At 59.0% G+C, this 45,677-nt stretch carries 49 protein-coding genes, 3 tRNA genes and 2 pseudogenes; 23 read left to right on the top strand and 31 right to left on the bottom strand.

Annotated features, from left to right (window positions below; all coding sequences use genetic code 11):
- From tig to ACIQU2_RS13490, 4 genes and pseudogenes are all read right to left on the bottom strand, one after another.
- Positions 1-883 (bottom strand): annotated as a pseudogene (tig, locus tag ACIQU2_RS13505) (trigger factor); the annotation flags it as partial.
- Positions 884-1,359: 476 nt separating this feature from the next.
- A tRNA-Leu gene (locus tag ACIQU2_RS13500) sits at positions 1,360-1,444 on the bottom strand.
- A gap of 54 nt (positions 1,445-1,498) precedes the next feature.
- Positions 1,499-1,574: transfer RNA gene (locus ACIQU2_RS13495), tRNA-His, on the bottom strand.
- Positions 1,575-1,614: 40 nt separating this feature from the next.
- Positions 1,615-1,691: transfer RNA gene (locus tag ACIQU2_RS13490), tRNA-Arg, on the bottom strand.
- Between the two features lie 279 nt (positions 1,692-1,970).
- Between ACIQU2_RS13490 and folD the strand changes: the two genes are divergently transcribed.
- A complete protein-coding gene (gene folD / locus ACIQU2_RS13485; RefSeq protein ID WP_008148421.1) occupies positions 1,971-2,825 on the top strand; it encodes a bifunctional methylenetetrahydrofolate dehydrogenase/methenyltetrahydrofolate cyclohydrolase FolD in 855 nt (284 codons plus the stop codon).
- Between the two features lie 238 nt (positions 2,826-3,063).
- Positions 3,064-4,002 carry a D-alanyl-D-alanine endopeptidase gene (gene pbpG / locus ACIQU2_RS13480; protein ID WP_403141364.1) on the top strand — a complete coding sequence of 313 codons (939 nt, stop codon included), beginning with the start codon at positions 3,064-3,066 and terminating at the stop codon, positions 4,000-4,002.
- Between the two features lie 55 nt (positions 4,003-4,057).
- Here pbpG and ACIQU2_RS13475 read toward each other — a convergent pair whose 3' ends face one another.
- From ACIQU2_RS13475 to ACIQU2_RS13465, 3 genes and pseudogenes are all read right to left on the bottom strand, one after another.
- On the bottom strand, positions 4,058-4,273 hold the full coding sequence (locus tag ACIQU2_RS13475; RefSeq protein WP_347804367.1) for a hypothetical protein: 216 nt from the start codon (positions 4,271-4,273) through the stop codon (positions 4,058-4,060).
- 17 nt (positions 4,274-4,290) lie between these two features.
- Complete coding sequence (locus tag ACIQU2_RS13470) at positions 4,291-4,497, bottom strand: DUF6021 family protein (protein WP_347804366.1); 207 nt, start codon at positions 4,495-4,497, stop codon at positions 4,291-4,293.
- A 91-nt stretch (positions 4,498-4,588) separates the two neighbouring features.
- Positions 4,589-5,318 (bottom strand): annotated as a pseudogene (locus ACIQU2_RS13465) (peptidase C39 family protein).
- 167 nt (positions 5,319-5,485) lie between these two features.
- Between ACIQU2_RS13465 and ACIQU2_RS13460 the strand changes: the two are divergent.
- Entirely contained in the window at positions 5,486-5,656 is a 171-nt protein-coding gene (locus ACIQU2_RS13460; RefSeq protein ID WP_347804365.1) for a hypothetical protein, read from the top strand.
- Between the two features lie 77 nt (positions 5,657-5,733).
- Here the strand turns inward: ACIQU2_RS13460 and ACIQU2_RS13455 are convergent, their stop codons facing one another.
- Positions 5,734-6,483, bottom strand: coding sequence for a TerC family protein (locus ACIQU2_RS13455; protein WP_347805677.1), 750 nt, complete (start codon positions 6,481-6,483; stop codon positions 5,734-5,736).
- 28 nt (positions 6,484-6,511) lie between these two features.
- The gene (locus ACIQU2_RS13450; RefSeq protein WP_283188639.1) at positions 6,512-6,754 is read right to left on the bottom strand and encodes a hypothetical protein; all 243 of its coding nucleotides are present in this window, start codon (positions 6,752-6,754) and stop codon (positions 6,512-6,514) included.
- Between the two features lie 134 nt (positions 6,755-6,888).
- Between ACIQU2_RS13450 and nhaR the strand changes: the two genes are divergently transcribed.
- The gene (gene nhaR / locus ACIQU2_RS13445; protein ID WP_403141356.1) at positions 6,889-7,788 is read left to right on the top strand and encodes a transcriptional activator NhaR; all 900 of its coding nucleotides are present in this window, start codon (positions 6,889-6,891) and stop codon (positions 7,786-7,788) included.
- 4 nt (positions 7,789-7,792) lie between these two features.
- Here the strand turns inward: nhaR and ACIQU2_RS13440 are convergent, their stop codons facing one another.
- Positions 7,793-8,947, bottom strand: coding sequence for an MFS transporter (locus tag ACIQU2_RS13440; protein ID WP_403141355.1), 1,155 nt, complete (start codon positions 8,945-8,947; stop codon positions 7,793-7,795).
- 279 nt (positions 8,948-9,226) lie between these two features.
- Here ACIQU2_RS13440 and sstT point away from each other — a divergent pair, with 279 nt between their 5' ends.
- A complete protein-coding gene (gene sstT, locus ACIQU2_RS13435; RefSeq protein ID WP_403141353.1) occupies positions 9,227-10,459 on the top strand; it encodes a serine/threonine transporter SstT in 1,233 nt (410 codons plus the stop codon).
- A 158-nt stretch (positions 10,460-10,617) separates the two neighbouring features.
- Here sstT and ACIQU2_RS13430 read toward each other — a convergent pair whose 3' ends face one another.
- From ACIQU2_RS13430 to ACIQU2_RS13410, 5 genes are read right to left on the bottom strand one after another with little or no spacing between them, the layout of a single operon-like run.
- Positions 10,618-11,127, bottom strand: a complete 510-nt coding sequence (locus tag ACIQU2_RS13430; protein ID WP_008148402.1) for a DUF1993 family protein — start codon at positions 11,125-11,127, stop codon at positions 10,618-10,620.
- Between the two features lie 39 nt (positions 11,128-11,166).
- On the bottom strand, positions 11,167-12,687 hold the full coding sequence (locus ACIQU2_RS13425) for an ArnT family glycosyltransferase (RefSeq protein ID WP_403141348.1): 1,521 nt from the start codon (positions 12,685-12,687) through the stop codon (positions 11,167-11,169).
- A 3-nt stretch (positions 12,688-12,690) separates the two neighbouring features.
- Positions 12,691-12,969: a lipid-A-disaccharide synthase N-terminal domain-containing protein gene (locus tag ACIQU2_RS13420; RefSeq protein ID WP_076028031.1), complete on the bottom strand. Its 279-nt coding sequence runs from the start codon at positions 12,967-12,969 to the stop codon at positions 12,691-12,693.
- Positions 12,966-13,706: a glycosyltransferase family 2 protein gene (locus tag ACIQU2_RS13415; protein ID WP_403141346.1), complete on the bottom strand. Its 741-nt coding sequence runs from the start codon at positions 13,704-13,706 to the stop codon at positions 12,966-12,968. Before ACIQU2_RS13415 ends, ACIQU2_RS13420 begins: the two co-directional genes overlap by 4 nt.
- A gap of 45 nt (positions 13,707-13,751) precedes the next feature.
- Positions 13,752-14,729: an NAD-dependent epimerase gene (locus ACIQU2_RS13410; protein WP_403141343.1), complete on the bottom strand. Its 978-nt coding sequence runs from the start codon at positions 14,727-14,729 to the stop codon at positions 13,752-13,754.
- Positions 14,730-15,039: 310 nt separating this feature from the next.
- Between ACIQU2_RS13410 and ACIQU2_RS13405 the strand changes: the two genes are divergently transcribed.
- A complete protein-coding gene (locus ACIQU2_RS13405; protein WP_074878482.1) occupies positions 15,040-15,687 on the top strand; it encodes a YceH family protein in 648 nt (215 codons plus the stop codon).
- Positions 15,688-15,857: 170 nt separating this feature from the next.
- Here the strand turns inward: ACIQU2_RS13405 and ACIQU2_RS13400 are convergent, their stop codons facing one another.
- Positions 15,858-16,376 (bottom strand): cupin domain-containing protein, encoded by a 519-nt coding sequence (locus ACIQU2_RS13400; RefSeq protein ID WP_403141341.1) that lies wholly within the window; start codon positions 16,374-16,376, stop codon positions 15,858-15,860.
- 12 nt (positions 16,377-16,388) lie between these two features.
- A complete protein-coding gene (locus ACIQU2_RS13395; protein WP_403141338.1) occupies positions 16,389-17,240 on the bottom strand; it encodes a shikimate 5-dehydrogenase in 852 nt (283 codons plus the stop codon).
- Between the two features lie 245 nt (positions 17,241-17,485).
- Between ACIQU2_RS13395 and ACIQU2_RS13390 the strand changes: the two genes are divergently transcribed.
- From ACIQU2_RS13390 to ACIQU2_RS13380, 3 genes are all read left to right on the top strand, one after another.
- Positions 17,486-17,869 (top strand): hypothetical protein, encoded by a 384-nt coding sequence (locus ACIQU2_RS13390; protein WP_403141335.1) that lies wholly within the window; start codon positions 17,486-17,488, stop codon positions 17,867-17,869.
- A 234-nt stretch (positions 17,870-18,103) separates the two neighbouring features.
- Positions 18,104-18,298, top strand: a complete 195-nt coding sequence (locus tag ACIQU2_RS13385; RefSeq protein WP_003179723.1) for a hypothetical protein — start codon at positions 18,104-18,106, stop codon at positions 18,296-18,298.
- A gap of 100 nt (positions 18,299-18,398) precedes the next feature.
- Complete coding sequence (locus ACIQU2_RS13380) at positions 18,399-18,581, top strand: hypothetical protein (RefSeq protein ID WP_283188649.1); 183 nt, start codon at positions 18,399-18,401, stop codon at positions 18,579-18,581.
- Here ACIQU2_RS13380 and ACIQU2_RS13375 read toward each other — a convergent pair.
- Entirely contained in the window at positions 18,578-19,639 is a 1,062-nt protein-coding gene (locus ACIQU2_RS13375) for an AI-2E family transporter (protein ID WP_347805687.1), read from the bottom strand. The two genes, ACIQU2_RS13380 and ACIQU2_RS13375, sit on opposite strands and share 4 nt — an antisense overlap.
- 176 nt (positions 19,640-19,815) lie before the next feature.
- Here ACIQU2_RS13375 and yegQ point away from each other — a divergent pair, with 176 nt between their 5' ends.
- On the top strand, positions 19,816-21,141 hold the full coding sequence (gene yegQ / locus ACIQU2_RS13370; RefSeq protein WP_403141330.1) for a tRNA 5-hydroxyuridine modification protein YegQ: 1,326 nt from the start codon (positions 19,816-19,818) through the stop codon (positions 21,139-21,141).
- A 7-nt stretch (positions 21,142-21,148) separates the two neighbouring features.
- Here the strand turns inward: yegQ and ACIQU2_RS13365 are convergent, their stop codons facing one another.
- Positions 21,149-22,012, bottom strand: a complete 864-nt coding sequence (locus tag ACIQU2_RS13365; RefSeq protein WP_403141328.1) for a LysR substrate-binding domain-containing protein — start codon at positions 22,010-22,012, stop codon at positions 21,149-21,151.
- Positions 22,013-22,107: 95 nt separating this feature from the next.
- Between ACIQU2_RS13365 and ACIQU2_RS13360 the strand changes: the two genes are divergently transcribed.
- On the top strand, positions 22,108-23,019 hold the full coding sequence (locus tag ACIQU2_RS13360) for a DMT family transporter (RefSeq protein ID WP_403141326.1): 912 nt from the start codon (positions 22,108-22,110) through the stop codon (positions 23,017-23,019).
- Between the two features lie 265 nt (positions 23,020-23,284).
- On the opposite strand, the gene ACIQU2_RS13355 is transcribed toward ACIQU2_RS13360, so the two are convergent.
- Both ACIQU2_RS13355 and ACIQU2_RS13350 read right to left on the bottom strand, forming a co-directional pair.
- Positions 23,285-23,515 (bottom strand): hypothetical protein, encoded by a 231-nt coding sequence (locus ACIQU2_RS13355; RefSeq protein WP_403141323.1) that lies wholly within the window; start codon positions 23,513-23,515, stop codon positions 23,285-23,287.
- A gap of 92 nt (positions 23,516-23,607) precedes the next feature.
- Complete coding sequence (locus ACIQU2_RS13350) at positions 23,608-24,321, bottom strand: FadR/GntR family transcriptional regulator (RefSeq protein WP_347806413.1); 714 nt, start codon at positions 24,319-24,321, stop codon at positions 23,608-23,610.
- A gap of 281 nt (positions 24,322-24,602) precedes the next feature.
- Between ACIQU2_RS13350 and ACIQU2_RS13345 the strand changes: the two genes are divergently transcribed.
- Entirely contained in the window at positions 24,603-25,949 is a 1,347-nt protein-coding gene (locus ACIQU2_RS13345) for an MFS transporter (protein WP_403141319.1), read from the top strand.
- Between the two features lie 37 nt (positions 25,950-25,986).
- Positions 25,987-27,330 (top strand): glucarate dehydratase, encoded by a 1,344-nt coding sequence (gudD, locus tag ACIQU2_RS13340; RefSeq protein ID WP_403141316.1) that lies wholly within the window; start codon positions 25,987-25,989, stop codon positions 27,328-27,330.
- Positions 27,331-27,396: 66 nt separating this feature from the next.
- On the opposite strand, the gene ACIQU2_RS13335 is transcribed toward gudD, so the two are convergent.
- The gene (locus ACIQU2_RS13335; RefSeq protein ID WP_403141313.1) at positions 27,397-28,317 is read right to left on the bottom strand and encodes a LysR family transcriptional regulator; all 921 of its coding nucleotides are present in this window, start codon (positions 28,315-28,317) and stop codon (positions 27,397-27,399) included.
- 142 nt (positions 28,318-28,459) lie between these two features.
- On the opposite strand from ACIQU2_RS13335, the gene ampC reads away from it, so the two are divergent.
- A complete protein-coding gene (ampC, locus tag ACIQU2_RS13330; protein ID WP_403141309.1) occupies positions 28,460-29,620 on the top strand; it encodes a class C beta-lactamase in 1,161 nt (386 codons plus the stop codon).
- A gap of 123 nt (positions 29,621-29,743) precedes the next feature.
- Here ampC and ACIQU2_RS13325 read toward each other — a convergent pair whose 3' ends face one another.
- Complete coding sequence (locus tag ACIQU2_RS13325) at positions 29,744-30,112, bottom strand: DUF6124 family protein (RefSeq protein WP_347805710.1); 369 nt, start codon at positions 30,110-30,112, stop codon at positions 29,744-29,746.
- A gap of 316 nt (positions 30,113-30,428) precedes the next feature.
- Complete coding sequence (locus tag ACIQU2_RS13320; RefSeq protein ID WP_347805709.1) at positions 30,429-30,977, bottom strand: DUF4174 domain-containing protein; 549 nt, start codon at positions 30,975-30,977, stop codon at positions 30,429-30,431.
- 180 nt (positions 30,978-31,157) lie between these two features.
- Here ACIQU2_RS13320 and ACIQU2_RS13315 point away from each other — a divergent pair, with 180 nt between their 5' ends.
- The gene (locus ACIQU2_RS13315; RefSeq protein ID WP_347805708.1) at positions 31,158-31,526 is read left to right on the top strand and encodes a VOC family protein; all 369 of its coding nucleotides are present in this window, start codon (positions 31,158-31,160) and stop codon (positions 31,524-31,526) included.
- Positions 31,527-31,633: 107 nt separating this feature from the next.
- Here ACIQU2_RS13315 and ACIQU2_RS13310 read toward each other — a convergent pair whose 3' ends face one another.
- Both ACIQU2_RS13310 and ACIQU2_RS13305 read right to left on the bottom strand, forming a co-directional pair.
- Positions 31,634-32,419 (bottom strand): sulfite exporter TauE/SafE family protein, encoded by a 786-nt coding sequence (locus tag ACIQU2_RS13310; protein WP_347805707.1) that lies wholly within the window; start codon positions 32,417-32,419, stop codon positions 31,634-31,636.
- Between the two features lie 102 nt (positions 32,420-32,521).
- Positions 32,522-33,271, bottom strand: coding sequence for a hypothetical protein (locus ACIQU2_RS13305; protein WP_347805706.1), 750 nt, complete (start codon positions 33,269-33,271; stop codon positions 32,522-32,524).
- 204 nt (positions 33,272-33,475) lie between these two features.
- On the opposite strand from ACIQU2_RS13305, the gene ACIQU2_RS13300 reads away from it, so the two are divergent.
- The gene (locus ACIQU2_RS13300) at positions 33,476-34,297 is read left to right on the top strand and encodes an aldo/keto reductase (protein ID WP_403141303.1); all 822 of its coding nucleotides are present in this window, start codon (positions 33,476-33,478) and stop codon (positions 34,295-34,297) included.
- Between the two features lie 29 nt (positions 34,298-34,326).
- Positions 34,327-34,797: a DUF1810 domain-containing protein gene (locus ACIQU2_RS13295; protein ID WP_403141299.1), complete on the top strand. Its 471-nt coding sequence runs from the start codon at positions 34,327-34,329 to the stop codon at positions 34,795-34,797.
- Here ACIQU2_RS13295 and ACIQU2_RS13290 read toward each other — a convergent pair.
- Complete coding sequence (locus ACIQU2_RS13290; protein WP_403141295.1) at positions 34,762-37,122, bottom strand: DNA polymerase II; 2,361 nt, start codon at positions 37,120-37,122, stop codon at positions 34,762-34,764. The two genes, ACIQU2_RS13295 and ACIQU2_RS13290, sit on opposite strands and share 36 nt — an antisense overlap.
- Before the next feature lie 352 nt (positions 37,123-37,474).
- On the opposite strand from ACIQU2_RS13290, the gene ACIQU2_RS13285 reads away from it, so the two are divergent.
- Complete coding sequence (locus ACIQU2_RS13285; RefSeq protein WP_134423562.1) at positions 37,475-37,915, top strand: CBS domain-containing protein; 441 nt, start codon at positions 37,475-37,477, stop codon at positions 37,913-37,915.
- 1 nt (position 37,916) lies between these two features.
- Here ACIQU2_RS13285 and ACIQU2_RS13280 read toward each other — a convergent pair whose 3' ends face one another.
- Positions 37,917-38,540, bottom strand: coding sequence for a glutathione S-transferase (locus ACIQU2_RS13280; RefSeq protein ID WP_403141291.1), 624 nt, complete (start codon positions 38,538-38,540; stop codon positions 37,917-37,919).
- 159 nt (positions 38,541-38,699) lie between these two features.
- Here ACIQU2_RS13280 and ACIQU2_RS13275 point away from each other — a divergent pair, with 159 nt between their 5' ends.
- The 3 genes from ACIQU2_RS13275 to ACIQU2_RS13265 all read left to right on the top strand — a co-directional run bounded on the left by ACIQU2_RS13275 (position 38,700) and on the right by ACIQU2_RS13265 (position 40,554).
- On the top strand, positions 38,700-39,221 hold the full coding sequence (locus ACIQU2_RS13275; RefSeq protein ID WP_403141288.1) for a DUF3455 domain-containing protein: 522 nt from the start codon (positions 38,700-38,702) through the stop codon (positions 39,219-39,221).
- A gap of 98 nt (positions 39,222-39,319) precedes the next feature.
- Complete coding sequence (locus ACIQU2_RS13270; protein WP_403141285.1) at positions 39,320-39,841, top strand: sigma-70 family RNA polymerase sigma factor; 522 nt, start codon at positions 39,320-39,322, stop codon at positions 39,839-39,841.
- Positions 39,838-40,554, top strand: coding sequence for an anti-sigma factor domain-containing protein (locus ACIQU2_RS13265; RefSeq protein ID WP_403141283.1), 717 nt, complete (start codon positions 39,838-39,840; stop codon positions 40,552-40,554). The genes ACIQU2_RS13270 and ACIQU2_RS13265 overlap by 4 nt, the downstream gene beginning before the upstream one ends.
- Here ACIQU2_RS13265 and ACIQU2_RS13260 read toward each other — a convergent pair.
- Positions 40,547-40,909 (bottom strand): hypothetical protein, encoded by a 363-nt coding sequence (locus tag ACIQU2_RS13260; protein WP_403141280.1) that lies wholly within the window; start codon positions 40,907-40,909, stop codon positions 40,547-40,549. The two genes, ACIQU2_RS13265 and ACIQU2_RS13260, sit on opposite strands and share 8 nt — an antisense overlap.
- A 225-nt stretch (positions 40,910-41,134) precedes the next feature.
- Here ACIQU2_RS13260 and ACIQU2_RS13255 point away from each other — a divergent pair, with 225 nt between their 5' ends.
- Positions 41,135-41,536: a hypothetical protein gene (locus tag ACIQU2_RS13255; protein ID WP_403141277.1), complete on the top strand. Its 402-nt coding sequence runs from the start codon at positions 41,135-41,137 to the stop codon at positions 41,534-41,536.
- 79 nt (positions 41,537-41,615) lie between these two features.
- Here the strand turns inward: ACIQU2_RS13255 and ACIQU2_RS13250 are convergent, their stop codons facing one another.
- Entirely contained in the window at positions 41,616-42,710 is a 1,095-nt protein-coding gene (locus ACIQU2_RS13250) for a DUF1615 domain-containing protein (protein WP_403141274.1), read from the bottom strand.
- 182 nt (positions 42,711-42,892) lie between these two features.
- On the opposite strand from ACIQU2_RS13250, the gene ACIQU2_RS13245 reads away from it, so the two are divergent.
- Complete coding sequence (locus ACIQU2_RS13245) at positions 42,893-44,431, top strand: FAD-dependent oxidoreductase (protein ID WP_403141270.1); 1,539 nt, start codon at positions 42,893-42,895, stop codon at positions 44,429-44,431.
- A 41-nt stretch (positions 44,432-44,472) separates the two neighbouring features.
- On the opposite strand, the gene hemB is transcribed toward ACIQU2_RS13245, so the two are convergent.
- Positions 44,473-45,447 carry a porphobilinogen synthase gene (gene hemB, locus ACIQU2_RS13240; RefSeq protein WP_403141269.1) on the bottom strand — a complete coding sequence of 325 codons (975 nt, stop codon included), beginning with the start codon at positions 45,445-45,447 and terminating at the stop codon, positions 44,473-44,475.
- Positions 45,448-45,677 lie beyond the last annotated feature (230 nt).

Genomic DNA, 45,677 nt, shown 5'->3' with positions numbered 1-45,677 from the left:
GGTCAACTTCGTTGGACAGCAAAGCCTTAGGCACTTCGATCGGGTTGGTGGCCAGCAGGCCGTCCATTACCTGATTCTTGACCTTGGATTTGATCGCCTGACGCAGTTCACGCTCCATGTTCTTGCGAACTTCGGTGCGGAAGCCTTCCAGGCCGGTTTCCTTGATGCCGAATTGAGCGAAGAATTCTTCGGTCAGCTCTGGCAGTTTTGGCTCGGAAACAGTGTTCACGGTCACGGTGAACTCAGCGGTTTTGCCTGCCAGGTCGAGGTTCTGATAGTCCTCTGGGAAGGTCAGGTTCAGAACGCGCTCTTCGCCGGCTTTAGCGCCAACCAGACCGTCTTCGAAGCCAGGGATCATGCGGCCGGAACCCAGAACCAGCTGAGTACCTTTGGCAGAACCGCCAGCGAACACTTCACCGTCGACCTTGCCGACGAAATCGATGTTCAGCTGGTCTTCGTTTTGAGCAGCGCGATCGGCCACTTCGAAACGGGTGTTCTGCTTGCGCAGCACTTCCAGCATTTTGTCCAGATCGGCATCAGCCACGTCAGCGCTCAGGCGCTCAACCGCGATACCTTCGAAACCGGCAACGGTGAACTCAGGGAACACTTCGAAAATCGCGACGTATTCCAGGTCTTTGCCAGCTTCCAGCGATTTCGGCTCGATCGAAGGAGCGCCAGCCGGGTTAAGCTTTTGTTCAACAACAGCTTCGTAGAAAGAAGACTGGATCACGTCGCCAACCGCTTCCTGACGTGCATCAGCACCAAAACGGCGCTTGATTTCACTCATTGGCACTTTGCCTGGACGGAAGCCAGCAATCTTGGCCTTTTGGGCAGTCTGCTGCAGACGCTTGTTGACCTGAGTCTCGATGCGCTCAGCCGGCACGGTGATGCTCATGCGGCGCTCAAGAGCAGAAGTATTTTCAACAGAAACTTGCATGGATATTCCTCGTTGCACAGACGTTAGCCGGCCGTTTCCGACCCCAGAATCAAGGGCATGCATTCTAGTGGGTCAAACTCAAGAAGTCACCCTACTGAAAACGGGTAAAAAAGCAGCAGGCAATTTATAGGCGGGGACAAACGGTTGTGCCTCGCCCTGTTAGCAAATACAGCCAATCATGCCAGGGCTCTGCACCAATCCTTCTATATATAGAAGGCATCGGCAATCCATCCCTGACAGTCGACCCCACAAGGGGACCAACGGGCGAATCAGCATCATCGAGAAACATAAATCCGACGATCCGAGCCGCCCTTTCGACCCAGAACCTGCGGCCACTTTGAAAATTCAGACTTCTAAAACAAAAACGGCGCAGCCCTTTTCAGGTGCTGCGCCGTTTTCTGCTATTAAATAGCTACTTGTAATGGTGCGGACGGAGAGACTCGAACTCTCACACCTTGCGGCGCTGGAACCTAAATCCAGTGTGTCTACCAATTCCACCACATCCGCATCAAGCTTTTAAAGCAAAGGCGCCAGACTGTTAATCTGGCGCCTTTCTAAATATGGGGTGGACGAAGGGGATCGAACCCTCGACAACGGGAGTCACAATCCCGTGCTCTACCAACTGAGCTACGCCCACCATATTGCCATGTTGCGTTACTTGTGCCAAAGCTGCCTAATGGCGCACCCGGCAGGACTCGAACCTGCGACCATCCGCTTAGAAGGCGGATGCTCTATCCAGCTGAGCTACGGGCGCCTTGTTAATCTGTATTCTTGGACGATTACAAACTAAGTGCTTTCAGTCTCACCGAATCAAACATCAACTCTGCTCGACCTTCTTAACCAGTGCTAGGCTGTGCCCGACAAGTGCGACGAATGTTATAGGTGACCCTGAAGGTCGTCAACTCTTTTTTAAAAAAAATTCATTTAATTAAAGGGGTTAGGGGAATTTGCAGACCAAGCGCCTTTGCCCTCACCTCATGACATGCGAGAATGCGTTCTCTTTTTTTCCCCTCTCGATGGTTAATCACGCGCAATGACTGCACAACTAATCGACGGCAAATCGATCGCCGCCAGCCTGCGCCAGCAGATCGCCAAACGCGTCAACGAGCGTCGCCAGCAAGGTCTGCGCACGCCCGGTCTCGCGGTGATTCTGGTCGGCAGCGATCCCGCCTCTCAGGTTTATGTCTCGCACAAGCGTAAAGACTGTGAAGAGGTCGGCTTCATTTCCCAAGCCTACGACCTGCCTTCCGAAACCACTCAAGAAGCGCTGACCGATCTGATCGATCGCCTGAACGACGACCCGGCGATTGATGGCGTTCTGCTTCAGCTTCCTTTACCTGAACACCTGGACGCCTCCAAATTGCTGGAACGCATTCGTCCAGACAAGGACGTCGACGGTTTCCACCCTTATAACGTCGGTCGCCTCGCCCAGCGTATTCCGCTGCTGCGTCCGTGCACCCCTAAAGGCATCATGACGTTGCTGGAAAGCACCGGTGTCGATCTCTACGGGATGGACGCAGTGGTTGTCGGGGCCTCCAACATTGTTGGCCGCCCGATGGCAATGGAATTGCTGCTGGCCGGCTGCACCGTGACCGTCACCCACCGCTTCACCAAGGATCTGGCAGGCCACGTCGGTCGCGCCGATCTGGTGGTGGTCGCCGCCGGCAAGCCGGGGCTGGTAAAGGGTGAGTGGATCAAGGAAGGCGCGATCGTGATCGACGTCGGCATCAACCGCCAGGAAGACGGCAAACTGGTCGGTGACGTGATCTACGACACCGCCCTGCCCCGCGCCGGCTGGATCACTCCAGTCCCGGGTGGCGTTGGCCCGATGACTCGCGCTTGCCTGCTGGAAAACACGCTGTACGCAGCCGAAACACTGCACAGCTGAGTTCGCATTTTCATTGCTGCGACGAACAAAGGAACCCCGCCATTGGCGGGGTTCTTTTTGCCTGAACTAAAAACGCTACCACTCGCCGGAAACCTACTGTTTGTAGGGGGTTTCAAGGACTTTGACCTGTTCATTGATCAACCATCGACAGTTCTTCAGCCATACTCCTAAAATGCGTCGTTTTTAAAGAAACAACCCGTTACAGAACGGCTTATCCACACCTAACGAGTCTGCCAGCGTGAAAATCCGTCTTTCCATCCTGAGCCTATTTTTTGCATTTACAGGGACTTTCACCACGCCAATGGTCAACGCTGCCGACACCACTTCGGCGCCGCGAGATACGTCAACACTGAAGATCGCTTCCAGCAGCGCATTGCTGCTGGATATGCAGACCAACAAAATCATCTATGCCAGCAACCCTGACGTGGTAGTGCCGATCGCTTCCGTCAGCAAACTGATGGCTGGCCTGATCGTCGTCGAAGCCAATCAGAACATGGACGAATACCTTTCCATCAACATCAGCGACACGCCGGAAATGAAAGGCGTGTTTTCCCGAGTCAAACTCAAAAGCGAATTGCCGCGCCGGGAAATGCTGCTGATTGCCCTGATGTCCTCGGAAAACCGCGCTGCCGCGAGCCTTGCCCATCACTACCGTGGCGGCTATGTTGCGTTCATTGCAGCGATGAATGCCAAAGCCAAGGCACTGGGCATGACCAGCACGCACTTCGTCGAACCCACCGGCCTCTCACCTCGCAACGTGTCCACGGCCCGCGACCTGAGCAAACTGCTGATCGCTGCGCACAAGTACCCACTGCTGACTGAGCTGAGTACGACCAAGCAAAAAACCGTCTCGTTCCGTAAACCCAACTACAGCCTGGGTTTCCGTAATACCGACCATTTGGTCAACAAGCCGAACTGGGACATCAAGCTGACGAAAACCGGCTTCACCAACGAGGCAGGTCACTGCCTGGTGCTGGTCACCAGCATGGGCAATCGCCCTGTTGCGCTGGTCATCCTCGACGCCTTTGGCAAGTACACACACTTTGCCGATGCCAGTCGCATCCGCAGCTGGGTTGAAACCGGCAGGGGCACGAACGTGCCGTCTGTAGCCTTGCAGTACAAATCCGACAAGAACCTCAAGCATCGTCAGAGCGGCGTGGTTGAAGCGTCGAAATAAGTAAACGACAGGTAAAAGAAAGCCCCGGCTATTCGGGGCTTTTTTTCGTCCAGCGTTAATCATTGGGCAACGGCATCTGGTCGTCATCTGGAATGCCGTCCCCGGCACTCGGATTTCTCGTGCCGTGGGGATGTTCCGTTGGCACTACCATCGGACGCGCCAAGGGATCCCTTAACGGATCGTTCGGATCCATCACGGGGTCAACACCCTCTTCCGGCGTGGTTGGAACGCTGTCCGGACGTTTGTCGTTGAAACTCGAATCGGTAGACATACGCACCTCACTATGACTCAGGGTTTCAGATCGGCGAGTGGATCGTAAGGCTTCGCAGGCGCCTTGGGATTATCGCCCGGCTTCACATCCCTCGGGGCCTTGGCGGGTCCGATGGGGTCGACCTGAGGATCGGCGAGGTCCGGTGAATCGGGGTCGAACCCCAACTCATCGCCCGACGAATGCTCGGACGAGTGCGGGCCGACGGGAGTATTGGAATGAACCATGGGCGCCTCCTGGTCACAGCCCGCAGAAATACGGGCTCTATACCTTAGAAGCCGGCAACGTGCAGGGGTGCCCGACAGATGACGAACGGACTTACTGCGCGTTCAGCGCTTTCTTCGCCCTGGCGGCCGCCTGCTCTTGACCTGCCTGGGCAAGGTCGCTCGCTGCCTTGAGCCATCGCTGTTGATCGACATTGGCCGGCAGTTGATTCGGCTTCTGAATCAGCACGGCCCAGCCACCGGCATCCTTGAGCGCCGATTCAAACGAACCGAAGCCCATCAACTCCCGACGATTCATGCCCGAGCGCAGCAGCACTGTCTGTTTCTGACGGTTGTACCCGGCAAGAATGGCGTAACGCGGTTCAGCCCAGAACGCCGAGCCTTCCGTGAAACGCACCATTACCGGGTAACCGGCCGCAACCTGGGTCAACAGTGCAGGCAGATTGCTGTCGAGGGGATAGACGAGCATGCCGTACTCGCGAGCGAGGTTCTGCATGTTCTGCTGCAACTGGGCTTCGGCACCCGGCAAATGCAACGGTTTTTCGAGCAAACCTGGCGTAGTCACAATGCCTTGCTGGGACAACATGCTGGCCAGCACTTGCGGCCCACTCTGATTCGCCACGCCACGGTAGAACGTGCCACTGAGCTCGACTCGCTCGGGCAGGCGCTTGATTTCAGGCGCCACACTCCCCGCGCAGCCAGACAGACCTGCAACGCAGCCAACGACCAGCACTAACGATCGAATTCGAGAAAATACCCGCACCATCATCACTCTCTTGATTTAGACGCCAGGCATTCGCGCTTCCGGCTTGGCCGTCGATCATAGGACGCCGCGCGGCAGCGGTATAGCCTTAACCGGCAGATGATGGCATTCGATAGAGCGAACTGATTGGTGACAGCCGACCTTTGGTCAATAGCCTGAAACACAGCAGCGACTAGACTGTCATGTGCAAAGAGTGTGTGCCCGCAGCAGGGCGAAGAGGAGGCACTGATGAGCCTGGCAATGACCATTGTGATGTTGATTTCTGGCTGGCTGGCCGTTGCCGCCGCCATGTTATGGGGAGTCCTGCGAATTACCCGTCGGCACCATCACCACCCTGCTCAATCGGCGCCGTTGGTGAAAACGGATGAAACCACTGCACACCACGCCAGCGCGCACTGACTGGCACTTTTTTAACAGCAAAAAAAACGGCCGCCTGCCCTCTTTCGAGCGCAGGCGGCCGTTTCGTTTATCGCCCGTTAAGCTTCAGTAGCTACACGCTTTTGCTTTGACCGCCGCGACATCATGTTCAAACCCTCGATCGTCGCCGAGAACGCCATGGCCGCGTAGACGTAGCCTTTCGGTACGTGGGCGCCGAAGCCTTCGGCGATCAGCGTCATGCCGATCATGATCAGGAAGCCCAGCGCCAGCATCACCACCGTCGGGTTGTCGTTGATGAACTTGGCCAAAGGATCAGCCGCCAGCAACATCACCAGTACCGACACCACCACCGCGATGATCATAATCGGCAAATGCTCGGTCATGCCGACAGCGGTAATGATGCTGTCGATGGAAAACACCATGTCCAGCATCAGGATCTGACCGATGGCGGCAGCGAAGCCAAGCGTCACGGCCGAAGTAGCCGACTTCGGATCATCCGGTGCCGGGTCCATGCTGTGATGGATCTCGGTGGTCGCCTTCCACAACAGGAACAAGCCACCGGCGATCAGGATCATGTCTTTCCAGGAGAACGCATGGCCGAGAATGTCGATCACAGGCTCAGTCAACTGGACGATGAACGCGATCGTGCTCAACAGCGCCAGTCGCAGGATCAGCGCCATGCCGATACCGATGCGCCGTGCCTTCTGCCGGTGCTGCTCGGGCAGTTTATTGGTCAGGATCGAAATGAAGATCAGGTTATCTATGCCGAGCACGATTTCCATGACGATCAACGTGGCCAAGGCAACCCAGGCGGTGGGGCTTGCAGCAAGTTCTAAAAGGTATTCCATGGGTCAGTCCTGACTCTTTTAAGACGGTTTAGATTTCCTGGGACGAAGATTCGGTTTTGTCTTTATCTTCGTTTGATGATTCTTTCTTGCTGATCAGGCCGCCGGTGGCGTCGCTGATTGCTTGCTCGGCGGCTTTGTGGGTGTCATCGATCGCCTGCTTGGCGGTTTCGGCAGCCTTGCCCATCAGTTGCTGAGCGCTTTTCTCGGCCTGGTCGCAACCGGCCAATACCAGTAAAGACGTAATCAGCAGTGCCGTGGTTTTAAGCTTCATGATGCTTTCCTCGATAGAACAGACAGGGCGAAAAGGCCACCCGTCGATAGCGGGGCATTCTAGGGAGGCAAACACTTCAGGAAAATTCGTATTTTTAGCAGCTATACTTCGGTTTTTGCGAACTGTAGGTCGTCATGCTCAACTATCGGCAATTGCATTACTTCTGGGTGGTGGCCAAGACCGGCAGCATCGTGCGCGCCTGCGAGCAACTGAACCTGACGCCGCAGACCATCAGCGGGCAGATTTCGCTGCTCGAACAAACCTATGGCATCGAGCTGTTTCGCCGGGTCGGCCGGCAGCTGGAACTCACCGAAGCCGGGCGTCAGACACTGCCCTACGCCGAGCAAATGTTTCAGCTGGGCGGCGAACTGGAGCTGATGCTGCGAGCACAGCCCAACGAACAGCAGATTCTGTTTCGGGTTGGCGTGGCAGATGTGGTGCCCAAATCCATCGTCTATCGCCTGATTGCGCCGACCATGGAATTGAGGGAGCCGCTGCGCATCACCTGTCGCGAAGACAAACTGGAACGCCTGCTCGCCGACCTGGCGATCCAGCGGCTCGACCTGGTGATTTCCGACAGCCCGATGCCCTCGCACCTGGACATAAAGGGCTACAGCCAGAAACTCGGAGAATGCGGGATCAGCTTCTTCGCCACTGCTGAACTGGCGGCGCAATACGGTCAGGATTTCCCCCGCAGCCTGCACGGCGCACCGCTGCTGATTCCAGGGCCGGAGACCGTGGTGCGCAGTCGCTTGCAGCGCTGGTTTGCCGAGCAGCAGATCCAGCCGCGTATCGTCGGCGAGTTCGACGACAGCGCCTTGATGCAGGCTTTCGGCCAATCCGGCAGCGGGATCTTCATCGGCCCGAGCGTGATTGCCGATGAGGTAATACGCCAATACGGCGTGGAATTGATGGGCCAGACCGACGCGGTGACCGAGTCGTTCTACGCCATTTCGGTGGAACGCAAGGTCAAGCACCCCGGCATTGTCGCCATTACCGAAGGTGCCCGACGCGAGCTGTTCACCGAGATGTGAGGTGTCAGGCGCAGACTTCGCGGGGCTTGAAGGTCATCAACGCGATGGCCAAGAGGATCGAGGCGAGGATAAAAGCGGCCGCCGCGAAACCAAGACCTTGCAGGCCTACACCGTCGATGACCCTACCGCCGATCATGGCGCCCAGGCCGATCCCGAGGTTAGCCCCCGCAATGTTCAACGACGCCGCGAACGCCGGCGCTTCGGGTGCGGCCTTCATCAATCGCACATGGCTGACCAGGAACAACGCCGCCTGAGTCACGCCCCAGATCCCCATCGCTGCAGCCAGACCCAGCGGCGAATGAATGTTCGGCACCAACGCCACCAGGCCGGCGATCATGAATGCGCAGAACATCATCGAGGCGATCAACGGATGACGATCCACCGCGCGGCCGCCCAATGAGTTGCCGATCAAGCCGACCGCGCCGAAGCCCATCAGGCACCAGCCGACCACCGTGCCGCTGAAACCGGCCAGTCGCTCAAGAATGTCCGCCAGATAGGTGTAAGCGGTAAACATGCCGCTGAACACCAGGATCGACAGCAGCACATGGCCCAGCATCAGCGGGCTGCGCAGGATCCTGAACTGCGAGCGAAAGCTCACCTGATGCTGATGCAGATTGGTTTTCGGCAGGTAGATAAACAGCAGCAATGCCTTGGCAAACGCGATCACCGCCAGAATGCCGAAAGCGCTGCGCCAGCCGAATGCATCGGAGATCAGTGTGCCCACCGGAATGCCGAATACGGTGGCGCAGACAATCCCGAATCCGATCTTGGCGATGGCGCGACCGGCGTAGTCCGGGCCGACAATGTCCACCGCGGTTTCACTGGCCAGCGCCCAGAACACTGGCAGCCCCAACGCGGGGATCAACCGGGCGGCGGACATCACCCAGATGTTCGGCGCAAACGCCGCGAGGGTGTTGGCCAGGCCGAACATGATCAGCACCGAGATGAACAATTTGCGGCGCTCGAACCGGGCGAAATAGGCGGTCAGGAACGGCCCGAATGCGGCGACCGTGAAGGCGAACAAGGTCACCAGCAAACCCGCTTGCGGGATGGTGACTTCAAGGTCTCGAGCGATCGCCGGCAACAGGCCGACGATGATGAATTCCGTGGTCAGCACCGTGAAACCGGCGGCAGACAACAGAAGGATGGGCAACAGCATGCAGAACTCCAGAAAACGACGACACCAGCGATAGCCCGAAGGCCCACTGGCATGACTTGAAAATGAGGATGGCGAATCTTAACAGAGTGTTTCCGATCAGGGTTGCACGAACCTGCCGATCTCGTTGACCCACGGGCGGCAGATCGTCACAGGTCTGAAGGATAAAGGCCACGCTGTGATAAAGTCCGCGCCCCGCGATACGTACACCCTATTCATCGGCCATTGATTGGCATTGATGTCGCGATACCCCGCACCTAAAAAAATCAGAGATGCCGCTTTATGACCGCTCCATCCCCTTCTCTATGGTTACGCCTGAAACGCTTAAGCCTGGTCACACAAATCATCATCGGCCTGATCGCCGGGATTGCCCTCGCGCTGTTCGCACCGGAGGTGGCGAAGTCCACTGCGTTTATCGGCAAAGTCTTTGTATCGGCGCTTAAAGCTGTCGCGCCGATTCTGGTGTTCGTGCTGGTCATGGCCTCGATCGCCAACCATAAGCACGGCCAGGAAACCCACATCCGGCCGATTCTGTTTCTGTATCTGCTAGGGACTTTCGCGGCGGCGGTGGTGGCTGTTGTCGCCAGCACGTTGTTCCCGTCGAGCCTGGTATTGGCGACTCACGACGTTGCGGTCACCGCGCCGGGCGGTATCAGTGAAGTGCTGCAGAGCCTGCTGTTGAGTGTGGTCGACAACCCGGTCAGTGCGCTGATGAATGCCAACTTCATCGGCATTCTGGCGTGGGCGATTGGTATGGGCGTTGCCATTCGCCATGCCGGCGACACCACTCGCGAGGTGCTCGGCGACGTGTCTAACGGCGTGACCCTGATCGTGCGTTTGGTGATTCGTTTCGCGCCACTGGGGATCTTCGGCCTGGTGGCTTCGACCCTCGCCACCTCCGGTTTCGGTGCCTTGATCGGCTATGTGCATCTGCTGGCGGTTTTGCTGGGCTGCATGCTGTTTGTGGCGCTGGTGATGAACCCGGTCATCGTGTTCTGGAAACTGCGTCGCAACCCTTATCCGCTGGTGATCACGTGCTTGCGCGAAAGCGGTATCACTGCATTTTTCACCCGCAGCTCGGCGGCGAACATTCCGGTCAATCTGGAATTGAGCAAGCGCCTGGGCCTGCACGAAGACACCTACTCGGTCTCGATTCCGCTCGGTGCGACCATCAACATGGCCGGCGCGGCGATCACCATTACCGTGCTGACCCTGGCCGCCGTGCATACGCTGGGCATCGCCGTGGACATTCCGACCGCCATCCTGCTGAGCATCGTAGCGGCGATCTGTGCCTGTGGCGCTTCGGGCGTGGCAGGCGGTTCGTTGCTGTTGATTCCACTGGCGTGCAGCCTGTTTGGCATCCCCAGTGAAATCGCCATGCAGGTGGTGGCCGTCGGGTTCATCATCGGTGTGCTGCAGGACTCGGCGGAAACGGCGCTGAACTCCTCCACCGACGTACTGTTTACCGCGGCGGCGTGCCTGGGCGAAGACGAGAGAGCCCAGCGTCTGGCGTAACAAAGATCAAAAGATCGCAGCCTCGTTTCACTCGACAGCTCCTACAGGCGGTACGCATCTCAATGTAGGAGCTGTCGAGTGAAACGAGGCTGCGATCTTTTGATTCAAAAAAACCCGCCAAGGTTCACACCTTGGCGGGCTTTTTTACGCTGGGAGGTTTAGAACGCGCCCATGTAATCGCGCTTGCCTACTTCCACACCGTTGTGACGCAGCAGTGCGTAGGTGGTGGTGACGTGGAAGAAGAATTGCGGCAGACCGTAACTCAGCAGGTAAGCCTGGCCAGTGAAGCGCTTCTCTTTCGGCGTGCCCTGACGGGTGATGATTTCGATGCCTTCCTTGCCGTCGATCTGTTCCGGTTTGATCTCGCCGATGAAGGCCAGCACTTTGGCGATCAGCGCTTGCAGCTCGGCGAACGTGGTTTCGGTGTCGTCGTATTTCGGCAGTTCAACTTCGGCCAGACGCGCGGAAACGCCCTTGGCGAAATCAACGGCGATCTGCACCTGACGGACCAGCGGGAACATGTCCGGGTACAGACGGGCTTGCAGGAAAGCATTTGGGTCGATGTTCTTGGCCGTGGCGTGGGCTTCGGCCTTGTTCAAAACATCGCTCAGGGCGTTGAGCATTTGTTTGAAAACCGGGACGGAAGCGGCGTACAGAGAAATAGTCATGGCAGTCTCGTGTTGTGACAGGAGGGAAACGTGGGGCGATTATAGCCATGCGCGGTCCCAGGTGAAGCGATAGATATTGGCTGGCTGTCCGGGATGACAACGGCCGTTATCGGCATCGACACCGACGATCGACCACTGTGCGCGCGAAGTTTCCCCCAGTTCACGGGCGGCCTGAGGATTGAAACACCGGCTCAGCAGTTCATCCGGCACCAAGGCATACGCCTGACGATGCTCGCGCAGCCATTGAGCGGCCTGCTCGACCGTGGAGCCGATCATTCCGAAATGCACGATCGGCTGTCGAGCGAACAACCAGTGACCCTCGCGCCAGTTGACCAGCACCAGGTCTGCGCCCTGGGTCATCGCCGCTGCTTGCGCCATCAGCGCCTCGTGGGGATTGGGTCCATCCTTGACCGGGTCGATGAAACCGCGAGCGAACCACAGCGTGAACCACGTGACGGCCAACACCTGGAACACCCGCCGACCGCGCGGGCGCTTGCCGAACCAGCGCTTGAGCAGCCACGGAATCAGCGGCGCTGCAACCAGCACCAGCCCGGGCAACGCCGGATAGATGTACAACTTGCGTTTGCCGCTGCTCAGGCAAAAGAACAGTACCACCAGTACGACCCAACCCAGCAGCACCAGCACTCGACCGTCACGCTTGCGCAACTGCCGCCGCCAGGCGGGCACGAGCCACGGCAAGGCAAGCACCAACGGCATCCAGTATTGCGGGATGACGTTGACGAAGAAATACCAGAACGGTTCTCGGTGATCCCACGCGGCGGCATAGCGCCCCGCTGTCTGGCGCAGCAGAATTTCCCGTGCGTAGGCGATTTCGTCAGCGGCGCCATTGAATGCGATGGACACCGCCAAGGGCAGCAGCCAGATCGCGACGGCGCCAAGCACCACCAAAAAACCCAGGCACCACTTGCGCGCCTCACCCGGCATGGCCACCACCCCAGGCCAGCCTTTGCGCACCGCGTAGGCATACGGAATCAGCATCAACGCCGGGACGAAGCCGACCCCTTTGGTGATCACGCCAATGCCCATGGCCGCGCATCCCACGTAAAACCAACGCCAGGCGGGCCCGAGCAGCAGGTGGCGAACCAGGCCGTACAGGCCCAGAGAGGTGAACAGAATCAGAAAGCTGTCGATCTGACCGGTCCGCAGAATGCTGTACGTCTGATACGTGGCCAGGTACAACAGCGCTGCTGTTCGTCCGGCCCGCTGATTCCATAACCGGCGACCCAGGTCGTAAAGCATGGCCGTGACCCATGTGGCAGACAAAAGCCCCGGAATATAAAGGGCAAGGGCGGGCATTCCGGTGATCCAGGTGAAAAACGCCACCGTCCACATGAAAATCGGTGGTTTGTCGCCGTAGATCTCGGCGGCTCGGTGCGGAATCAACCAAGAACCGTTGTGCAGCATCTCCAGCGCAACGCCGAGGAAACGCTCCTCGTCGACATTCTGCGGCTGACGCAGACCGAACCCGGCACCGACCAATAAAAGAGCAAGCAACATCAGGCCCAGGCATTCGACACTGGGTGACAGGGTTCGGCGCACGGTTCAGTCCTTCAAGGTTTTGCTGCGGGCAATCAATTGCAGGTTGCGCAAATAGACGATGGAGCCGAACGCCTGACCGGCGATGAAAACCGGGTCCTGTCGGTAAATGGCGTAAGCAAACAGCAGCGCACTGCCGACGATGCTCAGGTACCAGAAGCTCACCGGAATTACGCTGCGCTTCTTGTATTCGCTGTACAGCCACTGCAGGACAAAGCGACCGGTGAAGGCGATCTGGCCACTGAAACCGACCACCAGCCACAGGGTTTCGCGGGACAGGTTCATCCTTCGATCTCCTGCGCATGGGCATGCAGACGCGTGCGCCTGATCAGCCACCAGACGCCGATCAGATCGAGAATGCCCACCAGGGCGCGGTCGATGTTTCCGTATTTGGATACCCCGGCCGTGCGGGGCCGATGGTTGACCGGATGGGTGATCATCCGGCCGTTATGACGCTGGATCAGCGCAGGAATGAACCGGTGCATGTGGTCGAAGTACGGCAAGCGCAGAAACGCCCCCCGCTGTATCAGTTTCAGCCCGCAGCCGGTGTCCGGCGTCTGGTCCTTGAGCATCCGGCTACGTAACCCGTTGGCAAAACGCGAGGCCCAGCGCTTGCTCGCGGTATCGCGCCGGTTGACTCGGTGCCCGGCCACCAACTGAAGGTCGACGCTCCCCTGCTCGCTGCGCACTAATGCCAGCATGCCGGGGATATCAGCCGGGTCGTTCTGACCGTCGCCATCGAGCGTGGCCAGCCATTGGCCACGAGCGGCGAGCGCCGCATGGTAGAGCGAAGTGCTCTGCCCCAGCGAACGCTCATGGCGCAGGATACGCAACGTGCTCAGGCCGCTGTGCCGGGTCTGCCGCAGTTCCTGCAAGGAAGCGTCAGTACTGCCATCGTCCACGACGATGATTTCATACGCCTCATCGACCAGTGCGATACGGATTTCTTCGAGCAGCGATTTGAGATTGCTCGCCTCGTTCTTTGCCGGAATCAGGACGGATACAAATATGTCTTGGCTCATAGAGACCCCTATTACCCTGGATTTTTATGATCAAGGGCCAACGTTTCATCTCTGATAAAAGTGGCGATACCACTTCACAAATTCCGCGACGCCGGCCTCAACCGTCACTTGTGGACGGAAATCGACCCACTGCGCCAATGCCGACACATCCGCCCAGGTCTTGACCACATCGCCAGCCTGCAGCGGCAGGAAGTTGCGCCAGGCCTTCCTATCCAATGCCGACTCCAGACAATCGACGAAATCCAGCAGCGCCACCGGCGTGCCGCGCCCGATGTTGAAGATGCGATTGGCGCCATCGCCAGGTCCGTCCGATAACGGCGGTCTTGGGCGCAGGCGCGCAATGCTTTCGACGATGTCGTCGATGTAGGTGAAGTCGCGCGACATCTGGCCTTGGTTGTAGAGGTCAATCGGCCTGCCGTTGAGGATCGCTTCGGTAAATTTGAACAGCGCCATGTCGGGGCGCCCCCAAGGTCCGTAAACGGTAAAAAAACGCAGACCGCTGGCCTTCAGTCCATACAGATGGCTGTAGCTGTGAGCCATCAGCTCATTGGCACGTTTGCTGGCGGCATACAGGGAAATCGGATGGTCGACGGCGTCTTCGACGCTGAACGGCATTTTGCTGTTGGTGCCATACACCGAGCTGCTCGATGCATAAATCAGATGCTCGGGGCGATGGTGCCGGCAGGCTTCCAGCACATTCAGAAAACCCGTCAGGTTCGATTGCGCATACACGTCCGGGTTGTCCAGCGAGTAGCGAACGCCCGCCTGGGCAGCCAGATGGATAACCTCTGTGAAGCCGTGATCCTTAAACAGTGCCATCAAGGCCGGTTTGTCGACGATATCCATCGTCTGGAAACGAAAGCCCGACAAGGGCTTCAGCTCCTCAAGCCGTGCGTGTTTGAGTTCCACGCTGTAGTAGTCGTTGAGATTATCGATACCGACCACCTCAAGACCTTCCTGACACAAGCGCTTGACCGTGTGATACCCGATGAAACCGGCGGCGCCGGTGACCAGTACGGTCATAGCGGGCGCGCGCCGATCAGCGCATTATTGCGGGTCGATGCCCACGTCAGCTTCATGCCTTGCTCCACTGCACAATTAATAAGGCCGGTGACGTCGTCGATGGGAATTTTCGCCGTACCCGTCATAAGCCGCAGTCATCTGTAGCCATGCATACGGTGCACGTCTGATTGTTAAGATGGCGTGACACGTTGATTTAGGTTTTGTGACCATCGCCAAGGTACGGCGACGAATTCAGTTGCCATTGGCACCCGTCAATTTAAAGTGCATGCCAGCAGGAGAAAATCATGAACCCGGGAAGGAATGCAGAATCATGAGCACTGAGCAAGAAACGACCTTCGACGAGCCGCGACTCAACAGCACGGAAATCCGCATTCTGGGTTCGTTGATCGAAAAACAGGCCACCAGCCCGGAAACCTATCCGCTGACCCTCAATGCGCTGGTGATTGCCTGCAACCAGAAAACCAGCCGCGAGCCGGTGATGAACCTGACCCAGGGTCAGGTCGGCCAAAGCCTGCGCGCCCTCGAAGGACGCGGCTTTACCAAACTGGTGATGGGCAGTCGTGCGGATCGCTGGGAACACAAAGTCGACAAGGCACTGGAACTGGTGCCGGCTCAAGTCATTCTTGCGGGGCTGCTGTTCCTGCGTGGTCCGCAAACGGTCAATGAACTGCTGACCCGCAGCGGCCGCATGCATGACTTCGAAGATGCCGAGCAGGTGGTGCATCAACTGGAACGCTTGATCGCTCGCGGTCTGGCGCTGTTGATTCCGCGCCAGGCCGGTCAGCGTGAAGACCGCTACATGCACGCCTTGGGCGACCCGGCGGACATCGAGGTGATCCTGGCGGCACGGCAGAACCCGACCGAGCGTGGCGCGGGTGGTGGCGTATCGGTTGAGCGGATCGAAGAGCTCGAGGCGCGAATTGCGGCGCTGGAAGAGCGTCTGGCCCGCCTCGAATAAACAACGCGACCTGTGTAGCAGCTGCCGAGCCTGCGAGGCTGCGTCCGGCTGCGAAGCAGTCGTTAAATCAAGCGATGCGGTGTTTCAGGAAAACCTTACATATAGGGTTTACGACTGCTGCGCAGCCGGACGCAGCCTCGCAGGCTCGGCAGCTGCTACACAGGCTGCGGTTATTCACCGTCCCAGTAATCCACGCCGTCCGCCGGCCTGGCGACGGCGACGAAGCCCGAGGCATTGCCCTCGGCATCGACCTTGAAGTTGTCCATCACCACGTACTTGCCGGAGTCCGGGTACTCGCAAATCTCGGGTGATTGCTGGGTGCTGACCGCCAGGTAGCGCAGCTCAGCGTTGCTGGTGTTGATGATCTGGTGCGCAGTTTCAGGGCCGCCCGGTGGACAGGCAATGACATCACCGGCGCGAACGGGAAAGCGCTCGGCGCCCAAGCGAATTTCCCCTTCCCCGGCCACGATGTAAAACATCTCCTCGTTGACCCGATGACTGTGAAACGGGCTGCCACGCATCCCCGGTTCCAGCGCGTACAGGCGATAACCCAGCTTCTGCGCTCCAAGTTGCTGGCCGATGCGCGCCTGCCGTTGCTGATAGCGGTCGGCGGTGTCTCCCGTCGGCGCAAACGCTTCGGGCAGCGGTTCAAGCTCGGCTTGATCCAGATTAAGAATGGCAGGATGCATGAGTCACCTCAGTCACGGTTTCGCTTGTTGGGCAGCAGGATAGCCAAGGCCACTTCGGGCAAATTCCACGGCTTTGTGAAACTGCTCATCGGTCGGCCGCACGCCGGTGTACAACACGAACTGCTCCAGCGCCTGGATCGCGATCACTTCCAGCCCGGTGATCACTCGCTTGCCTTCAGCACGAGCGCGCACAATCAACGGTGTTTCCGAGGGGACTGCCACTACATCGAAGACAGTCTCGGCAGCAGCGATGGTTTCAACATCGAACGCCAACTGATCGGCCTCGGGGCCGGACATACCAATCGGTGTGACGTTGATCAGCATCTGCGGCCGCTCCGAGCCCAGCTCCGCTTGCCATCGATAGCCCAGCGATTCGGCCAACGCCCGTCCGGCACGCTCGTTACGGGCGACGATCAGGCCATTTTTGTAGCCACCATCGCGCAAGGCACTGGCCACAGCCTTGGCCATGCCGCCGCTGCCGCGCAGGGCAAAGGTCAATTCCTTCGGCACCTGGTGGGTGTCAAGCAACTGGGTGATCGCGATGTAGTCGGTGTTGTAAGCCTTGAGATGGCCGTTAGTGTTAACGATGGTGTTGATTGATTGAATGGCCGCAGCGGAGGGGTCCAGTTCATCGACCAGGGCTATGCAGGCCTCCTTGAACGGCATCGACACACCGCAACCACGAATCCCCAAGGCGCGAATGCCAACAACGGCGCCTGGCAGATCCTGACTGCTGAAGGCCTTGTAGTAAAAATTCAGGTCCAGTTGCTCATACAGATGATTGTGAAACCGCAAACCGAAGTTCCCGGGACGTGCGGCAAGCGACATGCACAGCTGGGTGTCTCTGTTGGGGTTCATCTGCATGAAAAATCTCCTTGAATAGCACTTTCAGATGGACGGGATTAGCCAATCCATCGGGTCTGATCGATCATAACGGCGTATCTGCACGCGGCCTCACTGAACCGTAAAGAAGCTAATACAGACCTTACACAAAATTTACCCAACGGCTGTGCTGATTTTCAAAAAAACGCTGTCTTAGAAGTATCCCCGCGACAATCCTTGGGCCTATTGCAGACACAAGCGCCGGGGCGAAGAACCGAGGAACTATCATGATCCGTAAAATCCCTACGGCAGCCTTGCTGATCGGTGCTCTTGCTATCGCAGGGCAGGCAGAGGCTGGCGGCGGTCACGGTTGGGAAGGACCGGCGGTATTTGGTGCGATCGTTGGCTCGGCCATCGTCGGTTCGGCCATCATCAACAGCAACCGGCCGGTCTATGTACAGCAACCGGTTTACGCTCAGCCACAACCGGTTTACTACGGCCCGCCCCCGGTTTATTACCAGCCGGCACCGGTCTACGTGCAACAACCGGTCTATTACGGCCCGCCGCCGGTTTACTACGGCCCGCCACGTGGTTATTACGGTCCGCCGCGTGGTTATTACGGTCCACCGCGCGGTTACTACGGCCCTCCCCACGGCTATGGCCGCTGGTAACCGAATCATCAGGCCCCGCCTCAACAGCGGGGCCTTTTTTGTGACCGTCCGTCGGCAGAGGTCTGGATAAATCTCGCCAAGGTCGCTGTCGGGACAGTCTTTGCGGTGCAAGTTGGCAAGATTGATTCGCCACCTTCCCCCGCTTTGGGAAAAACGGTCATATTTATGTCATGTCGGGTCCGCAATCTTGGATCTGTCCGTTAACAACAGGTTGATAAAAACAAGGACGACCTCATGCCCACGCAAAACCCGCACCGCATTGTCGGCTTGTGCACTTCCAGCAAGGTGTACAACGCACTGACCGAACTCAAGCACCTGGAAGGCCATCGCAGCGCCAAGTTTCTTTCGCTGCTGGCAGAAAACCTGGTGCGAAAAGGCCTGCTCAACGAGCAGGAAGTGGTTCATATGCTGGATCTGGTGGTCGACTGAAGCGAAGCCACATTGGCATCAATGACGACTATCGAAAGCGTTGATTGTCCGTTCAAGCGTCCGGTCCGTAAGGTAGCTCCACAGATTGATGGAGGTACTTATGTCCCAGGTTCAGATCATGTCCGTTATCGGCAGCGCCGTTCCCGCACCGCTTAGAGAGCTAGGATTGCTCGCCTGTTGGTATCTGGTGCAGGACGGCGAACCGATCAGCGGCCCGCTCACCTCGCTGCCGGCCGCCCAGGCACTGTCGCAACGTATCGGCCAAGGCCATCTCAACGCTTAAGGCAGCTGCACCCGCGGCTTGGTTTCAATGAAGATTGACCAGCTCGACATGAACAGTGCGGCGATCAGCGGCCCGATCACAAAACCATTGAGGCCGAAGACCGCCAGACCGCCAAGGGTCGAGATAAGGATCAAATAGTCCGGCATCTTTGTATCCTTGCCCACCAGGATCGGTCGCAGCACGTTATCCACCAGACCGATCACAAAAATCCCGAACAGCATCAGCACCACGCCCTGCCAGATCGCCCCGGCGAACAGGAAAAACGCCGCCACCGGCGCCCAGACAATCCCCGCCCCCACCGCTGGCAACAGCGACAGAAACGCCATCAGCACCGCCCAGAGCAGCGCGCTCGGGACATCCAAAAACCAGAAAATCAAACCGCCCAATGCGCCCTGCGTGATCGCCACCAGCAGGTTGCCCTTCACTGTCGCCCGCACCACGCGATTGAACTTGAGCTGCAGACGGCGTTTCTGGTGTTCATCCAGCGGCACGGCAGCGCGTACTTTTCGCGCCAGTTCTGCACCGTCGCGCAAAAAGAAGAACAGCAGGTACAGCATGATGAAAAACCCCACCACGAATTCGAACGTACCCTGACCAAAACTGAAGGCTTTGTTGGCGATGAACTCATTGCCTGTCACTGCACTCTTGATGATTTTCTCCCGCAACCCGTCCAGCTCGCCAACCCCGGCCCGATCGAGCACATGCTGAAAGTACAGCGGCAGGCTTTGTTTGAAATGCGTCACATACCCGGCGATGTCCAGCTCGCCGCTTTCGATGCTCTTGTACAGTGCGGCCCCTTCTTGCACCAGGAAGATACTGAGGATGATCACCGGCAGGATCGCGATCACCAGGCAGATGCTCAGGGTGAGCAGCGACGTCAGGTTGCGCTCCCAGCCGAACTTCAGTTGCAGTCGACGCTGCAGGGGCGCGAAGAGGATGCCGAGGATGACCGCCCAGAACACCGCGCCGTAAAACGGCAGCAAAATCCAGATGAAAGCGGCGGTGACCAGTCCCAGTAAAATCGCCAATGATTTGTTTTGCAGTTTCTCTTCGTTCATGTCCGATCCATGTCAGTCCGCAGGGGCGCAGGCTCTTGTACTGAAGAGCCGTCCTGATGCTTAGTCCGCCACGGTTCGCGCGAGTGCCATCCGTTTGTTCATCAAGCATAGATCCAGATCAATGAATCTTTGGGGCAAGCCGATTATTCTCGGCGGCTTTTGTGACCGACGCTGCCATGACCCTGCTCCCCCCGGAACTGCTCGCCCCCGCCGGCACCCTGAAAAACATGCGTTATGCCTTCGCCTACGGCGCCGATGCGGTGTACGCCGGTCAGCCGCGCTACAGCCTGCGGGTGCGCAATAACGAATTCGATCACGCCAATCTGGCCCTCGGCATCCACGAGGCCCAGGCTCAAGGCAAGCGCTTCTATGTGGTGGTGAACATCGCCCCGCACAACGCCAAGCTAAAAACCTTCCTCAAAGACCTGGCGCCGGTAATTGCCATGGCGCCGGACGCGCTGATCATGTCCGATCCAGGCCTGATCATGCTGGTCCGCCGGCATTATCCGCAGATGCCGATTCACCTTTCGGTACAGGCCAACACGGTGAACTGGGCCAGTGTCGAGTTCTGGCAGCAACAAGGCTTGAGCCGGATCATCCTGTCGCGGGAACTGTCCCTGGAAGAAATCGCCGAAATCCGCGAGCAAGTCCCAGCGATGGAGCTAGAGGTGTTCGTCCACGGCGCCTTGTGCATGGCCTATTCCGGTCGCTGCCTGTTGTCGGGTTACATGAACAAGCGCGACGCCAATCAGGGCAGTTGCACCAATGCCTGTCGCTGGAAGTACTCGGCGCAGCAGGCCACGGAAAACCAGCTCGGCGAAATCGTGCAGACCTTCCAGCCCGAACCGACCCTGGGCATCGGCGCCCCGACCGATCAGGTGTTCCTGTTGCAGGAAGCCAATCGGCCCGACGAATTGATGCCGGCCTTCGAAGACGAACACGGCACTTACATCATGAACGCCAAGGACCTGCGCGCGGTGCAGCATGTCGAGCGCCTGACGCAGATGGGCGTGCACTCACTGAAAATCGAGGGCCGGACCAAATCCCACTTTTACTGCGCGCGAACCACTCAGGTTTACCGCCGGGCAATCGACGACGCGGTGGCCGGTCGCGAGTTCGACCGCAGCCTGATGACGGATCTGGAATCCCTCGCCCAGCGCGGCTACACCGAAGGTTTTTTGCGGCGGCATGTGCATGACGAATACCAGAACTACCAGCACGGCAGTTCGGTGTCGGAACGGCAGCAGTTTGTCGGCGAGTTGACCGGCGAGCGGCGTGACCGGATGGCGGAAATCAAAGTGAAGAACCGATTTGGCCTGGGCGACCACCTGGAACTGATGACGCCCAAGGGCAACTTCCAATTCGATTTGCAGCAACTGCAAAACGTCAAAGGCGAGCCGATCGAGGTGGCGCCGGGGGATGGGCACACCGTGTACCTGCCGATTCCGGATGCTGTGGATTTACGGTTTGGGTTACTGATGCGCGATGTCAGCGTGCCTTGAAATCCGCCTACGCGAACTCCTCCCGCAACATCCCCACAAACGCCTCCCGCGCCGGGTGAATCCCGGCGTTTTCATGCCAGTAAAACAGGTTGTCGATCGCCGTCAGCTCAGGGAACTCATACCCCGCGCAACCCGCCCCTTTGGCGTACTGATCAAACACGCCTTTTGGCACCAGCGCGACACCCGCCCCAGCACTGACGCAGCCGACAATCGCCCCGTAACTGGCCAGGCTGACGATCGGCAACGCCTGCCCCTGTCGCAGCAACCAATGCTCCAGCGCCGCCCGGTAGGGACAGCCCTGGGGCCACATGAACACGGTCTTGTCCTGCAAATCCGCGATGTTCCGTACCGGCCCAAGGGACGTCGAGGCAATCAACAAAAGCTCCTCGCGGTACATCGGCGTGCGTTTGAGGTGTGAGCGCTCGACATCTACCGCAACGATCGCGCCGTCGAGCCGGTGATTGAGCGTGTCGTCGAGCAATTGGCTCCAGGTGCCGGTGGTCAGCTCCAGCGCCACAGCCGGGAAACGCTTGTGGAATTTCGCCAGCAGCCGCGGCAATCGACCGGTCGCCGACGACTCGATGGCGCCAATGCGCAACGGCCCGGACGGCTCGGCCGAAGGGTCCACCGCGCGCTTGGCTTCCGCCGTCAGGGCGATAATTTTCGAGGCATAAGCCAGAAAGGTTTGCCCCGCTGGGCTGATTCGCAGCCCTCGGCCCTCGCGCAGAAACAGCGCGACTCCCAGTTCCGCTTCCAGGGACTTGATCCGTGCCGTGATGTTCGACGGCACGCAATGCAACAACTCGGCCGCCCGGGCGATGCTGCCGACCTCGGCGACGGTCTTGAACATGCGTATCTGTGCCAGCTCCATACATCACCTAAAGTGAATAGTTGACGCACTATAAGTCAGTTGTGGAGAACAGTCAGGCTTCTGATACTGGGGCATCCGCCTACAGGTGCCCGATCATGAAGCCACTCACGCCCTCCCCCGGTTCTCCCGTCAAACTCATACTGGCCATGGCATTTGTGGTCGGCTGCTGGGGTTACTCACCGACCGGCATTCACATCGGTTTGCGGGCCTATGAGCCTGGTCATCTGGCCTTGCTGCGGTTTCTGCTGGCGTCGGCATTCATGGCGGTGGTCGCAGTGTTCCGAGGCATCAGCCTGCCGAACAGGCGTGACCTGCCGCTGTTGTTCGCGCTCGGTTTCTTTGCCGTGAGCCTGCACCATGTCGCGCTGAACTTCGGCCAGCAAAGTGTCAGCGCCGGCGCCTCCAGTGTGTTGGCGCAATCGACGCCGTTGTTCAGCACATTGCTGGCGCGCTTCGTCTTCAAGGACCGGGTGAGCGCGTGGCGCTGGGGCTGCGTTCTTCTGGGGTTGATCGGCGTGGTGATTGTGGTGGCCGGTGATCACGGACTGGGGAGCATCGACGCCCATGGATTGCTGATCCTGCTGGCGGCGGTGTCATGGAGTTTCTACTTTGCGTTGCAGAAGCATCACTCGCGGCGCTACGACGGGCTGACGTTGGTGTGTTACACGGTTTGGTTCGGGACACTGCTGCTGTTGGTTTATCTCCCGGGGCTGGTGAGCCAGGTCATCACCGCTCCGGTTGAAGTGCAGCTTGCGGTCATCGGGTTGGGCATTTTCCCAAGTGCCCTTGCGTATCTCGCCTGGGCCTATGTGCTGACTCATATGGATTTGAGCCGTGCCACGATGACGCTGTATCTGATTCCACCGACCGCCATGGCGATGGCCTCTTTTGCGCTGGGCGAGCGGCCGACGTTGATGATCATTGGGGGCGCACTGGTGGTGCTGGTCAGCGTGTTGGCCTTGAATCTGGAGCGCAGGCCAATCGTTGCGCAAGTAACCGAGGCCTGATGCAGACCTGTCGTGCACAAAAAGTCCGGCGCAATGGCTAATGCCGATCAGTTAAGCCATTTCAGCCGCTACGCAAACCTTGTAGCAGCTGGCGAAGCCTGCGTTCGGCTGCGAAGCAGTCGTGAAATCAGACGATGCGGTGTTTCAGGAAGACCGCAAACTCAAGTTTCACGACTGCTGCGCAGCCGAACGCAGGCTTCGCCAGCTGCTACGGATTGTGTCGTTCCTTAACTGATCAGCATTAGGCGCACTGGCCGGGTTGTTTTTATCGCCTGTCATCGGACAGCGGTGTTGGCTCATCTGCCGGAGGCACGTCCTCGGCCGCATCAGGATCCATCCAGTCTTCAGGTCGATCTGCGTCAGCCTCGGCCGGGTCCCACGAAGGGTCCATGCCGGGTGGCGCGTCGTGATCAATGGTCGGCTCGTCGGTGCCGGGCATAGGTCGGGTTGGGTCGGTATTGGGTGTTCCACCCTGGAACATCGAATCGTTAGCCATGACGCACCTCACTGATGAGGTCCAGCAAATCTGGGCCGTACTCGTTGGAAGCAGGGCCGCGGATGAGGTGCTATCGAGTAGACAAACGGTGGTCAGCGATCTGCCGAAAACCGGTCGCGGCTATTGGTCAGGTGCAGCCACATGGCCGCCCGCGCCGCATCCGGATCCTGGCGTTTGATGGCGTTGAGAATCGCCTCGTGCTCAAGGTTGGCCAGGTGCCCGAGCTTGCTCAAGTCCACTGCGCCGCGCTCGGCGGCATTGACGCGGGTGCGCGGGATCATGGCGCTGCCCAGGTGCTGCATGATTTCGGTGAAGCACACGTTGCCGGTGGCTTCGGCTATCAGCAAGTGGAAGCGCTTGTCGGCTTCGACGCAGCTGTCGTTGTTGGCCAGCAGGCTTTGATAGTCGTCCAGCGCTTCGCGCATCTGCGCCAATTGATGATCCGTGCGACGGGTTGCAGCGAGTGCGGCGGCCTGGGTTTCCAGGCCCATGCGCAACTCCAGAATGCTGCGCACCCCCAGCGCGGTATCGACGTTCAACCGCAGCCCCTGCTCCAGTGCTCGTTCAATAACAAAGGTGCCAATGCCGTGGCGGGTTTCCACGAGGCCTGACGCCTGCAACTTCGAGATCGCCTCGCGCACCACCGTGCGACTGACCCCGTGCTCCTGAACAATCGTGTTCTCGGACGGCAGCTTGTCCCCGGGCAGCATCTGACCGAGCAAGATGCTCTGGGTCAGTTTGGCGACCAGGTCATGGGCCAGGTTGTGGGTGCGCTTGCGGGCAGGCGCGTCGAGGTCTTCTTGCATGGCGATCATCCGGAAGCAGGGCTACCGGAATCGTAGCACTGCGCTGGACGGGAATCTCAGGAAAACGTCGAGCAACTTGTATGACAACACTCAACAACCGGGCATACAAGACCGTCACGAACGTCATGCATTACTGCAAAACGAATAACAAACCCTTCATCAAGCGCCATTTTGTTGGGCAACCACTCTTGCGGGATAAAAAAACGTAGTTGTATGATGTCTATCAACATCGCAACACCCAGCCACACCCCGCATAAAAATAATCAGTGGGAGATAACGCAGTGAATACATCCATATCCGGGATGAACGATGGCGCCGATTCGGTCCTGAAATCCGCCATCTCGAAAGTGAAACGCCATGTACTGCCGCTGTTCGTGATCATGTTCATCGTCAACTACATCGACCGCGTGAACATCGGCTTCGTCCGCGCCCACATGGAACATGACCTGGGCATTGGCGCTGCCGCCTACGGCCTTGGCGCCGGGCTGTTCTTCATCGGTTACGCGCTGTTCGAAGTCCCTTCCAACATCCTCCTGCAAAAAGTCGGCGCGCGAATCTGGCTGACCCGCATCATGCTGACCTGGGGCCTGGTCGCCGCTTGCATGGCCTTCATCCAGAACGAAACCCACTTCTACATCCTGCGATTTCTGCTGGGCGTGGCCGAAGCCGGGTTCTTTCCCGGGGTGATTTATTACTTCACTCGCTGGTTGCCTGGCGTTGAACGCGGCAAGGCGATTGCCATCTTCCTCAGCGGTTCGGCGATTGCTTCGCTGATCTCCGGCCCGTTGTCCGGGTTGCTCCTGCAAATCAGCGGCTTCGGGATGCACGGCTGGCAGTGGATGTACTTCATCGAAGGGATGTTTTCGGTCGGGCTGTGCGTGTTCGTCTGGTTCTGGCTGGACTCCAAACCCCACGACGCCAAATGGCTGAGCCGCGCCGAACAAGACGCGCTGGTCAAGGCCATCGACGACGAACAACTGGCCCGCGAAGCCGCGACGCCGATCAAACCGTCGTTGGGCAAGCTGCTCAAGGATCGCCAGATCATCCTGTTCTGCCTGATCTACTTCTTCATCCAATTGACCATCTACGCCGCGACCTTCTGGCTGCCGAGCATCATCAAAAAGATGGGCGACCTGAGCGATGTTCAAGTCGGGCTGTTCAACTCGATTCCGTGGTTGCTGTCGATCGTCGGCATGTACGCCTTCGCTTCGCTGTCGGCCAAATGGAAACACCAGCAAGCCTGGGTCGCCGCGGCCCTGCTGATCGCAGCAGCCGGGATGTTCATGTCCACCACCGGTGGGCCGATCTTCGCCTTCGTCGCCATCTGCTTTGCTGCGCTGGGTTTCAAATCGGCGTCGTCGCTGTTCTGGCCGATTCCTCAGGCCTATCTGGACGCACGGATCGCGGCAGGCGTAATCGCGCTGATCAACTCGGTGGGCAACCTCGGCGGCTTTGTCGCGCCGACCACGTTCGGCCTGCTGGAAGAACGCACCGGCTCGATTCAGGGCGGGCTGTACGGCCTGGCCGCGACCTCGATCATTGCCGCGATCATCGTCTTCGCCGCACGCAATAAACCGAAACCCGCACCTGCTGTTGCTCTGGGCAAACCAGCGCCTAACCACGCCTGAACACTCATGCAAGAGCACTGCTTTGAAGGACATAAAAATGAACGCACAAGAAACCGCAAAAGCCCCGATCATCACCAGCATGCAGGTTGTTCCGGTGGCCGGCCACGATGGCATGTTGCTCAATTTGAGCGGCGCCCACGGGCCGTTTTTCACCCGCAACATCGTGATCCTCAAAGACAACGCCGGTCACACCGGCGTCGGTGAAGTACCGGGCGGCGAGCGCATTCGCCAGACCCTCGAAGACGCTCGCTCATTAGTGGTCGGCAGTCCGATCGGCACGTATCAGAAGATCCTCAATCAAGTGCGCCAGACCTTCGCCGATCGCGATGCTGGTGGTCGCGGGTTACAGACGTTCGATTTGCGCATCACCATCCACGCCGTCACCGGCCTTGAAGCTGCGCTGCTTGATCTCCTGGGTCAGCACCTCGACGTGCCGGTCGCCGCCCTGCTCGGCGAAGGCCAGCAGCGTGATGAAGTGAAGATGCTGGGTTATCTGTTCTATGTCGGTGATCGCAACGAAACCGACCTGGCCTACCGCAGCGAACCGGACGCCGACAACGACTGGTTCCGCGTGCGTCACGAAAAAGCCATGACCGCCGACGCCGTGGTGCGCCTGGCCGAAGCCGCCCACGCCCGCTACGGTTTCAAGGACTTCAAACTCAAGGGCGGCGTGCTCAGTGGCGATGAAGAAATCGAAGCCGTCACCGCCCTGGCCGAACGCTTCCCCGATGCGCGCATCACCCTCGATCCGAATGGCGCGTGGTCACTCAAGGAAGCCATTCGCCTGTGCCGGGATCAGCATCACGTCCTGGCTTACGCCGAAGACCCGTGCGGTGCGGAAAACGGTTATTCGGGCCGTGAAGTCATGGCTGAGTTCCGTCGCGCCACGGGCTTGAAAACCGCCACCAACATGATCGCCACCGACTGGCGGGAAATGGGCCACGCGATCCAGTTGCAATCAGTGGACATTCCGCTGGCTGACCCGCACTTCTGGACGATGCAGGGCTCGGTCCGTGTGGCGCAGATGTGCCATGAGTGGGGCCTGACCTGGGGTTCGCATTCCAATAACCACTTTGATATTTCCTTGGCGATGTTCACCCACGTCGCGGCCGCCGCACCGGGTGAAATCACCGCCATCGACACCCACTGGATCTGGCAGGACGGTCAGCGCCTGACCAAAGCGCCGCTGCAAATCGTTGGCGGCTGTGTGCAAGTGCCGAAGAAGGCTGGGCTGGGCGTCGAATTGGACATGGATCAGTTGGCCAAGGCTCATGAGCTGTATAAAGGCATGGGACTGGGCGCCCGGGATGACAGCGTGGCGATGCAGTTTCTGAGTCCGGGCTGGAAGTTCGATAACAAGCGGCCGTGTCTGGTGCGCTAACGCTATTGGGATATCGCAATCCCTGTGGGAGCGAGCCCGCTCGCGAAGACGTCGGCACATCCACCATCAATGTGACGAATAGACCGCTTTCGCGAGCAAGCTCGCTCCCACAGGTTCTTGCGCTGCTTGCAGCAACCATTGCTTGAACGCCGCCATCGCCGACGTTTCGGGGCGGGACTGTAAACGGGTCAGCCAGTAACTGCCGGTGGTGATCCCGATAGCGAACGGTTGCTCGATTGCTCCCGCTGCCAGTTGCCGGGCGAACATCAGCGGCGGCGCCAATGCCACCCCCGCCCCTTGCAGCGCCGCCTCCATCATCGCCAGCGACGAGTCGAAGACGATGCTTCGAGGCGGCGCTGTGCGGGTCGAGAGGCCCGTGGCCTGAAACCATTCGGGCCACTCGTCCGCGCGATAGGAACGCAACAGCGTTTGCTGCAACAGGTCTGTCGGTGTTTTCAATTGCCGGGCAATCTCGGGAACGCACAACACCGACAGCGGCGCCTCGACCAACCGCACCGCTTCAATGCCATGCCACGCCCCTGCGCCAAAACGAATGGCGAAATCCAGCCCTTCAGCCGCCACATCCACTCGATTGTTGTTGGTCGACAGACGCAAATCTATGAATGGATGTTTCGTCTGGAAGTCCGTCAACCGTGGCAACAACCAGCCCACCGCGAAGGTCCCCACCGCGCCGACCGTCAATACCTCACGAAAATGTCCGCCCTCGAATCGCCCAAGGGTTTGCGCGATACGGTCGAAAGACTCGCGCAACACCGGTAGCAAGATTTCGCCCTCGCTGGTCAACATCAGCCCGCGGGGCAAGCGCTTGAACAGGGCCACGCCAAGTTGAGACTCAAGGCTTTTGACCTGATGACTCACTGCCGCCTGCGTGACGCACAACTCCACCGCCGCCCGGGTGAAACTCAAATGACGGGCAGAGGCCTCGAAGGCGCGCAATGCATTGAGCGGTAATTGAGGACGGATCATATCGACTCCCAAATTTTTCTAATGGCTCGTCCGAAATATGCTCGGTTGTCGAAACTCGGCAGACTGCATAGATTTTGCTCGCCCCTCAGCGGCCAGGTTTGCAAAGCCGCTCGGAGTGTAGCGGTTAACACCCTTGAAACTCATGGAAAGTGAATCAATCATGCATAACAAGCTCGCGTCCTGCAGCGCTTTCGCACTTATCCTCAGCGCCGGTCATTGCGTTGCTGATGACCGCATCGAAGCCATCGTGACGGCCGCCATCGAACCGGTGATCCAGCAACAGCAGATCCCCGGTGTCGCGGTAGCCATCACCGTCAATGGCCAACCGCATTACTTTAACTACGGCGTGGCCTCGAAGGAAAACGGCAAAGCTGTCACCGAAGACACCCTGTTCGAGATCGGTTCGGTGAGCAAAACCTTCACCGCCACCCTCGCCGCCTACGCTCAGGCCACCGGCAAACTGTCCCTGTCGGACAAGGCCAGCAGCGTGCTGCCGGAGCTGCGTGGCAGCGCGTTCGATAACATCAGCGTGCTGCAACTGGGCACCTACAGCGCCGGCGGGCTACCGCTGCAATTCCCCGGCGATGCCGATGCACCGGACAAGATGCTCGGGTATTTCAAGCAGTGGAAACCGACCTATGCGGCGGGCACCCATCGGCAGTATTCGAACCCGAGCCTGGGGTTGTTCGGTTACCTCGCCGCCCAAAGCATGGGCGCGCCGTTTGATGACGTGATGGAAAAAACCCTGCTGCCGAAACTCGGACTAAAGCACACCTACCTCAAGGTGCCGCAGGCTCAGATGGGGCTTTATGCTCAGGGTTACAACAAGGATGGCAAGCCTGTACGGGTTGGGCCGGGGGCACTGGATTCGGAGGCGTATGGCGTGAAAACCAGTGCTGCGGATTTGATTCGGTATGTTGAAGCGAACATGAAACCGACTCTCCTTGAAGATCCGATGCAGCGGGCAATCGCCGCGACGCATACCGGTTACTACAAGGTGGGCGAGATGACTCAGGGGCTGGGTTGGGAGTTCTACCACTATCCGGTCACCCTCGACAGATTGCTGGCGGGTAACTCGACGCAGATGGCGACGCAAGCTCACGAAGTCCAGTGGCTGACCCCGCCGCAACCTCAACCAGAAAACGTATTGATCAACAAAACCGGCTCAACAAGCGGCTTCGGTGCCTACGTCGCGTATGTGCCGTCGAAAGACATCGGCATAGTGATCCTGGCCAACAAAAACTACCCGAACCCTGAGCGGATCAAGATTGCTCATACGATATTGAGCGCACTGGCGAAGTAGCCAAGAGCAACTAGATCTCCCTGTAGCAGCAGCCTCGCAGGCTCGGCAGCTGCTACAGGTCTTTGGCGGGTAAACAAAATGGGCGACCCCTTTGAGGTCGCCCATTGTCGTTACTGCGTCAGCTCAATGCCGAGTCGGCGGCTGAGCGTCAGGTGCATCGCCTCTCGGATCAAGATTTTCCCGTGCCTGATTCACCAACAACCCGGTGACCGCCGCCAATTGCTGAATCGACAGCAGCACCTTGCGGTTCGAGCCTTCCAGTTTCCCGGCAAAATTCGCAATCAGGACATTCAGGGAGGCAAGGTTTTCGCAGGCTTGATTTAGCAGGGTTAGTGTGTCGACACCAGGAGCAACAGTGAAAATCTGCTGGGTCGTGTCGGTACGCCTGGGACTTCGGGTGACTGCGCCTTTTGCGGTTTCACACAGCTTCGCGGGATCGAGATGATCGGCGTCGGTCAGGGTTTGCGGTTGATGCTTGCTGAACTTTTTCACAGACGAGGCTCCTTTTTGTGCCATTGGTGTTTTCGTCCCTGGATCCCTCAGTGTCGCGGACTCCCACGTCCGACCGCGATTTTGCGGTGGCTGACGAAGGCTAGCGGTGCTCTCTGACAGAAACCAGTTCATAAAGACCGACAGGACTTGCAGGAAACTTCCGAGACCAATAGAAACCAGTACATCTCACCCCGAAACGCCCGTTTTTTTTGTAGCAGCTGCCGAGCAAACAAAATGGGCGACCTCTTGAGGTCGCCCATTTTTCATTGTTGTAGCAGCTGGCGCAGGCTGCGCCAGCTGCTACAAAAGTCTGCGTTTAATCATCCGGCATTTCAGGCGGCTTGGCAGGCTTCGCCGGTTTGCCCGGTTTTGCGCCTTTGGCGCCGTTGGCCGGTGCGGCTTCAGTGACCGGCGGCGGTGTCGGCACCGTGGCTTCTTGCTCTGTCGCCGGCAATTGGTCGACGGCGGCGAAAATCTCCTTCAGCTCGATCGCTCCCGATTGTTCAAGTTTCTTTTCCCCGTCCTTGCCCACCAGGATGACTTTGCTCTTCGCGCCGGCACCCAACTTGAGCGAGCGGATCAATGCCGCCGTGTCTTGTGGTCCCAGGTCTTTGCCCTCGCGCTGGCCCATCAAATTGAGCACGGTGTACAGGACCATGTTTCGCTCGGTGAACCCTTTGCGATTGGCCGGCTCATCCAGCGACTTTTTCAGGCTGACCCACGTGGGATCGACCGTACTTGGAGCGATGACAATCAACGGCCGGGACCTGCCCTTGTCCATATCCAGCGGTGAGCCGTCATCGGCAGCGAACAAGGGGCCGGCGAAAGCCAGCAGGGTAGTCAGGGTCAATGACCTGATGAGCATGCGCATCTCCTTTTGATATCCACGCTCTAATGATTGCGCATCGCGGCGTTCGTTCCGGGTGACGCACCGCAATTGTGTCTCGCCTTGCCCCAAGCTTAGGTCAGGGCGGTCATTGCGCAACAGGCTGAGCTAATCTCATAGCTCAACAACCAAGCCCTGATCCGCCGTGAGGACCTGTGCATGAGCGCTCAGTTGAACCACACCATCGTCTGGTGTCGCGACAAGCAGACATCAGCCAACTATCTGGCAGACATCCTCGGTCTGCCCTGCCCCGAACCCTTCGGCCCGATGCTGATCGTCAAGTTCGACAACGATGTGTCGCTGGACTTCTACGACAATGACCCGCCGATTGCCTCCCAGCACTACGCGTTTTTGATCGGTGACGACGATTTCGATGCGGCCTTCGCCCGCCTGCAAGCCCGACAGCAACCCTGGTGGGCCGACCCCGGCAAACAACGACCAAACGAGATCAACGATTACGGCGGTGGCCGGCGAGTTTACTTCGATGACCCGGACGGGCATCTGCTGGAAATTCTGACCCGGCCCTAAGCCGCGCTCGCCAGCACCTCGCGGTGCTTGAGCCAACCTTTGTGGCGGTGCGCGGCTCACTGAGAATCAGCAGCAGGCTTTTGGGTTTGTTTCTGGAACGGGCGGAATCAGAACGCCAGTTTGTACCCGATCAGCACCAGCATCGTGGCCAGGCAAGGTCGCAGCACTTCATCGGAGATGCGGCCCGTCAGGTGGCTGCCCAGGTAAATCCCCGGCAGCGAACCGACCAGCAAATAACCCAGCACGTGCCAATCCATGTTGCCCATGCTTGCATGGCCGAGGCCGGCAACCAGGGTCAGCGGTACGGCGTGCGCGATTTCCGTGCCCACCAGACGGCGGGTAGGCAGCAGCGGATAGAGAATGAACAACGCGACGGTGCCCAGGGCGCCAGCACCGATGGAGGTCAGGGCAACCATGGTGCCGAGGACCAAGCCGGTGATCACGGTCAGCACATTCAAGCGATTGCCGCTGGGGTTGTAATGACCGCCCGCGCGTTTGTGGGCGAAATCGAGCAGGCGTTTCTTGAAAAAAATCGCCAGCGCCGTGGCAAACAGGACAAAACCCAAGGCCTGTTTGATGACCGCGTTCATCGCCTCGGGCGACGTTTGCAAGGTGCTCAGAAACCACAGCGTCAGCGCCACCGCCGGCACACTGCCGAGGGTCAACCAACCGGTAATCGCCCAGTCGATGTTCTTGTTCTTTCTATGAACCAGCACGCCACTGGACTTGGTAATCGCCGCGTACAGCAAATCCGTCCCCACTGCGGTGGCCGGATTGACGCCGAACCACAACAGAATGGGAGTCATCAACGAACCGCCACCGACCCCAGTCATCCCGACAATAAAGCCGACCACCAGACCTGCCACGACTAAACCGAAATTACCGAATTCCATTAACACGCCCACAAAAAACGCATGAAAAATCTGGCCCGCAGCATAGCGATTTTTCTTATAACCACTTATATCGATGCGATCTATCTTTATGCACTTCCTTGCTTATTGCACCGGCAAGAAATTCAAAAACAGTAAACTCTGCGCATAATTCAAGCCGATCCGTCGGTAGCGCTCGTCCAGCATCTGCGTCAGCAGGTCCAGCCGCGCGATGATCTTGCCGAACTCCACGGCAAAACTCAGGTTGCTGCCCTCCTCCGAAATTTCGTTGGAGAACAGCAACGGCTCGCCGTTCTTGCTTTGCCGCTGGCTGAGTATCCAGGTGGCTTTCTCGATGTTGCGGACAGCGTTGCTGACGAACGTCGGATTGATCGCATCCGTCATGTAGAACTCGAGCCGATTGCCGTGGGCGGTGACGAGCATGCTGCCGATGGCATAGATGAAGGCACCGACCCGGTCGCCGAGAAATTCCGGGCTCATGGCGTAACTCAGCGCTGCCAGGTCTTTTTTGCCCCCCAGGGTCGGCAGCGGCTGTTGCTGTTCGATGGCCATGCGCACTTGCTTGCCAGCGGTGCGGGCGTCGAGGAAACCGGATTTTTTCAGCTCGTCCGGGTTGCGCAGGTAAAGCTTGCTCATCAGCAGGTAGAGGCTGTCGAGGTTGTCACGCATCGCCAGGGTCGCCATGCGGTCGACGCTGGTCTGGAGGAATTCCTGGGGTTGGCCTTCGCGAAACTGGCTGACGATGTCGCTGCCCTGCTGCTGACTGCACCCGGAGGCGGCGAGCATCGACAAGCAGGCCAACAGCAGGCAACGGCGGCGGATTGGTGTGGCGGTGAGGGGTAAAACTCGAGCCATGGGTTATTGAACTTGGGCATGGGCCGGCGGTGGGGATTCGCCGCAGGCTGGCCAAGGATAGAGCCGTGAATCCTTAAAAAGTGCAGTGCCGACGGTCCGTAAGCGTTGGCAACCCGGGACACCTCCTTTCTGGGGCTCGACGGAACCACCGGGCTATTCTGCTGCCCATTGAAGTATCGATTGAAATTCAGAAAGGAGGTTTGAATGCGGACCCTCGAACTGGCCGGCGTCCACGTACCGGTCATCGGCCAAGGCACCTGGCGCATGGGAGAAGATCGTTCCCGGCAGACCCAGGAAGTGGCTGCATTGCGCTTGGGCATCGAATTGGGCATGACCCTCATCGACACCGCTGAAATGTACGGCGAGGGCGGCGCTGAGGCAGTGGTCGGTGAAGCCATCGCCGGCAGACGTGACGAAGTGTTTCTGGTCAGCAAGGTTTACCCGCACAACGCCAGCAGCAAAGGCATCCCCCAGGCGTGCGAACGCAGTCTGCGGAGGCTGAATACCGATTACATCGATCTCTACCTGCTGCACTGGCGCGGCCAGTACCCCCTCGAAGAAACGGTCGAAGCCTTCGAACGCCTGCGCGAAGAAGGCAGGATAGGTCGCTGGGGAGTCTCCAATTTTGATGTCGACGACCTAGAGGAACTCGCCTCACCGGCCTGTGCCACCAATCAGGTGCTCTACAACCTGGAAGAACGCGGCATCGAGTTTGATCTGTTGCCCTGGAGCCACCAGCATCAAATGCCGGTCATGGCCTACTGTCCGATCAGCCAGGGTGGGCCTATGCTCAACCATACAACGCTCAAACAAATAGCCGCCCGTCACCGTGTGACGCCGGCCCAGGTAGCGCTGGCATGGATGCTGCGTAACGAAGGCGTGATCGCCATCCCCAAAGCGGTCCGCCCCGAGCACGTGCAGCTCAACGCGCAAGCGGCGCAATTGCAATTGGAGACTGGGGATCTGGAGGCGCTGGACCAGGCGTTTCGCGCGCCACAACGCAAACAGCGGTTGGCCATGGTCTGAGCCATCGCAGTCTGTCAGAGGGCTTCGGCATGAGAAGCACTGATCAGGACGATTCCTTTAATCTGCAACGCTTTATCCAGGCACAGGACCCGGTGTTCAAACGGGTCCAGGCCGAGCTGAACGCCGGCCACAAGCGCAGTCACTGGATGTGGTTCATCTTTCCGCAATTCGCAGGGTTGGGCGGCAGCGAGATGTCCCGCCACTTTGCCATTCGTTCCAAAGAGGAAGCTGCGGCGTACCTCAATCATCCACTGCTGGGCTCACGGTTGCGCACCTGCACGCAAATGGTGCTGAACATCGAAAACAGCTCGATTGCCGGCATATTCGGCCATCCCGACGATCTCAAGTTTCACTCTTCCATGACGCTGTTCGCCCAGGTAGCCGGCGCTAACAGCGACTTTCATCGAGCACTTGACCAGTATTTCCACGGCATCCTGGATGACTGGACGTTGTTGCTGCTGGACTCAAAACAGGCCCAACTGCCCACCAATCAAGGTTGAAAAGTCGTCGTCCACGAAGGGCAGGATGGCGTCCGCCACCGGTTGCAGTTGCCGGGTGACGTAGTGGTCGTAGTCGATGGGCGCGCTGCGGATCTCCAGCGGTTCGGGCCCGGCGACGGTGATCACGTAACTGATCCAGCCACCGTTCTGGTATTGCCGCGGACGGCCCTGCTGGTCGTTGTAATCATCGGCAATCCGCGCGGCCCGCACGTGAGGCGGCACGTTGCGCTGATAGTCATCGAGGGTGCGGCGCAGGCGCTTGCGGTAGATCAAGCGATCGTCGAACTCCCCCGCCAACGTCTTGCGCACGTAGTCGCGCACATAATCCTGATAGGGTTTGCGATTGAAGATGCGCAGGTACAACTCCTGCTGGAATTGCCGGGCCAGCGGCGACCAGTCGGTACGCACGGTTTCCAGGCCTTTGTAGACCATTTCGTCAGTGCCATCGGCGCGGGTCACAAGCCCGGCATAGCGCTTCTTGCTGCCCTCCTCGGCGCCGCGAATGGTCGGCATCAGAAAGCGCTTGTAGTGGGTTTCGAACTGCAACTCCAACGCACTTTCCAGACCGTATTGCTGCTGCACATGCTCGCGCCACCACTGGTTGACGTGATCCACCAGCGCGCGGCCAATCTGTGCGGCTTCTTGTTGACCATGTGCACGGCGCAGCCAGACGAAGGTCGAGTCGGTGTCGCCGTAAATCACTGTGTGGCCCTGGGCTTCGATCAGCTGTCGCGTACGCAGCATGATCTCGTGACCGCGCAGCGTGATGGACGACGCCAGGCGTGTGTCGAAGAAACGGCAACCGCTGGAACCGAGCACGCCGTAAAAGGCGTTCATGATGATTTTCAGGGCCTGGGACAACGGCGCATTGTGTTCGCGCTTGGCGGTTTCGCGCCCTTCGGCGACCCGGGCGACAATGGCGGGCAGGCAATGCCGGGTTCTGGAAAAACGCGCGCCGCGAAAGCCTGGCACCGACTCGCTGTCATCGGGATGTTTGAGCCCCTCGATCAAGCCCACCGGGTCGATGAGGAAGGTTCGGATGATCGATGGATAGAGGCTTTTGTAGTCGAGCACCAGCACCGATTCGTACAGGCCCGGTTGCGAGTCCATGACAAACCCGCCGGGGCTGGCCTGAGCAGGCTTGTTGCCAAGGTTCGGCGCGACGAAGCCCTGGCGGTGCATCAGCGGCATGTAAAGGTGGGTGAACGCCGCCACCGAGCCGCCACTGCGATCCGCCGGCAACCCGGTGACGCTGGCCCGTTCCAGCAGAAAGGTCAGCAGTTCGGTCTTGGCGAAAATCCGCGTCACCAGCTCGCAGTCCTTGAGGTTGTACTTGGCCAGGGCCGGTTTGTCCTCGGCGAACATGCGGTTGATTTCGTCCATGCGCTGGTACGGATTGTCGATCGACTTGCCCTCGCCAAGCAGGGTTTGCGCGACGTTTTCCAGGCTGAACGAGGGGAAACTCCAGGTCGCTGAGCGCAGGGATTCGATGCCGTCGATGATCAGCCGGCCGGCGGCCGAGGCGAAGTAATGGTTGCGGCTACCGTGTTCACGCCACTGCATTTCTTCGCCGCCACGCCCCAGTCTCAGCGGCACCGCCAGGCGCCGGGCGTGTTCGTGGAGCACGCGCAGGTCGAATTGCACGACGTTCCAGCCGATGATCGCGTCGGGGTCATGGCGGGCGAACCATTCGTTGAGTTTTTTCAGTAGCAGGGTTCGGGAATCGCAGTATTCGAGCTGAAAATCCACCTCGCTGTCGTTGCCATTGGGCGGGCCGAGCATGTAGACCTGGCGCTCGCCGCAGCCTTCCAGGGCGATGGAGTACAGTTCGCCCTGAGCGGTGGTTTCGATGTCCAGGGAGACCAGCCTGAGGCTCGGGCGATAGTCGGGGTCGGGTTTCATCTGCGCATCGAGCAGCAGGCCCTCGGCGTTCGGCGTGCCACTGAACCGGACCGGCGCGGTGATGAAACGCTCCATCATGTAGCGTTCCGGCGGGCGCACATCGGCTTCGAACAGGTCGACGCCGGCCTTGCGCAGCGCGGTTTCCAGGCGTATCAACTGACCGTGCTGCTGGCAATACAGACCGAGTACCGGGCGGTGCTCGAAATCCAGCAACGCCAACGGCCGCAGCTCGACGTTCTTTTCGCCGCGCAGCAGCGCTTCGGCCTGCTCGCGCTGGGCTGCGGGGATGAACGCCACCGACGGTTGATGAGGCAGGCGGATCCGCTGGGGACCGGTGTCGGTCGCCAGCCAGAACTCGACTTCCGTACCGGCCGGGGTATCGCGCCAATGCCGGGTCAGGACGAAGCCCCGCTGTAAATCCACCACTGCAACCTCACATTTGATTCAGGTCGCAATTCTACTCGTCATCGAAGGCGATAGCCCGTCTGGCTCCAACGTCTCGGACAGACCTAGAACCTGTGGGAGCGAGCTTGCTCGCGATAGCGGTGTGACAGGCAATAGAGATGTCGAATGCTATGGCCTCATCGCGAGCAAGCTCGCTCCCACAGGGTTTGATGGAGCCCATGGATGAGTGAATAACTATGGAATACTCCAGGTTTTCGGAAGAAAAACCGCTGAATGACGTTTTTTGCGCGTTATCTGCCGTTTTCTGCCTTGCCCTCAGCGCCTGCGTCTACGATTCTTCAAGGACAACGACAACACCTGAGAAACTGCCATGAAAACCGTCGCCCAACTGCTGAAGTTAAAGGCTGAACAGAATCATGAAGTCCACACCATTGCACCGCATCAAATGGTGCTGGAAGCGCTGATGGTCATGGCCGCCAAAAACGTCGGCGCTTTGCCGGTCCTGAAGAATGGCGAGGTCGTGGGCATCATCAGCGAGCGTGACTATGCGCGCAAACTCGTGCTCAAGGGCCGCTCCTCCGTCGGTACGCCGGTCGAAGACATCATGGTGTCGCCGGTGATCACAGTGGACACCCATCAAACCGTCGAAACCTGCATGGGCATCATGTCCGACAAGCGCCTGCGCCACTTGCCGGTGGTGGAAAACGGCACATTGATCGGTTTGCTGTCGATCGGCGACCTGGTTAAGGAAGCCATCGCCGAACAGGCTGAGCTGATTCGCCAGTTGGAGCAGTACATTCGCGGCGAATAGTTCAATCCGGCCAATGCCGCGCGAAGACCGGTGCCAATGTCGGGTGCCGGTCGATGCGCGTAAGCCACGCGAAAAACCCGGGTCGGGCACTGCGTAAATACTCCCGGCTGCCCGCCCATCTGGAAACCACCGTCGCCAGCACATCCAAGGCTCCCGGCGTCTCGTCGCCCAGATACAAATCGCCCGAAAACTGATCGGCAAACACCTCCCAACTCCTGTGCAGTCGCGCGCGAGCGCCGGCCATGAGGTTTTGCCTGGACGATTCATCCGCCTCGGCCAACCAGCGCTCGGGGTAATCGATGATGCCAATCGCCGAATAGCAATTGCTGACGATGTACACCAGGCCGCGAATGGCCTGATCCCGCGCGGCGGTGTTTTTCGGCAACAGGTTTGATTTGGGGAACGTGAGCCCCAGGTGAATCAGAATCGCCGCGCTCTCGGTGAGAACGCTGCCATCGGGCAACTGCAGTGTCGGGATCTGCTTGAGCGGATTGAGTTTCTCCAGCGCGTGGGTCGCCTCGGGAGAGGTTTCAACGTCGATGAAGCGGTAAGGGATATCGCAAAGCTCCAGTGCCGCTTCTATCGCGGCAGCGCCGGAGTTCTGGTGTCCGTAGAGCTGGTACATAAGCACCCCCCTTTTACGATTGTCTCTTTGTAGCAGCTGACTCTGACCATGCTGGAAAATTTCTTTTTATGCCACTGCATCCAAATCGCTTTCCGATGGGTAGTACCTGTAGCAGCCCTGATGCTGCCAAGCGGGTTACTCATTTAAGGAGAGACATTCATGAACGCCAAACAGCTGATTTGCCTTGCCGGATTGCTCGCAGCCCTCCCTGCGGCCTACGCCCAGACCGACCTGCCGGACAGCATCAAAGTCCCGGACGGACACAAGGTCACCCTGGAAACCACCGGAGTCGGCGAGATCACTTACGAATGCCGTGACAAGGCTAATGCCGCCGGCCAGACCGAGTGGTTCTTTGTCGGGCCTAAAGCGGTGCTCAATGATCGCAGTGGCAAACAGGTCGGCACCTACTTCGGGCCGCCTGCTACCTGGCAAGCGAAGGATGGTTCGAAAGTCACCGGTACCCAACTGGCTGTCGCGCCGTCGAGCCCGGGCAACCTGCCCTATCAATTGGTCAAGGCCAATCCGGCTGAAGGCAAAGGCGCGATGACGGGCGTCAGCTACATCCAGCGCGTAGCCCTCAAAGGTGGCGTGGCCCCGAGCGTTGAATGCTCGGCGGCCAATAAGGGCAAGCAAGAAGTGGTGAAGTACCAGGCGGATTATATTTTCTGGGCGGCCAACTGAAACCAGGTCCGCGGAAAATTGGTCTACGCTGCTCTGCATATGCCCCGGCGCTCTGGCCCGGGGCTACTGCCCATTCTTGACGGCTGAGCACAGTGTCCTTGTCCGAAACCTCTTTCGATTACGAAGCCCATCTCGCCGCCTGCGCCCGTGGTGAACGTCAGGCCCTGCGTGAGTTGTATGTACAGGAAAGTCCGCGCCTGCTAGGTGTTGCCAAACGCCTGGTGCGCGACACTGCGCTGGCAGAGGACATTGTCCACGATGCGTTCATCAAGATATGGAATGGCGCCGCGCGTTTCAATCCGGCGCGAGGGTCGGCGCGGGGCTGGATGTTCAGCCTGACGCGGCATCTGGCGCTGAATTTCATCCGAGACAATAGCCGAGAAATTCAAGGTGAAATCGACGTGCCGTACGACGTGGAAACATTCGATGCTCAGGCTCATTCCGGGCGCATTTATCATTGCCTGGAGCAACTGGAACCTGCACGGCGCACCTGCATTCTGCACGCCTATGTCGACGGTTATTCGCACGCTGAAATCTCACAAAAACTCGGTGCCCCACTGGGCACGGTCAAAGCCTGGATCAAGCGGAGCCTGACGGCATTGCGGGAGTGCATGGGATGACCAAACCTGCGAATGAAACTCCGGAAGAGCTCGACGAACTGGCCAGCGAATATGTGCTGGGTACGCTCTCGGCCGAACTTCGTACCGAGGTCCAACAACGCCTGCGCGACGAACCTGATTTACGGGCAGCCGTGGATGCCTGGGATCGCCGCTTGCTCGGCCTGACCGACCTGGCGGAAGCTCACACGCCGTCGCCACACCTTTGGCATCGCATCGAGCGCAGCGTCAACAACTTGAGTCAGCAACCTTCGCCAATCGCCGCTCGGTCTTCATCCTGGTGGAATCTGTTGCCTCTTTGGCGTGGGCTCGCCGGTGCGGGCCTGGCGGCCACGTTGCTGCTCGGCGCGTTGATGCTGACGCAAACCACCGTCAAGCCAACCTATCTGGTGGTGTTGGTCGGTCCTCAGGACAAGGCGCCGGGCTGGGTGGTTCAGGCCAGCAATTCGAGGGAAATCCAGCTTATCCCGCTGGGTGTCATAGAGGTTCCGGCCGACAAGGCACTGGAGTTCTGGACCAAGGCCGATGGCTGGCAAGGGCCGGTGTCACTGGGGTTGGTCAAGCCGGGGCAAACACTTTCCATCCCGCTGGGCAAACTGCCGTCACTGCAACCCAACCAGTTGTTCGAGCTGACCCTGGAAAACCCGAATGGCTCGCCGATCGGCAAGCCGACCGGGCCGATTCAATTCATCGGTCGAGCGGTGAAAGTCATCTGACCGCGATCAGCCGAACGCCGCGATAAACTCCATCGTCGTGACAATCGAGTGGGCATTCCCCGCCCCACGTACTGCCGCAAACACTTGCGCACCGCTGGCGCCTGGTTGGTAGGGGCTGGGGGGGGTTCCAGCGCGCCAGTTCGTCGGGCTCTGCGCGGTGATGCGGGACGTAGAAAATCTGCATGCCGGCCTTGCGAGCGGCCGCCACCACCGCTTTCAGGTTGGCCAGAGTACCCACGCTGTCAGCCACCGGTTTAGCGCGGCCGTGGAGTTTGCCGCCTTCGCTGAGGAAGTCGTTGCAAGGATCCACCAGCAGCAGGCCGGTGTGGGCAGGAACATAGGAACTGGCATTCATGATCGACTCCTCAGAGGCAAAGGCACCCGCCAGCTATCCAGTGTGGAAGCGCCGGTCGCCCCTACCGCGGTCACCCGACGACTGAACCATCACGCCTACGTGGGGGGTATCGTTCGTCCTATCATTGCCGTCGATGTTCACCATCACCTCAATGAAGTTCTCATAAAAAATCCGCGGCGCAACATCGGCTCCATACCCAACAACTACACCCCGGAGCACACCATCATGAAACGCCAAACTATCCTCAGCATCGCTTTCTCGGTTTTTGCAGTTAACGCTTTCGCCGCTACCTCTGCTCACCCGGTTGTCGCTGAAGGCGGCTCGGATCGTCTGATTGAAAGTCGTGTGGCCGAAGGTGGTTCCGACCGTCTGATCGAAAACCGCGTTGCTGAAGGTGGTTCGGATCGTCTGATCGAAAACCGCGTTGCGGAAGGTGGCTCGGATCGTCTGATCGAAAACCGCGTTGCTGAAGGTGGTTCCGACCGTCTGATCGAAAACCGCGTCGCTGAAGGTGGTTCGGATCGTCTGATCGAAAACCGCGTTGCCGAAGGTGGCTCCGATCGTCTGATCGAAAAACGCGTTGCTGAAGGTGGCTCGGATCGTTTGATCGAAAACCGCGCTGCATAAATGAATGGTTTACCGCAGTACTCAATGAAAAACCCGGCCTTATCAGCCGGGTTTTTTTACGCCTGTTTTTTGCGGTCGGTCACTTGCCGGCCCGCGCCATGCAACGCTGATAACGCTCATCGACCCGCTTGGCAAACCACGCCGTCGTGAGTTTGCGGGTGATTTTCGGGCTTTGCAGCACGATCCCCGGCAACACCGCACGCGGTAATGGCCGACCTTCCGCCTTTTCGGCCAGGGCGAAAACCCGTGCATATAGCTGGGTGTCCTCGAATTCGAAGTTTTTGCCCTCCTCCAATTGGTCCCGAATGGTCGGATTGCGCATACCCAGTTGCTTGCCGAGGGTACGCACCGCCAATTCCGTGGTGCCAGGCATGATCGAATCGTAGCGGACCAGGTCACCATCCAGCGCCAGCGGTATGCCCGAAGCGCGACTCACCGCGTTCTGAAACGCGGCATTGCGACTGGCGTACCAACCGGCATTGAAATCGGCAAAGCGATACAGCGGTTGTTTGTAGCTCACCGGATAACCGAGCAAGTGGGCGATACCGAAGTACAAGCCGCCGCGACGACTGAACACTTCATGACGGATCGAGCCGTCCACCGGGTACGGATACGCCTTCGCCTGTTGCTCGGCGAAATCGATGCTGACCTGCATCGGCCCACCGGTGTGCACCGGGTTGAAGCCACCGAACAGCGTCCGGCCCATGGGAACCATGCCGATGAAGTCATCGAAGATAGCGCTGAGTTCTTTTTCGCTGCGCGCCGCATTGAGTCGGTCGTTGTAGCTTTTTCCGTTGGATGAACTCACCTGCAGCGCACCGCTCACCAGCAGGCCGGGGATATGGACTTTGTCAGCACGGCGGTCGATCTCCTCGCGGGCGATTTTGCCCAGGCCCGGTACCGGTGGATCCACCTGAAAAGTCGACTCCTGCTCGGTGACCGCCAGTACCGAGCACAGGTTTTGGGTGGACGGATAAATGTTCTGGGCAGCAAATGCTGCGTAAATATCGGTAGCCCAGCCCTGGCGATCGGCGGTTTTGGCCGGCAGCAGACGCACGATCTCGGCCTTGACCTCGGCAGGCTTGCGCGCAGGTAGCTCTTGCGTGCGCTGAGTGCCGCAACCGGCCAGCACCAGCAGAGCGGCGACGCTCATCATCAATCGATTGGCTTGCATGTTGCTCCATCAAATCCGTTGAGCCGGGGTAACCATACGATCAATGGCATGGCGCAGGCTATGACTCTCGCCGCCCCCCACTGTTCCCCATAGCAGCGCGGGACCTTTTTCCGTTGGGCAGACAACCTGCCCGTCCATCTCGGCTGAACCATACTTGAGCCACACACCGAGGAGGACAGCTCATGAACCGTAGCGACGTACTGATCATCGGCGCCGGCCCGACCGGGCTGGTGTTGGCGCTGTGGCTGAGCAAACTTGGTGTGCAAGTGCGCATCATCGACAAGACGTCGGCACCCGGAACCACTTCGCGGGCGCTGGCTGTCCAGGCGCGGACGCTGGAGCTGTATCGCCAGCTCGACCTCAGCGATGCGGTGGTGCAGAACGGTCATCGAGTGGCCGCGGCGAACTTCTGGGTCAAGGGCGAACCCGTGGCGCGCTTGCCGCTGAGCCGCATCGGCGAAGGCCTGACACCCTATGCGTTCCTCGAAATCTTTCCTCAGGACGAACACGAACGGCTGCTGATAGACCGCCTCGAAACCTATGGCATCAAGGTCGAGCGCAACACGGCGCTGGAGAGTTTCATGGAAACCGGTGACGGCATCACCGCCTATCTGCGTTTGGCCGATGGTCAGGAGGAAACCTGCCAGGCTTGCTATCTGGCAGGTTGTGACGGTGCGCGGTCGATCGTGCGCAAGACCCTGGACACCGGATTTCCCGGCGGCACTTACCAGCAGATTTTCTACGTCGCCGACGTGCAGGCCAGCGGGCCGACGTTCAACGGCGAACTGCACGTGGATCTTGATGAAGCGGATTTTCTCGCGGTGTTTCCCTTGGCCGGTGAAGGCCGCGCCCGTCTGATCGGGACCGTACGCGACGAGCGCGCGGACCAGGTCGACACCCTGCAATTTGAAGACGTCAGCAGCCGGGCCATCGAGCATATGAAAGTAAAGATCGAGCAACTGAACTGGTTCTCGACCTACCGCGTGCATCATCGTGTGGCGGATCATTTTCGCACCGGGCGCGCGTTTCTGTTGGGTGACGCCGCCCACGTCCACAGCCCCGCCGGTGGACAGGGCATGAACACCGGCATTGGCGATGCCATCAACCTCGCCTGGAAACTCGCGGCAGTGTTGAGCGGCGGCGCTGAGGCCAAACTCCTCGACAGCTATGAAACCGAGCGCATCGCGTTTGCCCGTAAACTGGTCGCCACCACCGATCGGGTGTTCAGTTTTGTCACGGCCGAAGGGCGCATGGCCGATTTGCTGCGCACGCGTCTGGCGCCGTTCGTGATTCCGAAAATGGCATCGTTTGAGGCGTCCCGAGAACTCCTGTTTCGCACGGTGTCGCAGATCACCCTGAATTATCGCGGGATGCCGTTGAGCACGGGCGTTGCCGGTCATGTTCACGGTGGCGACCGCCTGCCTTGGGCTCACGATGGTGAGGGGGACAATTTCGAATCGCTGAAGTGTCCGACCTGGCAGGTGCATGTGTATGGCGACACCAGCAACGAAATGATCGCCTGGTGCCACGAACATCATTTGCCATTGCACGTATTTTACTGGCGGCCGGCGTTTGAAGCGGCTGGCCTGGGGCGTAACGGGTTTTACCTGTTGCGGCCGGATACGTACGTGGCGATTGCCGACAATTCTGCCGACCCCAAGATGATCGAGCGGTACTTCCAGGATCACGGGATCAGGCCGTTTTTTGGTTCTTCCCGATGATCGTTCCCACGCTCTGCGTGGTAACGATCCTGCTTAAACAGTTAGATCCCGGTCAGCGCCAGGTCCATCGCGAAGTAAGTGAAGATCAGATCCGCCCCCGCCCGCTTGATCGCGCCAAGGCTCTCACGCACCACGCGAGCCTCATCGATTGCCCCGGCCTGGGCGGCGAATTTGATCATCGCGTACTCGCCGCTCACCTGATACGCCGACAGCGGCAAACGCGAGGCTTCACGGATGTCGCGGATGATGTCCAGGTATGCGCCGGCCGGTTTGACCATTAGCGCGTCGGCGCCTTCCTGCTCGTCCATCAGTGATTCGCGCACGGCTTCGCGGCGGTTCATCGGGTTCATCTGATAGCTTTTGCGGTCGCCCTTGAGTGCGCTGCCGCCGGCTTCACGGAACGGACCGTAGAGCGCGGACGCGAATTTGGTCGAATAGGCCATGATCGCGGTCTGGTTGAAACCCGCTTCATCGAGCGCCCGGCGAATGGCCTGGACCTGCCCGTCCATGGCGGCCGACGGGGCGATCACATCGGCGCCGGCACGGGCCGCGGCCACCGCTTGTTTGCCGAGATTGATCAGGGTCTGGTCGTTGTCGACTTCATGGTTGTGCAGCACACCGCAATGGCCGTGGTCGGTGTACTCACAGAAGCAGGTGTCGGACATCACGATCATGTCCGGCACCGCATCCTTGGCGATGCGCGACATGCGCGACACCAAACCGTTGTCGCTCCAGGTGTCGCTGCCGTTGCCGTCCAAATGGTGCGACACGCCGAACGTCATCACCGACTTGATTCCGGCCCGGGCGTAGCGCTCGATTTCGCCAGCCAGTTTCGACTCCGGAATGCGCATCACGCCAGGCATGCTCTTGATCGGCACGAAATCATCGATTTCTTCCTCGACGAAAATCGGCAGCACCAGGTCGTTCAAGCTGAACTCGGTTTCCTGGAACAGGCTGCGCAGGCTCGCATTGCGGCGCAGACGGCGTGGACGTGCTTCGGGGAACTGACTGGACATGAGGGGTTCCTGAAAAACGGAGGACGAGACGAAAGTCGTAGGGGGCGAAGCTTATGCCCTGACCTTGCAGGGCACAAACCTCAGGTGAGGAAAAACCCTTACCGGTTCGGCAATAATCACCGCGATACAAGCCGTTGTAATTGGATGGACTCGCCCAAGCCGAGGCGTCAATGCGCCACGGTGGCAGTCTAATCAGCCAACGACAGCGAGGGCGAGTCCATGAAAAAGCA

The organism is Pseudomonas sp. NPDC098740, assembly GCF_044760065.1.
In the GTDB taxonomy this organism is placed as follows: domain Bacteria; phylum Pseudomonadota; class Gammaproteobacteria; order Pseudomonadales; family Pseudomonadaceae; genus Aquipseudomonas; species Aquipseudomonas rossensis.
This window is presented reverse-complemented; position numbering and strand designations above follow the sequence as displayed.

Coding starts and splice junctions, on each gene's coding strand:
- folD (WP_008148421.1), top strand. CDS start 1,971: ATGACTGCACAACTAATCGACGGCAAATCGATCGCCGCCAGCCTGCGC.
- ACIQU2_RS13475 (WP_347804367.1), bottom strand. CDS start 4,273: ATGTCTACCGATTCGAGTTTCAACGACAAACGTCCGGACAGCGTTCCA.
- ACIQU2_RS13470 (WP_347804366.1), bottom strand. CDS start 4,497: ATGGTTCATTCCAATACTCCCGTCGGCCCGCACTCGTCCGAGCATTCG.
- ACIQU2_RS13460 (WP_347804365.1), top strand. CDS start 5,486: ATGAGCCTGGCAATGACCATTGTGATGTTGATTTCTGGCTGGCTGGCC.
- ACIQU2_RS13455 (WP_347805677.1), bottom strand. CDS start 6,483: ATGGAATACCTTTTAGAACTTGCTGCAAGCCCCACCGCCTGGGTTGCC.
- ACIQU2_RS13450 (WP_283188639.1), bottom strand. CDS start 6,754: ATGAAGCTTAAAACCACGGCACTGCTGATTACGTCTTTACTGGTATTG.
- nhaR (WP_403141356.1), top strand. CDS start 6,889: ATGCTCAACTATCGGCAATTGCATTACTTCTGGGTGGTGGCCAAGACC.
- ACIQU2_RS13440 (WP_403141355.1), bottom strand. CDS start 8,947: ATGCTGTTGCCCATCCTTCTGTTGTCTGCCGCCGGTTTCACGGTGCTG.
- sstT (WP_403141353.1), top strand. CDS start 9,227: ATGACCGCTCCATCCCCTTCTCTATGGTTACGCCTGAAACGCTTAAGC.
- ACIQU2_RS13430 (WP_008148402.1), bottom strand. CDS start 11,127: ATGACTATTTCTCTGTACGCCGCTTCCGTCCCGGTTTTCAAACAAATG.
- ACIQU2_RS13420 (WP_076028031.1), bottom strand. CDS start 12,969: ATGAACCTGTCCCGCGAAACCCTGTGGCTGGTGGTCGGTTTCAGTGGC.
- ACIQU2_RS13415 (WP_403141346.1), bottom strand. CDS start 13,706: ATGAGCCAAGACATATTTGTATCCGTCCTGATTCCGGCAAAGAACGAG.
- ACIQU2_RS13410 (WP_403141343.1), bottom strand. CDS start 14,729: ATGACCGTACTGGTCACCGGCGCCGCCGGTTTCATCGGGTATCACACG.
- ACIQU2_RS13405 (WP_074878482.1), top strand. CDS start 15,040: ATGAGCACTGAGCAAGAAACGACCTTCGACGAGCCGCGACTCAACAGC.
- ACIQU2_RS13400 (WP_403141341.1), bottom strand. CDS start 16,376: ATGCATCCTGCCATTCTTAATCTGGATCAAGCCGAGCTTGAACCGCTG.
- ACIQU2_RS13395 (WP_403141338.1), bottom strand. CDS start 17,240: ATGCAGATGAACCCCAACAGAGACACCCAGCTGTGCATGTCGCTTGCC.
- ACIQU2_RS13390 (WP_403141335.1), top strand. CDS start 17,486: ATGATCCGTAAAATCCCTACGGCAGCCTTGCTGATCGGTGCTCTTGCT.
- ACIQU2_RS13385 (WP_003179723.1), top strand. CDS start 18,104: ATGCCCACGCAAAACCCGCACCGCATTGTCGGCTTGTGCACTTCCAGC.
- ACIQU2_RS13380 (WP_283188649.1), top strand. CDS start 18,399: ATGTCCCAGGTTCAGATCATGTCCGTTATCGGCAGCGCCGTTCCCGCA.
- ACIQU2_RS13375 (WP_347805687.1), bottom strand. CDS start 19,639: ATGAACGAAGAGAAACTGCAAAACAAATCATTGGCGATTTTACTGGGA.
- yegQ (WP_403141330.1), top strand. CDS start 19,816: ATGACCCTGCTCCCCCCGGAACTGCTCGCCCCCGCCGGCACCCTGAAA.
- ACIQU2_RS13365 (WP_403141328.1), bottom strand. CDS start 22,012: ATGGAGCTGGCACAGATACGCATGTTCAAGACCGTCGCCGAGGTCGGC.
- ACIQU2_RS13360 (WP_403141326.1), top strand. CDS start 22,108: ATGAAGCCACTCACGCCCTCCCCCGGTTCTCCCGTCAAACTCATACTG.
- ACIQU2_RS13355 (WP_403141323.1), bottom strand. CDS start 23,515: ATGGCTAACGATTCGATGTTCCAGGGTGGAACACCCAATACCGACCCA.
- ACIQU2_RS13350 (WP_347806413.1), bottom strand. CDS start 24,321: ATGCAAGAAGACCTCGACGCGCCTGCCCGCAAGCGCACCCACAACCTG.
- gudD (WP_403141316.1), top strand. CDS start 25,987: ATGAACGCACAAGAAACCGCAAAAGCCCCGATCATCACCAGCATGCAG.
- ACIQU2_RS13335 (WP_403141313.1), bottom strand. CDS start 28,317: ATGATCCGTCCTCAATTACCGCTCAATGCATTGCGCGCCTTCGAGGCC.
- ampC (WP_403141309.1), top strand. CDS start 28,460: ATGGAAAGTGAATCAATCATGCATAACAAGCTCGCGTCCTGCAGCGCT.
- ACIQU2_RS13320 (WP_347805709.1), bottom strand. CDS start 30,977: ATGCTCATCAGGTCATTGACCCTGACTACCCTGCTGGCTTTCGCCGGC.
- ACIQU2_RS13315 (WP_347805708.1), top strand. CDS start 31,158: ATGAGCGCTCAGTTGAACCACACCATCGTCTGGTGTCGCGACAAGCAG.
- ACIQU2_RS13310 (WP_347805707.1), bottom strand. CDS start 32,419: ATGGAATTCGGTAATTTCGGTTTAGTCGTGGCAGGTCTGGTGGTCGGC.
- ACIQU2_RS13305 (WP_347805706.1), bottom strand. CDS start 33,271: ATGGCTCGAGTTTTACCCCTCACCGCCACACCAATCCGCCGCCGTTGC.
- ACIQU2_RS13300 (WP_403141303.1), top strand. CDS start 33,476: ATGCGGACCCTCGAACTGGCCGGCGTCCACGTACCGGTCATCGGCCAA.
- ACIQU2_RS13295 (WP_403141299.1), top strand. CDS start 34,327: ATGAGAAGCACTGATCAGGACGATTCCTTTAATCTGCAACGCTTTATC.
- ACIQU2_RS13285 (WP_134423562.1), top strand. CDS start 37,475: ATGAAAACCGTCGCCCAACTGCTGAAGTTAAAGGCTGAACAGAATCAT.
- ACIQU2_RS13280 (WP_403141291.1), bottom strand. CDS start 38,540: ATGTACCAGCTCTACGGACACCAGAACTCCGGCGCTGCCGCGATAGAA.
- ACIQU2_RS13275 (WP_403141288.1), top strand. CDS start 38,700: ATGAACGCCAAACAGCTGATTTGCCTTGCCGGATTGCTCGCAGCCCTC.
- ACIQU2_RS13265 (WP_403141283.1), top strand. CDS start 39,838: ATGACCAAACCTGCGAATGAAACTCCGGAAGAGCTCGACGAACTGGCC.
- ACIQU2_RS13260 (WP_403141280.1), bottom strand. CDS start 40,909: ATGAATGCCAGTTCCTATGTTCCTGCCCACACCGGCCTGCTGCTGGTG.
- ACIQU2_RS13255 (WP_403141277.1), top strand. CDS start 41,135: ATGAAACGCCAAACTATCCTCAGCATCGCTTTCTCGGTTTTTGCAGTT.
- ACIQU2_RS13250 (WP_403141274.1), bottom strand. CDS start 42,710: ATGCAAGCCAATCGATTGATGATGAGCGTCGCCGCTCTGCTGGTGCTG.
- ACIQU2_RS13245 (WP_403141270.1), top strand. CDS start 42,893: ATGAACCGTAGCGACGTACTGATCATCGGCGCCGGCCCGACCGGGCTG.
- hemB (WP_403141269.1), bottom strand. CDS start 45,447: ATGTCCAGTCAGTTCCCCGAAGCACGTCCACGCCGTCTGCGCCGCAAT.